This window comes from Paenibacillus tabacirhizosphaerae (assembly GCF_040812395.1).
Lineage (GTDB): Bacteria > Bacillota > Bacilli > Paenibacillales > NBRC-103111 > Paenibacillus_E.
Map to the genome: position 1 here is coordinate 406,139 of NZ_JBFNXH010000004.1, position 57,671 is coordinate 463,809.

At 44.3% G+C, this 57,671-nt stretch carries 57 protein-coding genes, 1 tRNA gene and 1 pseudogene (1 of these 59 cut by a window edge); 14 read left to right on the forward strand and 45 right to left on the reverse strand.

Annotation, left to right across the window (positions count from 1 at the left end; translation table 11 throughout):
* The 4 genes and pseudogenes from ABRS97_RS10395 to ABRS97_RS10410 form a co-directional block, all read right to left on the reverse strand.
* Nucleotides 1-1,482, reverse strand: a pseudogene (locus ABRS97_RS10395) (hypothetical protein); the annotation flags it as partial.
* Nucleotides 1,483-1,715: 233 nt separating this feature from the next.
* Nucleotides 1,716-2,195 (reverse strand): 23S rRNA (pseudouridine(1915)-N(3))-methyltransferase RlmH, encoded by a 480-nt coding sequence (gene rlmH, locus ABRS97_RS10400; protein ID WP_367813512.1) that lies wholly within the window; start codon nucleotides 2,193-2,195, stop codon nucleotides 1,716-1,718.
* A gap of 178 nt (nucleotides 2,196-2,373) precedes the next feature.
* Complete coding sequence (locus tag ABRS97_RS10405; RefSeq protein WP_367813514.1) at nucleotides 2,374-2,541, reverse strand: CxxH/CxxC protein; 168 nt, start codon at nucleotides 2,539-2,541, stop codon at nucleotides 2,374-2,376.
* 36 nt (nucleotides 2,542-2,577) lie between these two features.
* Complete coding sequence (locus ABRS97_RS10410) at nucleotides 2,578-3,798, reverse strand: S1C family serine protease (RefSeq protein ID WP_367813515.1); 1,221 nt, start codon at nucleotides 3,796-3,798, stop codon at nucleotides 2,578-2,580.
* A gap of 204 nt (nucleotides 3,799-4,002) precedes the next feature.
* Between ABRS97_RS10410 and ABRS97_RS10415 the strand changes: the two genes are divergently transcribed.
* A complete protein-coding gene (locus ABRS97_RS10415) occupies nucleotides 4,003-4,212 on the forward strand; it encodes a hypothetical protein (protein ID WP_367813517.1) in 210 nt (69 codons plus the stop codon).
* Here ABRS97_RS10415 and ABRS97_RS10420 read toward each other — a convergent pair.
* The 6 genes from ABRS97_RS10420 to ABRS97_RS10445 all read right to left on the reverse strand — a co-directional run bounded on the left by ABRS97_RS10420 (nucleotide 4,181) and on the right by ABRS97_RS10445 (nucleotide 11,399).
* A complete protein-coding gene (locus ABRS97_RS10420) occupies nucleotides 4,181-4,981 on the reverse strand; it encodes an MBL fold metallo-hydrolase (RefSeq protein WP_367813519.1) in 801 nt (266 codons plus the stop codon). The genes ABRS97_RS10415 and ABRS97_RS10420 overlap by 32 nt on opposite strands.
* 55 nt (nucleotides 4,982-5,036) lie before the next feature.
* Nucleotides 5,037-5,867, reverse strand: coding sequence for a two-component system regulatory protein YycI (gene yycI, locus ABRS97_RS10425; RefSeq protein WP_367813521.1), 831 nt, complete (start codon nucleotides 5,865-5,867; stop codon nucleotides 5,037-5,039).
* Nucleotides 5,868-5,900: 33 nt separating this feature from the next.
* Nucleotides 5,901-7,190, reverse strand: a complete 1,290-nt coding sequence (locus ABRS97_RS10430; protein WP_367813523.1) for a YycH family regulatory protein — start codon at nucleotides 7,188-7,190, stop codon at nucleotides 5,901-5,903.
* Nucleotides 7,187-9,016 (reverse strand): cell wall metabolism sensor histidine kinase WalK, encoded by a 1,830-nt coding sequence (gene walK, locus ABRS97_RS10435; RefSeq protein WP_367813525.1) that lies wholly within the window; start codon nucleotides 9,014-9,016, stop codon nucleotides 7,187-7,189. The genes ABRS97_RS10430 and walK overlap by 4 nt, the downstream gene beginning before the upstream one ends.
* 2 nt (nucleotides 9,017-9,018) lie before the next feature.
* Complete coding sequence (gene yycF / locus ABRS97_RS10440) at nucleotides 9,019-9,738, reverse strand: response regulator YycF (RefSeq protein WP_367813527.1); 720 nt, start codon at nucleotides 9,736-9,738, stop codon at nucleotides 9,019-9,021.
* 125 nt (nucleotides 9,739-9,863) lie between these two features.
* On the reverse strand, nucleotides 9,864-11,399 hold the full coding sequence (locus tag ABRS97_RS10445; protein ID WP_367813529.1) for a peptidoglycan DD-metalloendopeptidase family protein: 1,536 nt from the start codon (nucleotides 11,397-11,399) through the stop codon (nucleotides 9,864-9,866).
* A gap of 334 nt (nucleotides 11,400-11,733) precedes the next feature.
* Between ABRS97_RS10445 and ABRS97_RS10450 the strand changes: the two genes are divergently transcribed.
* Nucleotides 11,734-11,997 carry a hypothetical protein gene (locus ABRS97_RS10450; RefSeq protein ID WP_367813530.1) on the forward strand — a complete coding sequence of 88 codons (264 nt, stop codon included), beginning with the start codon at nucleotides 11,734-11,736 and terminating at the stop codon, nucleotides 11,995-11,997.
* 25 nt (nucleotides 11,998-12,022) lie between these two features.
* On the opposite strand, the gene ABRS97_RS10455 is transcribed toward ABRS97_RS10450, so the two are convergent.
* From ABRS97_RS10455 to ABRS97_RS10525, 15 genes are all read right to left on the reverse strand, one after another.
* On the reverse strand, nucleotides 12,023-12,709 hold the full coding sequence (locus ABRS97_RS10455; RefSeq protein WP_367813531.1) for a hypothetical protein: 687 nt from the start codon (nucleotides 12,707-12,709) through the stop codon (nucleotides 12,023-12,025).
* A 127-nt stretch (nucleotides 12,710-12,836) separates the two neighbouring features.
* On the reverse strand, nucleotides 12,837-14,123 hold the full coding sequence (locus tag ABRS97_RS10460; protein WP_367813533.1) for an adenylosuccinate synthase: 1,287 nt from the start codon (nucleotides 14,121-14,123) through the stop codon (nucleotides 12,837-12,839).
* 465 nt (nucleotides 14,124-14,588) lie between these two features.
* Nucleotides 14,589-15,953, reverse strand: a complete 1,365-nt coding sequence (gene dnaB / locus ABRS97_RS10465; protein WP_367813535.1) for a replicative DNA helicase — start codon at nucleotides 15,951-15,953, stop codon at nucleotides 14,589-14,591.
* 55 nt (nucleotides 15,954-16,008) lie between these two features.
* A complete protein-coding gene (rplI, locus tag ABRS97_RS10470) occupies nucleotides 16,009-16,455 on the reverse strand; it encodes a 50S ribosomal protein L9 (RefSeq protein ID WP_367813537.1) in 447 nt (148 codons plus the stop codon).
* Nucleotides 16,452-18,413 carry a DHH family phosphoesterase gene (locus tag ABRS97_RS10475; RefSeq protein WP_367813539.1) on the reverse strand — a complete coding sequence of 654 codons (1,962 nt, stop codon included), beginning with the start codon at nucleotides 18,411-18,413 and terminating at the stop codon, nucleotides 16,452-16,454. Before ABRS97_RS10475 ends, rplI begins: the two co-directional genes overlap by 4 nt.
* An 18-nt stretch (nucleotides 18,414-18,431) precedes the next feature.
* Nucleotides 18,432-19,346: a DUF2232 domain-containing protein gene (locus ABRS97_RS10480; RefSeq protein ID WP_367813541.1), complete on the reverse strand. Its 915-nt coding sequence runs from the start codon at nucleotides 19,344-19,346 to the stop codon at nucleotides 18,432-18,434.
* 6 nt (nucleotides 19,347-19,352) lie between these two features.
* Nucleotides 19,353-19,664 (reverse strand): MazG-like family protein, encoded by a 312-nt coding sequence (locus ABRS97_RS10485; protein ID WP_367813542.1) that lies wholly within the window; start codon nucleotides 19,662-19,664, stop codon nucleotides 19,353-19,355.
* A 953-nt stretch (nucleotides 19,665-20,617) separates the two neighbouring features.
* Nucleotides 20,618-21,313 carry a response regulator gene (locus tag ABRS97_RS10490; protein ID WP_367813543.1) on the reverse strand — a complete coding sequence of 232 codons (696 nt, stop codon included), beginning with the start codon at nucleotides 21,311-21,313 and terminating at the stop codon, nucleotides 20,618-20,620.
* Nucleotides 21,279-22,841: an ATP-binding protein gene (locus ABRS97_RS10495; RefSeq protein WP_367813545.1), complete on the reverse strand. Its 1,563-nt coding sequence runs from the start codon at nucleotides 22,839-22,841 to the stop codon at nucleotides 21,279-21,281. The genes ABRS97_RS10490 and ABRS97_RS10495 overlap by 35 nt, the downstream gene beginning before the upstream one ends.
* A 4-nt stretch (nucleotides 22,842-22,845) precedes the next feature.
* Complete coding sequence (locus ABRS97_RS10500; protein WP_367813547.1) at nucleotides 22,846-25,146, reverse strand: histidine kinase; 2,301 nt, start codon at nucleotides 25,144-25,146, stop codon at nucleotides 22,846-22,848.
* 73 nt (nucleotides 25,147-25,219) lie between these two features.
* A complete protein-coding gene (gene kdpC, locus ABRS97_RS10505) occupies nucleotides 25,220-25,783 on the reverse strand; it encodes a potassium-transporting ATPase subunit KdpC (RefSeq protein ID WP_367813549.1) in 564 nt (187 codons plus the stop codon).
* 22 nt (nucleotides 25,784-25,805) lie between these two features.
* Nucleotides 25,806-27,848: a potassium-transporting ATPase subunit KdpB gene (gene kdpB / locus ABRS97_RS10510; protein WP_367813551.1), complete on the reverse strand. Its 2,043-nt coding sequence runs from the start codon at nucleotides 27,846-27,848 to the stop codon at nucleotides 25,806-25,808.
* A 31-nt stretch (nucleotides 27,849-27,879) separates the two neighbouring features.
* Nucleotides 27,880-29,550, reverse strand: coding sequence for a potassium-transporting ATPase subunit KdpA (gene kdpA, locus ABRS97_RS10515; protein ID WP_367813643.1), 1,671 nt, complete (start codon nucleotides 29,548-29,550; stop codon nucleotides 27,880-27,882).
* 47 nt (nucleotides 29,551-29,597) lie between these two features.
* Nucleotides 29,598-29,675, reverse strand: a complete 78-nt coding sequence (locus ABRS97_RS10520; protein ID WP_082562338.1) for a potassium-transporting ATPase subunit F — start codon at nucleotides 29,673-29,675, stop codon at nucleotides 29,598-29,600.
* A 167-nt stretch (nucleotides 29,676-29,842) separates the two neighbouring features.
* A complete protein-coding gene (locus tag ABRS97_RS10525; RefSeq protein ID WP_367813552.1) occupies nucleotides 29,843-30,247 on the reverse strand; it encodes a hypothetical protein in 405 nt (134 codons plus the stop codon).
* Nucleotides 30,248-30,582: 335 nt separating this feature from the next.
* Between ABRS97_RS10525 and corA the strand changes: the two genes are divergently transcribed.
* Nucleotides 30,583-31,533 carry a magnesium/cobalt transporter CorA gene (gene corA, locus ABRS97_RS10530; RefSeq protein WP_367813554.1) on the forward strand — a complete coding sequence of 317 codons (951 nt, stop codon included), beginning with the start codon at nucleotides 30,583-30,585 and terminating at the stop codon, nucleotides 31,531-31,533.
* Nucleotides 31,534-31,644: 111 nt separating this feature from the next.
* Here the strand turns inward: corA and rpsR are convergent, their stop codons facing one another.
* Genes rpsR through rpsF form a run of 3 tightly spaced genes read right to left on the reverse strand, consistent with a single transcriptional unit; the run spans nucleotide 31,645 to nucleotide 32,763 of the window.
* Nucleotides 31,645-31,932, reverse strand: coding sequence for a 30S ribosomal protein S18 (gene rpsR, locus ABRS97_RS10535; RefSeq protein ID WP_367813555.1), 288 nt, complete (start codon nucleotides 31,930-31,932; stop codon nucleotides 31,645-31,647).
* A 23-nt stretch (nucleotides 31,933-31,955) separates the two neighbouring features.
* Nucleotides 31,956-32,441, reverse strand: coding sequence for a single-stranded DNA-binding protein (gene ssb, locus ABRS97_RS10540; RefSeq protein WP_367813557.1), 486 nt, complete (start codon nucleotides 32,439-32,441; stop codon nucleotides 31,956-31,958).
* A 34-nt stretch (nucleotides 32,442-32,475) separates the two neighbouring features.
* Nucleotides 32,476-32,763 carry a 30S ribosomal protein S6 gene (gene rpsF / locus ABRS97_RS10545; RefSeq protein ID WP_367813559.1) on the reverse strand — a complete coding sequence of 96 codons (288 nt, stop codon included), beginning with the start codon at nucleotides 32,761-32,763 and terminating at the stop codon, nucleotides 32,476-32,478.
* Between the two features lie 240 nt (nucleotides 32,764-33,003).
* On the opposite strand from rpsF, the gene ABRS97_RS10550 reads away from it, so the two are divergent.
* Nucleotides 33,004-33,192, forward strand: a complete 189-nt coding sequence (locus ABRS97_RS10550) for a YjzC family protein (protein ID WP_367813560.1) — start codon at nucleotides 33,004-33,006, stop codon at nucleotides 33,190-33,192.
* A gap of 24 nt (nucleotides 33,193-33,216) precedes the next feature.
* The gene (locus ABRS97_RS10555; protein WP_367813562.1) at nucleotides 33,217-33,489 is read left to right on the forward strand and encodes a hypothetical protein; all 273 of its coding nucleotides are present in this window, start codon (nucleotides 33,217-33,219) and stop codon (nucleotides 33,487-33,489) included.
* A gap of 71 nt (nucleotides 33,490-33,560) precedes the next feature.
* Here the strand turns inward: ABRS97_RS10555 and ABRS97_RS10560 are convergent, their stop codons facing one another.
* The 5 genes from ABRS97_RS10560 to ABRS97_RS10580 all read right to left on the reverse strand — a co-directional run bounded on the left by ABRS97_RS10560 (nucleotide 33,561) and on the right by ABRS97_RS10580 (nucleotide 35,693).
* Entirely contained in the window at nucleotides 33,561-34,001 is a 441-nt protein-coding gene (locus ABRS97_RS10560; RefSeq protein WP_367813563.1) for a hypothetical protein, read from the reverse strand.
* 189 nt (nucleotides 34,002-34,190) lie between these two features.
* A tRNA-Ser gene (locus ABRS97_RS10565) sits at nucleotides 34,191-34,278 on the reverse strand.
* Between the two features lie 67 nt (nucleotides 34,279-34,345).
* Nucleotides 34,346-34,561: a DUF951 domain-containing protein gene (locus tag ABRS97_RS10570; RefSeq protein WP_367813564.1), complete on the reverse strand. Its 216-nt coding sequence runs from the start codon at nucleotides 34,559-34,561 to the stop codon at nucleotides 34,346-34,348.
* A 1-nt stretch (nucleotide 34,562) separates the two neighbouring features.
* Nucleotides 34,563-35,438 (reverse strand): mechanosensitive ion channel family protein, encoded by an 876-nt coding sequence (locus tag ABRS97_RS10575; RefSeq protein ID WP_367813566.1) that lies wholly within the window; start codon nucleotides 35,436-35,438, stop codon nucleotides 34,563-34,565.
* A gap of 18 nt (nucleotides 35,439-35,456) precedes the next feature.
* Entirely contained in the window at nucleotides 35,457-35,693 is a 237-nt protein-coding gene (locus ABRS97_RS10580; RefSeq protein WP_367813567.1) for a putative Se/S carrier protein, read from the reverse strand.
* A 204-nt stretch (nucleotides 35,694-35,897) separates the two neighbouring features.
* On the opposite strand from ABRS97_RS10580, the gene yyaC reads away from it, so the two are divergent.
* The gene (yyaC, locus tag ABRS97_RS10585; protein WP_367813645.1) at nucleotides 35,898-36,524 is read left to right on the forward strand and encodes a spore protease YyaC; all 627 of its coding nucleotides are present in this window, start codon (nucleotides 35,898-35,900) and stop codon (nucleotides 36,522-36,524) included.
* On the opposite strand, the gene ABRS97_RS10590 is transcribed toward yyaC, so the two are convergent.
* From ABRS97_RS10590 to rpmH, 12 genes are all read right to left on the reverse strand, one after another.
* The gene (locus tag ABRS97_RS10590; protein ID WP_367813568.1) at nucleotides 36,496-36,990 is read right to left on the reverse strand and encodes a DUF4446 family protein; all 495 of its coding nucleotides are present in this window, start codon (nucleotides 36,988-36,990) and stop codon (nucleotides 36,496-36,498) included. The two genes, yyaC and ABRS97_RS10590, sit on opposite strands and share 29 nt — an antisense overlap.
* Nucleotides 36,991-37,008: 18 nt before the next feature.
* Nucleotides 37,009-38,166 carry an aminotransferase class V-fold PLP-dependent enzyme gene (locus ABRS97_RS10595; protein WP_367813569.1) on the reverse strand — a complete coding sequence of 386 codons (1,158 nt, stop codon included), beginning with the start codon at nucleotides 38,164-38,166 and terminating at the stop codon, nucleotides 37,009-37,011.
* Nucleotides 38,167-38,247: 81 nt separating this feature from the next.
* A complete protein-coding gene (locus ABRS97_RS10600) occupies nucleotides 38,248-39,108 on the reverse strand; it encodes a ParB/RepB/Spo0J family partition protein (protein ID WP_367813647.1) in 861 nt (286 codons plus the stop codon).
* An 8-nt stretch (nucleotides 39,109-39,116) separates the two neighbouring features.
* Entirely contained in the window at nucleotides 39,117-39,875 is a 759-nt protein-coding gene (locus ABRS97_RS10605; RefSeq protein ID WP_367813570.1) for a ParA family protein, read from the reverse strand.
* A gap of 170 nt (nucleotides 39,876-40,045) precedes the next feature.
* A complete protein-coding gene (gene noc / locus ABRS97_RS10610; protein WP_367813572.1) occupies nucleotides 40,046-40,864 on the reverse strand; it encodes a nucleoid occlusion protein in 819 nt (272 codons plus the stop codon).
* A gap of 174 nt (nucleotides 40,865-41,038) precedes the next feature.
* Nucleotides 41,039-41,767: a 16S rRNA (guanine(527)-N(7))-methyltransferase RsmG gene (gene rsmG / locus ABRS97_RS10615; RefSeq protein WP_367813574.1), complete on the reverse strand. Its 729-nt coding sequence runs from the start codon at nucleotides 41,765-41,767 to the stop codon at nucleotides 41,039-41,041.
* Nucleotides 41,768-41,776: 9 nt separating this feature from the next.
* Nucleotides 41,777-43,666, reverse strand: a complete 1,890-nt coding sequence (gene mnmG / locus ABRS97_RS10620; protein ID WP_367813575.1) for a tRNA uridine-5-carboxymethylaminomethyl(34) synthesis enzyme MnmG — start codon at nucleotides 43,664-43,666, stop codon at nucleotides 41,777-41,779.
* Between the two features lie 49 nt (nucleotides 43,667-43,715).
* Nucleotides 43,716-45,092 (reverse strand): tRNA uridine-5-carboxymethylaminomethyl(34) synthesis GTPase MnmE, encoded by a 1,377-nt coding sequence (mnmE, locus tag ABRS97_RS10625; RefSeq protein WP_367813576.1) that lies wholly within the window; start codon nucleotides 45,090-45,092, stop codon nucleotides 43,716-43,718.
* Nucleotides 45,093-45,225: 133 nt separating this feature from the next.
* Nucleotides 45,226-45,843 carry an RNA-binding cell elongation regulator Jag/EloR gene (gene jag / locus ABRS97_RS10630; RefSeq protein WP_367813578.1) on the reverse strand — a complete coding sequence of 206 codons (618 nt, stop codon included), beginning with the start codon at nucleotides 45,841-45,843 and terminating at the stop codon, nucleotides 45,226-45,228.
* Nucleotides 45,840-46,595 carry a membrane protein insertase YidC gene (gene yidC / locus ABRS97_RS10635; protein WP_367813580.1) on the reverse strand — a complete coding sequence of 252 codons (756 nt, stop codon included), beginning with the start codon at nucleotides 46,593-46,595 and terminating at the stop codon, nucleotides 45,840-45,842. Before yidC ends, jag begins: the two co-directional genes overlap by 4 nt.
* 84 nt (nucleotides 46,596-46,679) lie before the next feature.
* Nucleotides 46,680-47,078, reverse strand: coding sequence for a ribonuclease P protein component (gene rnpA, locus ABRS97_RS10640; RefSeq protein WP_367813582.1), 399 nt, complete (start codon nucleotides 47,076-47,078; stop codon nucleotides 46,680-46,682).
* A gap of 133 nt (nucleotides 47,079-47,211) precedes the next feature.
* Complete coding sequence (gene rpmH / locus ABRS97_RS10645) at nucleotides 47,212-47,346, reverse strand: 50S ribosomal protein L34 (protein ID WP_163947939.1); 135 nt, start codon at nucleotides 47,344-47,346, stop codon at nucleotides 47,212-47,214.
* A gap of 506 nt (nucleotides 47,347-47,852) precedes the next feature.
* On the opposite strand from rpmH, the gene dnaA reads away from it, so the two are divergent.
* From dnaA to ABRS97_RS10685, 8 genes are all read left to right on the forward strand, one after another.
* Nucleotides 47,853-49,217 carry a chromosomal replication initiator protein DnaA gene (gene dnaA, locus ABRS97_RS10650; protein ID WP_367813584.1) on the forward strand — a complete coding sequence of 455 codons (1,365 nt, stop codon included), beginning with the start codon at nucleotides 47,853-47,855 and terminating at the stop codon, nucleotides 49,215-49,217.
* Between the two features lie 180 nt (nucleotides 49,218-49,397).
* Nucleotides 49,398-50,540 carry a DNA polymerase III subunit beta gene (dnaN, locus tag ABRS97_RS10655; protein ID WP_367813586.1) on the forward strand — a complete coding sequence of 381 codons (1,143 nt, stop codon included), beginning with the start codon at nucleotides 49,398-49,400 and terminating at the stop codon, nucleotides 50,538-50,540.
* A 46-nt stretch (nucleotides 50,541-50,586) separates the two neighbouring features.
* Nucleotides 50,587-50,802, forward strand: coding sequence for a S4 domain-containing protein YaaA (gene yaaA / locus ABRS97_RS10660; RefSeq protein WP_367813588.1), 216 nt, complete (start codon nucleotides 50,587-50,589; stop codon nucleotides 50,800-50,802).
* 28 nt (nucleotides 50,803-50,830) lie between these two features.
* The gene (recF, locus tag ABRS97_RS10665) at nucleotides 50,831-51,949 is read left to right on the forward strand and encodes a DNA replication/repair protein RecF (RefSeq protein WP_367813590.1); all 1,119 of its coding nucleotides are present in this window, start codon (nucleotides 50,831-50,833) and stop codon (nucleotides 51,947-51,949) included.
* A gap of 5 nt (nucleotides 51,950-51,954) precedes the next feature.
* Complete coding sequence (gene remB, locus ABRS97_RS10670; protein ID WP_367813592.1) at nucleotides 51,955-52,203, forward strand: extracellular matrix regulator RemB; 249 nt, start codon at nucleotides 51,955-51,957, stop codon at nucleotides 52,201-52,203.
* Between the two features lie 45 nt (nucleotides 52,204-52,248).
* Nucleotides 52,249-54,165, forward strand: a complete 1,917-nt coding sequence (gene gyrB / locus ABRS97_RS10675) for a DNA topoisomerase (ATP-hydrolyzing) subunit B (protein WP_367813594.1) — start codon at nucleotides 52,249-52,251, stop codon at nucleotides 54,163-54,165.
* A 46-nt stretch (nucleotides 54,166-54,211) separates the two neighbouring features.
* Complete coding sequence (gyrA, locus tag ABRS97_RS10680) at nucleotides 54,212-56,692, forward strand: DNA gyrase subunit A (RefSeq protein ID WP_367813596.1); 2,481 nt, start codon at nucleotides 54,212-54,214, stop codon at nucleotides 56,690-56,692.
* Nucleotides 56,693-56,776: 84 nt separating this feature from the next.
* A protein-coding gene (locus tag ABRS97_RS10685) for an HD-GYP domain-containing protein (RefSeq protein WP_367813598.1) crosses the window boundary here: on the forward strand, nucleotides 56,777-57,671 show its 5' portion. It continues 173 nt past the right edge of the window; only the first 895 of its 1,068 coding nucleotides appear in the window; its start codon is at nucleotides 56,777-56,779; its stop codon lies beyond the right edge, outside the window.

Here is a 57,671-nt window from a genome sequence, read left to right on the forward strand (position 1 = left end):
ATCTTCTCCGGAACCTTCTACAGAGACACCGGGTCCCACTGTATCTTCTCCAGAACCTTCTACAGAGACACTGGGTCCCACTGTATCTTCTCCGGAACCTTCTACAGAGACACTGGGTCCCACTGTATCTTCTCCGGAACCTTCTACAGAGACACTGGGTCCCACTGTATCTTCTCCGGAACCTTCTACAGAGACACTGGGTCCCACTGTATCTTCTCCGGAACCTTCTACAGAGACACTGGGTCCCACTGTATCTTCTCCGGAACCTTCTACAGAGACACCGGGTCCAACTGTATCTTCTCCGGAACCTTCTACAGAGACACCGGGTCCCACTGTATCTTCTCCAGAACCTTCTACAGAGACACTGGGTCCCACTGTATCTTCTCCGGAACCTTCTACAGAGACACTGGGTCCCACTGTATCTTCTCCGGAACCTTCTACAGAGACACCGGGTCCAACTGTATCTTCTCCGGAACCTTCTACAGAGACACCGGGTCCCACTGTATCTTCTCCGGAACCTTCTACAGAGGCACCGGGTCCAACTGTATCTTCTCCGCCTATGCTGTTTTCGATTGTACCTGATTCCTCTTCTAGTTTACCACTGTTATCTATTTGAGGCACTTTACAAATTTCTATAATTTCAGCATTAAAAACATTCTCCATTTTCGTACGAGTATCAATTTCATCCTTTGTACCATTTTTCAGGTAGACACGACTAATTATTATTTTCAATGCTTCTTTAAACTTCTCCATAGGTAGATCAGTTATAACATCATGGTCTTCAGTAAAATCAATCTTTAACACACTTTTCGCTTTCCTGGAAAAAGGTAGAAACCTATCTAATTTTGTGGTTTCTAATTTATATATAGCTAGCATTTGTTTCTCATCTTCACTCCAATCAATTTCATTCCTTACGAATTCGAGAAAAGAAAAAAACCTAATGCCATTTTTAATGGTACTCGGAGTTTCATCAAGTATTTTAGCCATGTCACTAATAGTCTCACCCTTTTTGAATCTACTAACAAATCTTTTAATAAAAGCTATTGTAGACCATTTTTTTACACTTTTATCCCCTGAGTGCCTCATTGTAATAAAAGCTTCAGCAGAATTTCGGTCTGGGGCTAATACTACCGGAAGATTTTTTAAATAATTTTTCATCTCTAAATCAATTAGAAGTATTTTACCGAGATTTTTATTGGAAAGTAACGAAGGCTCTAGTAGTAATTTACATGCAGAGATTCTTCTGTTACCCTCCAAAACGACATACCTTCCGTTTTCAATAGTTAAAACTGGCTTCTCAGCTAAGGGTAAACCCCTATTAGATTTAATTTGCTTAGCTAGTTCTATTGCATTTTCTTCATTTGCTAAGAAATTCAAAAGATTTTCCTGTGTAGGTGACTGTATAAACACCCTGGGGTTGTCGTAGTCTAGTAAAACCTCTGCAACATTTACCGTAATTTCCTTCCAGTCCGAGTAGGCCATGAGAACCCTCCTTACTTATTCTAGTAACATAATTATAGTTCAAATATAGCTCATAACAAATAATAATTAGTATATTTGTCTCATACTGGATAATTGCTGCTCTCTGTTTTATACTACCACTCAGTCCCTCAAACAGGAATATTTGTTGCACAAAAGTTTTAATTAGAGATAGGTGATCTTATTCTCTTTTATCCCACCCTAATTTCAACATCATTCACCAAAAACCGTTGCCGTTACTTATGATACGGTTCCCCCCGATTTATCCGCATCGCGCGATAAATCTGCTCCACCAGCACCAGCCGCATCAGCTGGTGCGGCAGCGTCATGCGGCCAAAAGACAGCCGCATATCCGCCCGGCGCAGCAGCTCGCTCGACAGTCCGAGCGAGCCGCCGATAATGAAGGCCACCTGGCTTCGCCCGTAGGTGGCCAGCTTATCGAGCGAGCTCGCCAGCTGCTCGCTCGTCCACATCTCGCCGTCGATGGCCAGCGCCACGACGTACACATCCGGGCGCAGCGCCGCCAACAACCGCGCGCCCTCACGATCACGCACCTGCTGCTCCTCAGCAGAGCTCATATTCTCCGGTGCCTTCTCGTCAGGCACCTCAATCATCTGCACCTTGGCATAAGGCCCAAGGCGCTTCACGTACTCCGCGATCCCGTCCACAAGATAGCGTTCTTTCAATTTCCCCACGGTAAGTATCTGTATATGCACAACCGATCCCCTTTTCTACAAAGCATTTGCCCTCAAATTCCCTTGAATTCCTTCGCCTTCTCTTTATTTCCCTTGATTTCCCTTAATTTTTTTCAATATTCCTTAATGTTTCTCGATCTCACTTCATATTTTCCGCTCTTCCCCAAGCAATAACAAAAAAAAGAGGCCTCAGCCTCCCTCAAACAACTAGAAATCGCGCCGACTCCTGACAATGCTCGCACCGCGTTGGCGGCTCCCAATTAGCGAAATGGGTCTTCTGTAAATCCACAATGTCCGGAGCCTCTTCATATTCATCAACGAATTCATCGATCGCGATTTCCACATGATCTTTACAAACTACATGCATGCAAATACCTCTCTCATCCGCGTTGTTTCCCACTCTTTATTTATCGCTCGCTTCCGCAAGTGTAACGGATACACTCATTTTTTTACCGCCGCGGTAGTAGGTTACGTTCACTTTATCCCCGATCCGCTTCTCGTTGTATAAATATTTGCGGAGTCCGATGGTGCTCTCAATCTTGCGGTCATCCAGCTGCACAATCACGTCCTGTGCCTTGAGGCCAGCATCTTTGGCAGGACCGGATACATCGAAGACGATAACTCCAGTTTTCACATCTGCAGGGAGCTTTAATACATCCGTTCCGCTAAAAGCTTGCAGTTCTTGCGTCGATACCCCAATCAGCGGCCGTTTCACTTTATGATCAGTGATCAAACTATCAAGAATCGGTTTCACGCTACTAATCGGAATGGCAAAACCGAGCCCTTCCACACCCGTGTCTGCGATCTTCATGGAGTTAATGCCGATGACTTTACCTTCAATATTAACTAGAGGCCCTCCACTGTTGCCCTGGTTGATGGCAGCGTCGGTTTGAATAACGTCCATTTCCCAGTCGTAATCGCCGCCTTCGCGAGTAAGCGATACCGGAATCGTACGCTTGGGCGAAGAAATAATTCCCTGCGTCACCGTCGGCGAGAACCCGAGCCCTAACGGATTGCCCACGGCAATCGCCGTCTCACCGGCACGCAGCTGCTCGGAATCGCCGAATTCTGCGATGACCTTCACATCTTTTCCATCCGCTTCAAGAACAGCCAAATCGGTAATCCGATCACGCCCGACCAATGATGCTTTCCTATGTTCACCTTGGAAATTGACAATTTCAAACTGTGTGCCGCTCTCCACAACATGACTGTTCGTGACAATCCGAACCTTGTCGCCATTGCGCCCGAAGATGACGCCAGATCCGATGCCAATACCGGTATCCTGACCGCTCTTCTCATCTTTCTTCATGGAGATAACGCTGACGACAGCGGGCTTGATTTTCTCCGTTGCGGTTATAACTGTATCACTGTTCATCGGATGCGCTTCCGCTTTCGTTGAAGCAGGCACGGCCAACGCTCTTTCAGCAGAATCACTTTTACTGAACCCGCCAACCAGCCATACGAACAAAAGCATCAACAGCGCACCGCCGAATCCAGCGATAAGTGCTACGTTTCGTCTACGATCGGCAAAGCTTCCAAACGGGATCGATCCTTTAGGACGCCAAAGACGCTGCTTTTCCCTTGACCTTTTGGTCGAATAGAAATCATCATCAAACAAACTCATACCGGATCCCCCCTCGCTGACGAGGACTGATGACGATAAAGTAGATGACATTACTCCATCAACAGCCCTGACGTGCACCATTCTTTTTTCCAAAAAAGGAATGTTTCGTTCCGTTCTTGCCTACAATAATAGTAAACCAAATCTCTTGCCGAAATACTAGAGTAAATACAAACTTTAAACAAAGAACCCAAAGGAGAATGTACAATGAACCGTATCCATTCCCATTTCGATGAAATCAATATGATCGGCAAGCTCGCTGACCTCAAGGAGAGCCACTATCACCAATCTCTCGTTCTCTCATCTCTCATTCAAGTATTAATTGATAAAGGCATCATTTCCGCGCAAGAGCTCCAACAGAAATCCAAAGAATTGGACGCGGCGCTTACTCCGAATGGAGCACATCCCATTTCGTAGGCCGATCAAAATACGTATCCATCAGCCGCAGCTGTTTCGCCTCAGGGGCACGCTCTTGTACTATGTTATTCACAGTCAGCCTGGCCAAATCCATTAAATTATGATCACGGCTGAGATGCGCCATATAGACGGACTTCGTCTTGCTGGTTAACACATCACAGAGCGCTTCCCCTGCGGCTTCGTTAGATAAATGCCCCTTGTCCCCGAGGATACGGCGCTTAATGCTCCATGGATAATGTCCCATGCGCAGCATTTCCACATCGTGGTTCGTCTCCAGCACCATGGCGTCGGAATCGATAATTTTCTCTTTCACTTTGGAACTCATGTAACCAAGGTCAGTAACCACACTCAATTTCTGCTCACCATCATAAAAGCAGTACCCCACCGGCTCCGCCGCATCATGGGAGATCCCGAACGATTCCACCTTCAACGTGCCGAAATCCTCGGCAGATCCAGTCTCCATGACGCGTTTATTGCCTTCCGCAATCTCGCCGATTTGACGGTCCAACTCTTCCCACGTCTTCTCATTGGCATAGATCGGCAGATTGTGCTTGCGTGCCAATGCTCCCAGCCCTTTAATGTGATCCGAGTGCTCGTGCGTAACCAGAATCGCGTCGATACTACTGGCAGCAACTTCGCGTTCTTTCATCAACTGCTCCATTTTCTTCGCGCTGAAACCTACATCCACAAGCAGCTTCACTTCTCCGTTATCGATCACCGTTGCATTGCCCGTCGAGCCGCTCGACAGCACCGTAAATCTTAATCCCATACCTCTTACTCCTCTATATCATGCCTTGTTTGTCGGTCACTGTTTATTCGTCCGTCTATTTCTGATCACTATCTTTATTCGCCTTGTCTTTATCTCCGCTCTCTGCCTTCTTCCCATCCGATTCCTCCACGGTAAACGGCATAAGCTCAGATCCTTTCTGCGGCGGCTCCACAGCACCGTTAAAAGCCTGTAAATAATAAATGTCGCCATTATCAATCGTCACCCGCCAGTGCGGAAACATCGGCTGTGTGGGAGAATTATAGCGCTGACCGTGATACCCTAGACGTACTTCCGTAATGATGGAACCCTCATTCAAATAATTTTCCACCAAGCTGCGAACAGCCAACTGCGCGGGAATAAGCTTTTGCTCCGTCTGTTCTACTCCTGATTCTACTTCAACGTACGTTTGTCGGTAACTGGTAATTTCTCCGTTTTGTTCTTTCAACTCTACATTCACATCAAATAAAGGAAGCTTGCTATAAAGCTGGTTAAACAAGAATACGCCATTTTTACTCGTGACCGAATCGAATTGATACAAGTCGAAATGCGGGATTTCCGAACGCGCCTGCACCTCTTTGCTAGCCGCTTTCCCCAATATATTGGCCATGCTCATGGGCGTTTTCAGCGACTTCCTATCTCCCGGCTTGAAGCTCTCATCGAACCTGACGGTAATAACCTTCATTTTGGGAAGGTCGGTCGGCAAATCATCGGTTAACCGGATATTTTTGCTGCGCAGCACGCGATTCAGCTCTTCCACTGTACCTGACGAATCGGCAGCGATTTCCGTTTGATTGGAACGATTGGTGGACCACAGCTGGAAACCGAGAATTATATTCAGCAACAAAAAAGATACAATCAAAATCGTTTTAGCCCGGCCCCAGTTCATGGCTTCACCTGCCTTCGCCTCAATGAGTCAATCTTATTCCATAAAATCATACGTACCGTCCCGCAGCTCAAGCGCCCACGTCGGTACGAGCACCACCGTCTTATCCGATATTAGTGGCCGATACGCAGGAAAGATGGAAAGAATGCTCGTCCGTCGCTGATAATACTGCAGCCTTTCTTCAAGCGCATCTCCGGAAATCAACTCCGCATCCCGGCGTTGTCCTGTCTTCAGGTCCGGTATCACCATCGACCGCTCGAAGCCCGTTACGATTCCCTTCTGAACCTGCAGCTTCAATGAGCCAAACCCCTCCAACTGGTTTGCAATAATGGGAAAGGACTCATAATACTGGCGGAACGTAAACGTATGGTTGTCGTAGGGCTGCTTCTGCGGTGTTCGAGCCACCACATATTTCCCATCCCAACCGATATGCTGGTTGATAAACTTGATGCCCGCTTGCACATCTTGTCGTACATCGCTCTTACTTTCAACCGGAGCCACCGGATCGGAATACGTCACCCACCGCTGGTCGCGATTGATTTGGAATCCGCGTTTACTGTCTGTATAAATTTCAGAGCCGTCCCGTTCTTTCAAGTTGCGCGTAATCCCCGGATCAACAAACAGGCTTTGCTTCAACTGATCCGCTGTCAGCTGACTGTAGTTAAACGTGTAACTAGACACGCGAATCGGTTTCACAGGCAAATAATAATCCCCGTTATTCATCGTTTTGTACAAGTTCGTCAGGTCGCCGTAAGCAGCGAAATTCTCTACGTCTTTACTCGTAAAATCGGCCCGAACCACTTCATACCCAATACTCGGGGAGTCTGTAAAAAAGAACGCCCGCACATCTTCGTTATTTCCTTTGCTAAAAATCCAAATCCGTGTAATTTTATCGTTATCTACAGGGATTTCCCCTTCGATACGAAGCGTTTGCTGTAGAATGCTGAAGGGGACACCTTCATGAAACCGGATTTCCACGCCTTGTTCTTTCGTACGAACATCTTCCCAATTCACATTCGCCAAGTACATCGTTGTTTTACGAAATCCATCGAAACTCCGTTGTTTAATATTGTCCAGCAGCCGCGTGTAATAATAATTGCTTGGATACAACACTGAATGCTGCTGATTACCCAAATGCACAATAATTTGATCCGGGAACAGCATATCCTGCAGTTCCGACTGCTTGCCCAGCGTTTCCGTTTGCACATAATTGCTCTGCTGTATCGGCTCAATTTGAGGTGGATTGTAGGAAGCCAGCAAGAAGCTCTGATACAAGCTAAACCCAATTAAGACAACGAGAATGATTGATTTCAAGCTTTCTATCATGCCTCATCATCCTCCCCTTGACCCATCGGCAGCGTGAAAATAACCCGAGTTCCTTGCCCAAACTCCGAATCCAGCGCGATCGTTCCGCCATGCGCTTTCACTATTTCCCGGGCAATAGAAAGGCCCAATCCGGTCCCGCCCATATTTCTCGAACGTGCTTTATCTACCCGATAAAACCGGTCAAAAATGCGGGATAAGTCCTTCTTCGGAATCCCGATCCCGTTATCCTGAACCGTAATCTCCAACATGTCCTTGTCAATTTTCCTCGCACTAAGGTGAATCGCACCCTCATCGCCCGTGTATTTGATCGCATTTGACACCAAATTATCGAGTACTTGGTCGATTTTGTCGCGATCCAGCAGCAAGCTGGCCACACCTGGCTCCACATGAATGTGGATGCGGATTTTCCGCTGACGCAACTGGAAAGAAAAGCGGTCAGCGACTTCCTCCAGCATTTCGCTGACGCGCGTCGACGACTTGCTCATCATAGATTGCTTCGAATCGAGCCGCGATAGATGCAGCAGATCCGTAACCAAACGGATCATCCGCTCAGTCTCGCTGCGCGTAACGCTGATGAACCTCGATGCAAGCTGCGGCTCTTCGATCGCGCCGTCATCCAGCGCCTCCAGATAGCTCTTGATCGTCGTTAGCGGGGTGCGCAACTCGTGCGACACATTCGCCACAAACTCGCGTCTCGCCTGTTCCAGCTTCTCCTGCTCCGTGACATCCTGCAGCACCGCAATAATCCCCGTCTGTCCTTCGCCCCGCCTGTGAATCGACGTGAAGGTGATTCGAACCGATAGTTGCTCCTCCTCATCAGGAAGCTCAATATCAAGCAGCGTCGTGTTGACTTGCCCTTCAATAAATTGGCGGATTGTATCCATTGGGATGCCTAGCACCTCGGATATTTCCCGCCCCAGCGTAACCTCTTCCTCCGTTTGCAGGATTTGCTTCGCCCTTCGGTTCAAGACAATGACTTGCCCTCTGTCATCTGTGGCGATAACACCGTCATTCATATTCGTCAGGATCGATGCGAGCTTCTCCTTCTCCTCTTCATTCAGCGAGAGCGCTTCCTTCAACCGGTTCATCATGAAATTAAACGTATGCCCGAGCTGTCCGATTTCATCCGTGCCCTGCACACGCACCTGCTGGTCGAAATTCCCTTCCGCCACGGCCGTCGCCTGCCGCGTAATCTCTTTAATCGGGTTGGTAATCGTACTCGACAAGATAACGCCAAGAATTGCCGTCAAACCAAGTGCAATCAGCGTTCCAGAGATCAAAATGCGATTAATAGTAGCGATCGTTTTATATACATCTTCCATCGAAGCGATAATATAGACAGCACCCAAGACACGGACGCCACTCCCGACAGGCTTCGCAATGACAACCTTCCGGTAACCGTCCTCATCCGTAAAAATCCGCTGATTATCCTTAATCCCCTGCAGTGCCCTTATCACCTCAGGCTGCGTGTTCCTTTGCTTCAAAGAGCTTGGCACTGAGGAGCTGATCACATTCCCGTTCACATCGATAATCTGTATTTCCGCATTATTAATTGAAAATAAATTACTGACGAATTCATTCAAATCGGAATATGATTTCTTGCCTTCCGTACTTTTGCTATCCTGATCGCCGGTTAAATAGGAACCTACGAAGCCGGCAAGCAGCGTCACCTGACTATTGCGCGAAGCCAGGAAATCGTTCTTAAAATACGTTTCGACCGTCTTATAAAAATAAACGCCTATCAGCTGCATCGCTATCAGAATCAGCAGAACGTAAATAATGATCAGCTTCGATTGGATGGATTGAAAGAAGCGGATGCCTTTCATGCTTAGAAGCCACCGGCTTTCGGGCTCTTCATCATATATCCAAGACCTCGTCGGGTCATAATGTACTCCGGACGGCTCGGGTCCGTCTCCAGCTTCTCGCGCAGGCGCCTTATTGTTACATCTACTGTACGTACATCACCGAAATATTCAAAGCCCCATACCGCCTGCAGCAGGTGCTCACGCGTCATCACTTTGCCTGAGTTTTTGGCCAGGTATTGAATCAGCTCAAATTCCCGGTGCGTCAAATCAAGCGGAGTCCCGTCTTTATAGACCAAGTACATATCGTTGTCGATAAAAAGCCCATGAATCCGCATCCCATTCCGGGGGGCGTCCGAATCCGTCGGAGCCGTCAGCGCTTTCGTCTGTCTGCGCAGGTGCGCCTTCACTCTGGCCAGCAGCTCTCTTGTGCCAAAAGGCTTGGTCACATAGTCGTCGGCACCCATTTCCAGTCCAAGCACTTTATCCAGTTCTGTATCTTTGGCCGTCAGCATAATGATAGGAGTATTCAGCTTCGATCGAACCTCTCGACAGACATCCATCCCATCCTTCACGGGTAGCATGAGATCGAGCAAAATTAGATCAGGCAGCTCCGAAAATGCCAGCTCAACGGCGCTCCCGCCATCATAAGCGCATATAACTTGATAGCCCTCTTTTTCTAAATTAAATTTCAAAATATCTGCAATCGGTTGTTCGTCATCCACCACGAGTATTTTGCCAAACAAACCTACCACCGCCTACGTCAGAAAGTCATCCATCATCTTACATACTTCTGTCTATTTTACCATAACTTCACGCAAAAAGAGACAAGGTCCCCGTGATGTCCGGTTGCCCTCGCCTCTTGATTTAACTACCGATTCAAATATTTTAAAGGATTTTGGAGTTCTCCGCTTTTGTGCACTTCGAAATGCAAATGCACGCCAGTCGAATCGCCCGTACTTCCCATAATGCCGATCTTATCGCCCTTCTCCACGATCGTGCCTTCGGAGGTGGTAATCTTGCTCATGTGCCCGTATAAAGTCTCATAACCGTTCAAATGATTAATAATAACATAATTGCCGTAATCTGATTTATAACCGGTTTCGATGACTTTGCCGTTGTCAGCTGCCATAATGCTCTTATTGCCAGTAATATCGATGCCTTTGTGCAGCTTGCCCCAACGGACGCCGAATGTACTTGAAATACTTGGCGAAACGACCGGCCATGCGAACTTGCCTGTACCCTCGCCTTTAATCACCTTCGTGCCTTTTTTTACTTTGGCGGTGACTGGCTGATCGATGATATCCTCATCAATGAGTCTCTCATCGGTCATTAAGCCGTTGACCTTCGTTACTTGAATTGTCACCTTTTTCATCCCGTTCTTGCCCGGGGATATCGGTTGAACAACACCAACACGCATCGAATCATCTTTGACATATTCGGTATCATATTGAATCTCCTGATTCTGGACAACCCGTGCCGTCGTTTTCACAGACAGCGTCGGCTGTAGAACCGTAACATCCAACTGATTGCCGATCTTCAGTTTATCATCTTGCAGACCTGGATTCTTATCATAAATAAATTGTTTGGAAATGCCCAGCTTTTTGGCGATGCAGGAGACACAATCCCCTTCGACAACCGTATATTTGGCTGGTTGTACATCACCGGTTTGCAGCTTTTTGACGACGTCGTCAGGATTCGCTAAATCCTTCGGATCAACAGGAACTTCGACCTTATCTACTTGCTGAACAAATTCTACTTTGTCGAGTTCAGATGGCGCTGTTGAAATATCTACGCCGACACTCGCCGAAAGCGCAGATACCTTAGCGGATTCCTTGGCTTTGGGTGCGAATGGTGCCTGCACCTGTTCAAGAATGCGTTCTGCTGTTTGTTCATCCTTCACAATCGCAATCACTTTGCCATCTACTTTCAACTCAACGCCAGTTGGCTGAGGCACTAAAAGCGCATCTAAAGAAGCAATGACCGAAGCGTCATTCACTTTTACATTGTAAGCCCTTTCAGCCCTGTAGGTAACACCATTTGTTTCAAGAACTACGTGTACGTCCGGAAAATTTTGCTGCACTTCATGCGGTCTATTTTGCTTATAATCATCGATAATCTTGCTGTCGCTAATAATACCGATTTCTTGTTCGTTCAACATAACATGGTATACATTAACCATGCCCGCTTCTACATATTGATGTCCTGCGAAAGTGATTGCCCCTGTCAGCGCAATTGCGCCTACGCCTAGAACGAGAGGCCATTTATGTCGTTTCATTACCGTCAGCGTCGTCGTTGTTCCTGCTTGCTGCTGCTTGTCTGATTCATTTCCGGTCAAGCTTTCTCGCTTAGCCTTGAATCTCTCGATGAGATCCATGACAAAGCGCATACCCCTGAAACCTGTCATGATCTTCTCCCTTTGAACGGTTTTGCATCCACAGATACATAAATAAACCTTGATTAGACATAATAACCATAGAACTATGTCTTCCTTTTGTTAAATTTACCACACTTTCTTTGCCTATTTCAACATTATCTCGGATAGGCTGTGATAGATTCGTATCAATCACCAAAAGACGACGCCGAAAATCCGGTTTTTTGTAGAGAAATCCTACACTTTGACCTAATCGGTAAAAACCGTGGCGAAATCTAATGCTAGCGACATATGCCTGAGAGCGACATGTACAATTAAACGCCTACGATGTCGATTTCAAACGAATGACTAGAAGGAGGACTTTCCAATGGAAAAAAGTCTAACGGCTACCTTTCATAACGTGGACAACCTGGAGCAAGCGGCCGAACAGCTCAAACGTCAAGGCGTGCTGGATATTAAATTTAACAATATAGGTCCGTTAGTCGTTGATTATCAGTCTGATTCGCTTCTTCAGAGTCTGGGAGATCCATACACGGCCACATCCTATTCCCTAGAAGTTTGCGTCCAAAAGTCGCGATACCGCGAAGCCGAGGATACCATTACGAAATTCGGCGGACAGCTCCAGTCTTAATTTGACTAGGCACTGCTAGTATTTGCTAGTATTTTTTAATAATCTCCATAAGCTGGTTGTACTCTTGTTCGTTCAAATATTTTTTGAGCGTTTGATCGACCTCCTTTAGCTCACTCGCCGTGATGCCATCCTCAAATAAAACGGATAAGTGCTGGACCTCGCTTTGCGGAAGCTTCGATACGACAAGTGAGAACATCTTCATCTTGTCATCGCTGGATAGTGCCTCTTTCCTCTTGGCGAAGTCCTCAGTAGAGAGAACGAGGTCTTTTTTCTGAACGTCTGTCTCCGCACGGGCTCGCCCCATCACAGCAACCGAGTCATCCTTGGCATCGGCATTAGCGCCTGCTTTGGCATCTGAATCCGCAGCATCTGTACTAGGAGGGTTACCCCTTTGCGGATCTGCTGGGCTCATCTTGTTCCCATTCGGACTTGCACTAGGACTAACCGCTGGCTGATCTGCTGGGCTCGATATCTGGTTTTGTGCGGTTGCCGCTTGTTTGCCCCCGTCTCTTGGCTTAACTATATTCAGCTCTTCCGCCAATCTTGCCGCAAATTCGGTAAATTGAACCTTATTACCCATAGCAGGGATGTGAAATTGTCGAAAAATATCCTCAACATACATGTTCACTACATACCATGTCGTAAATACGGATATCGATGTAATAAGGACGGTTCCGATCACAATTTTGCTTAACCATTGCATCAGTTTCATTGCTTGCATCACTCCTGGCGCATAATCAACTGCCTCCTTCCCAGTATTGACGAATTCATGTCCATTAAATCCCTTTACAAAAAAAGAAATCCTCTAAGCTGACAACCAGCCTAGAGGATTATTGGTATTAAGAGTAGATAGGGCGAACCAGATTCGTTTGCTCACGGTTACGGCCTACGGAGAAGATGGCAATCGGAATGCCTGTCAATTGGGACACACGCTCAACGTAATGTCTTGCATTTTCCGGCAGATCGCTCAGAGAGCGTGCTTCTGACACATCTTCGGTCCAACCTGGAAGCTCTTCATAAACGGCCTCGCACTCCGAGATTGCCTTCAAGCTTGCTGGGTAGTGGTGAATTAATTCGCCGCGATACATGTAGCCTGTGCAAATTTTCACTGTCTCAAGTCCTGTCAAAACGTCAATAGAGTTCAGGGACAAGCCAGTGATGCCGCTCACGCGTCTTGCGTGGCGTACTACTACACTGTCGAACCAACCTACACGGCGTGGACGGCCTGTAACCGTTCCGTATTCGAAGCCTTTTTCACGAATCCATGCGCCGATTTCATTGTCCAGCTCGGTAGGGAACGGGCCATCGCCAACACGAGTTGTGTAGGCTTTTGCCACACCGATAATGTTATGAATCTTCGTTGGGCCTACACCGGAACCGATACATACGCCACCAGCTGTCGGATTCGAAGAAGTTACATACGGATAGGTACCTTGGTCGATGTCCAGCATAACGCCTTGAGCGCCCTCGAACAGCACTCTGCGGCCTTCATCGATATATTCGTTCAGAACGACTGACGTATCGGTTACATAAGGGCGCAGCACCTCTGCATATGCGAGGTATTCCTTCAAAATCGGCTCTACATCTAAGCCTGTCGAACCGTACACTTGCTCGATCAGCACATTTTTCTCCGCTACGATACGTCTAAGCTTGATTTCGAATTCCTCAGCGTCCATAAGATCCGCAATCCGAATGCCGTTACGAGCGGCTTTGTCCATATAACAAGGTCCAATCCCTTTGCGGGTCGTACCAATTTTACTATCGCCTTTGCGATCTTCCTCAAGACCATCGAGCACCAAATGATACGGCATAATCACATGCGCGCGATCACTGATATTCAGGTTCGTTGTCGTAAAGCCATTATCATGAATGTATTTAATTTCTTCAATAAGTGCAGCTGGATTAATGACCATGCCATTCCCAATTACACACGCTTTATCTTTGTAAAAAATACCGGAAGGAATCATGGTTAGCTTATACTTCTTACCGCTAATAATAATCGTATGGCCTGCATTGTTACCACCTTGGTAACGAGCAACCACCTCAGCGGACTCAGCCAAGAAATCCGTGATCTTCCCTTTTCCTTCATCTCCCCATTGCGTACCGACAACAACAACCGTTGACATGTGCACTAACCTCCGTACGGTGACGAATCACCCATAATGAGCCGTTATGGCTTTTGTGCCACAAAGGAAAGTTGGACTTCATTAAAGCACTAAAGCGTCAAGTCCGCGCTACTTTCCCTTTGGCGATGCAACTACCTCTTAACACGCAGGCCATCAAGCTGTGAAGACCCGATTAGAGGGCTTACTCACCGCAAAGGAACACGTAAGCTCACATAAACCCGCTGACCTCAGCGTCCTTAAGTTAACTTACCTCTCGGCATGAAAAACGACCTTTACTCGAGGCTGCCTACTGTCTTGGAGCCTTTCGTTCAAGGTTTTTTTCACCGTCTTTAGTGTAGCAGTCCCCCTAAGCAAAGTCAATAAATAACGAACAATTATACAAGTGCCCGTATAATCGTTCGGAAATTGAACATAATAATAGGTTAAGCTGCGATTACCTGCTCTGAAATGAAAAAATGACAGCCGTCAGTATTGCCCGGCTGCCACTTCTTGATGGCTTCGATCCATATTTACGAATTTGTTGAATTGCTTCAAGAATGCTAGCTCTACTGTTCCTACCGGACCGTTACGCTGTTTAGCGATAATGATCTCGATGATGTTTTTCTTCTCGGATTCTTTATCATAGTAATCGTCACGGTAGAGGAACGCTACGATGTCGGCATCTTGCTCAATCGAACCGGATTCCCGAAGGTCAGACATCATCGGACGTTTATCTTGACGCTGCTCTACGCCCCGGCTAAGCTGCGAGAGCGCAATCACCGGCACATTCAGCTCACGGGCAATCTGCTTCAGCGTACGGGAGATCTCAGAGACCTCCTGTTGGCGGTTGTCGCCTTTACCGCGGCCGGCAATCAGCTGCAGGTAATCGATGAGGATCATGCCGAGCCCCTTCTCCTGCTGCAAGCGGCGGCACTTCGCGCGGATATCGGCGACGGTAATCGATGGTGAATCATCGATGTAGATGTTCGCTTCCGACAGTGCGCCGATGGCCATCGTCAACTTCTCCCAATCGTCGCCTTCGAGGAAACCCGTCCGCATCCGATTCGCATCGACATTAGCTTCGGCGCAAATCATACGCTGAACGAGCTGCGCCGCGCCCATCTCGAGCGAGAAGATCGCGACGGTTTCCTTGGCACGCACGCCCACATTTTGCGCCACATTCAGCGCGAAGGCGGTTTTACCGACTGACGGCCGCGCGGCCAGGATGACAAGGTCCGATCGCTGGAAGCCGGACGTCATCTTGTCGAGGTCCACGAAGCCCGAAGGGATTCCTGTGGAGCCTCCCTTATGCGAGTAGAGATGTTCGACTTTCTCGAACACCTCCATGAGCACGTCGCGAATGGCGACGAAGCCGCTCGAGCTGCGGCGCTGCGAAATCTCGAGAATTCGCGCTTCCGCTTCACTGAGCATGCCGCCCACGTCGTCTGCATTGGCATAGCCGTTGGAGACGATTTCCGTTGCTGCGCGAATGAGACGGCGCAGCATGGACTTCTCCTCGACAATCGCCGCGTAGTAGTCCACGTTGGCCGCCGTCGGAACGGCATTAGCGAGTTGAGAAAGATACGTCACACCGCCGATCTCCTCAAGCTGCTGCTTGTCTTGAAGACGCGCTGTCAGCGTAATCAGGTCGACGGGCTCCTGCTCTTCGGCAAGCTCGACGATCGCTTCGAAGATACGCTGATGCGTACCTCGGTAGAAATCGTCGCTCGTTACCCGCTCCATGGCGGTAATTAACGCTTCGCCTTGAAGCAAAATAGCGCCGAGCACGGCCTGCTCGGCTTCTATATTTTGTGGGGGGACACGATCCATAAACATATTATCTCCGCTCATGACTTCGCACCCGCCTCTCTTGTTAGTTAATGTCGTTTAAAAAGCTAACTTTACCTTACTTCTCTTCGATGACTTGCACGCTCAAAGTAGCTGTAACTTCGCTATGCAGCTTCACAGGGACCTTCGTGACGCCAAGCGTACGAATCGGATCTTCCAGCACGATTTTACGCTTATCGATCACGATTTTCTGTTTTTCCAACACTTCTGCAATTTGCTTGCTCGTAATCGCTCCGAATAGACGTCCGCCTTCGCCGGCTTTTGCCTTAATCGTTACGGTCATTTCGCCAAGCTTCTCTCCTAATGCCTGAGCATCAGCCTTCTCTTGATCCTTGCGGCGTTGTTCCGCTTTCTTCTGATTGTCCAGCACTTTCACTGTACCTTGTGTTGCTGGCGAAGCAAGTCCTTGAGCAAATAGGAAATTATTTGCATAGCCCTCGGATACTTCTTTCACTTCACCTTTTTTACCTTGGCCCTTAACGTCCTTCAATAATATGACTTTCATTCGAAAAGTCCCTCCTCTTCCTGCATTTCATTAAGTATTTGCTTCAATCGTCTCGTTGCTTCCTCTAAGGTGCCTTCCATCTGAGTGGCCGCATTGGTTAGATGCCCGCCTCCGCCCAAGCGCTCCATGACAAGCTGAACGTTCATTTGCCCCAGCGACCTGGCGCTAATCCCAATGAGGCCATCCACACGTTCGCTAATTACAAAGGAGGCCATAATATTCGTCATATTCAACAATGTATCAGCAACTTGCGCAATCATCAACTGAGAATATTTGCGATTCGGCTCAGCTACTGCCAATGCCACATGTTCAAAGATCGTTTCCGTATGCTTGATAATTTCCGCTTTTTCGATATAAGAATCGAGGTCTTCTTTTAACAAACGCTGTATCAGGCTGGAATCCGCTCCATTTCGGCGTAAATAGGAGGCTGCTTCGAATGTTCTTGCACCTGTCCGTAGACTAAAGCTCTTCGTGTCGACGACAATTCCTGCGAGCAGCACGGTCGCCTCGAGAACTTCCATTGTCAGCTTCTCATTAATATATTGCAGCAGCTCGGTCACCAGCTCGCACGTTGATGACGCATAGGGCTCCATATACACAAGCGTTGCATCGTGGATGAACTCCTCGCTTCGGCGATGATGATCGACGACAACGACTCTGTGAGTCTGCTGCAAGAGCTTAGGCTCCGCAACCATCGAGGCTTTATGCGTATCTACAACAACCGCTAATGTGCGCTGCGTCATGATTTGCATGGCTTGCTCCGGTGTAATGAACCAGCGATATAAACGCTCGTCGGTTTCTATCGTTTCCATGAGCTTCTGAATAGAAGGATTCACACCTTCGAGCACGATGTAGCCGTCCTTGCCTACAACTTGGACAGCCTTCAGCACACCGATCGCCGCGCCAACCGAATCCATATCCGGAAAACGGTGCCCCATGACGACTACCTTATCGCTTTCCTTCATTAAATCACGCAATGCATGAGAAATGACCCTAGCCCTAACACGCGTTCGTTTCTCTACCGCATTCGTTCGTCCGCCGTAGAAAGAAAGGCGCTGTCCCACTTTAACTGTAACCTGATCACCGCCGCGGCCAAGTGACATATCCAGCCCCATCTGTGCCATCTGACCAAGCTCCATTAATTGCTCCGAGCCTGATGCGATGCCGATACTAAGCGTCATGGGAAGCTTGTTCTCGATCGTCAAATCGCGCACTTCATCCAGAATTTCGAATCGCGTCTGCTCCAATTCGCGAAGACCGCGCTGATCCATCAGGATCAGAAAGCGATCCGATGACGTCCGGCGGAGATAAAGCTGGTGCTTTTGCGCCCATTCAGTAATCTCGCCTGTCACCTTCGCAAGCATAATGCTCCGAGTTTGGTCATCCATCCCTTGTGTCGCTTCGTCCAAATTGTCCAGCATCACAATGCCGATTGCCGTCTTCTCGTCCTCGTATTTCTTCGCAAGATTCGCCTGCTCCGTAATTTCACGGAAATAAAGCAGCCGTTCTTCCGAGCGCACCCACACCTGATAAATTAACTTGCCAATGGTGATTTCGAGCTTCTCGGTCTTCTCTTTCTTGCTCTTTAAATCAGGAAAATGCTCATAAATCGACTCTCCGATGACAGATTCCTGATCCAACATTTTGGCCACGAACGGGTTGTGCCACTCAATTCGTTTCTCTTCATTATATAAAATAATTCCGATCGGAAGTCCGCTCATCACTTCATTGCCCGCTTTTTTCACCCGATGCGTGATCGTTCCTACATAGGCATTCAACTCTCTGCGAAAAGCTGTCTCTGCTTGCAGTGTGAAATAAGCCAGAACGCCGCAAATGACTAATGACGTCAAACCTAGCCACCACTGATAAGCAAAAATAATCGCGGTCAATACGATGAGCAGGACGAAAAGCCAAACGATGTGAAGGCCATGCCACCGCTTTAAAAGGAACTTCGGCATTCGTACTAGCTCCTAATCCTATAAATTTTTCTTAAACCGATCTCGGATTGGAAACGCAACATCAAATACCCCTAATAAGCTGTATACAAACAAGAATGGAGGCATGAAGCAAACTAACAGGATCGCAATAAACGGCAGGATCGGTTTCCACTTGTTCGCGTGAGCAATGAAAAATAGAAAACACACTGCCTGGATAGCAAAAGCAAGCGCTAATAGCGGAAGTAGATTCATAAGTAAAGTAGCAATCATCGACGTCGACTTCGGATCAATGAATAGATCCATCACGAAAGCAATTAAGTAAATCCATACAAACGATTTCGGCAGCATGCGCTCTCGCATCGGACGAAGCCCCGGTATGCCTTCACCTGTCTTGTTCAGAAGCCAACGGCTGATGCCATGGGAGACAAAGGCATAGAACAACGCGAAGAAGATCAGATACAGGGGAATGACCTGCACCATCAGGTTCACATACCAGTCCTGATCTTTAGGGAGCAAGTCTCTTAATGCCGGAGGCATATTCGTTACGTATTCGTTCATAAACTGTTTGAACTTGGCAATCGGGTCAAACCCAAGCGTATAAACAATCAAAAGGCTTATTAGCGATTCAGCCAATACCGTCACTGTGCCTGCTGTAAGCACCGTGCGCGCAGCTGCTTTACGTTTATATAAATTTCCCATTACCAATACAGGCGGTAAGAAAAATAACGACACCGATAGGAGGAACATCCCATGAAATCCGGTAAGCAGATACACAACCAGCAAGCTTGCTACATAATAGATGGCAAAACGTTTCGTACTTGATTTCACATATAACATAAGCACTGGAATCATTAAAAAACTAACCGTAAAAATAACGAAAGGAGTCATTAAAGATAGCAGCAACACGATGGTTACTACACTCCATAAGATACCTTGCCAACTTCGATTCCCCAACCGGGATCACCTCTTACGTAAATGTTCTTCCAAAGATGAGATGTCGCCATACCAATCTTCGAGCTGATGGCCGCTTTCGCGGTGCTTCTTCATTTTCTCCACGATGGCCTCATCCAAACTCCGATACGAGATCCCCAGCCTTCTGCCTAATATGTACCCGCAGGAGATCAAGCTAGCCAACCCGTCCACAATCTTGATGTGGCTGCCCTCCCATATCCCTTTGAGCAGGTGTGCAACGTGGTCTACGACTTCGGTTTTGAGCCATTCAATGACTTTGGCCCGCCTCGCTAGGTCTACGTCTTTTTCCCTATTCGGCAACTGTCATCTCCCCTAACCAATAAAGGCTATACATTCAATTATAACACAAAAGCAGATAAGAAAAGAAAACCCTCTTCAGCTCCGGTTAATCTCAAATCACTTGAGTCGCTGTGTTACATTTTGGATTCCGGATTCAACTCAATTACTTTGTCATGTTATATGACATTACCAATTTAAGTAGGTTATTAAATAAATCATAAAAACATAATTTATGACAGTTAATATATCATAAATATTTTGTAAATAGCGATTATTTAGATTTTGTTAGAATTTCTAACACGTATATTTTCTCTCTAAATTCAACTAATTTTAGTCGTTTATTTTTAACAACGAATAGCAGCTGAAGCTTTTCACACTCAGATCATGCTGAAAATAAATGAAAAAACACTTGCTCTCCGAGAAATATTGCACACTCGTTAAATGTCAAAATAACCTTATATTCTAGGTTATTTAATTGAATTGACCGCAGTAAGGAGCATTTCACTTTACTTAGCTCGATTGAATACATAGAGGGCAACTGTTGCACTCAAAGATTGAATAGTTTGGAAATATCACTGGCACATGTGATCCATTTAGATTCGAATTAAGGATATTTTCACAATACCTTATCAACCCTATTCTTACAAAAACACCCATTAGCCTGCGAATTCTATGTTATTTTATTGAACATTTTGTGTTATTAATTTTAACATTACGATTTTTGCGAAAATGCTGTTTTTTGAGTAAATAGGGTAGAATTGAGGGTGAAAAAGAGGGAGAAACAAATAAAAAGCCAATAAACAGAGGTGATTTAATAAATCGGCACATGCCATTCATACAATCCGCTGGAAAAACGCGTAGTTTAATTCCCGTTCATACTTAGTCATGATATGCTATAGCGACTGAAAAAGCCCTGAGACTAGATCCTCTCAAGGCTTTTCAAGAAACACCATTATTTTCCTTTCGATCACCGCTCACTCCTGCCAAGCGAATCGATATCCAATCCCCGGCTCCGTTTGAATATATCTTGGACTTGTCGGGTCGACCTCAATCTTTTTCCTCAAGTGACCGACATACACTCTCAGATACTGACTATCCGATTCATATTGTTGACCGCCCCAGACTTGCTTAAGCAATTGACGATGTGTCATGACACGCCCTGCATTTAGCGCCAGCACCTTCAACAAATCATATTCCGTCGGAGTGAGTTTCAGTTTCTCGTGATTAAGTTCTACACTGCGTTGGGATAAATCAATGACTAGATTACCTAGTTTCAACACAGGTTCATCCTGCGTTTTGGCGATATGGCGCAAAGCAACACGCATCCGGGCCATGAATTCGCCCATACCAAACGGTTTCGTCACATAATCATCCGCACCGCGGTCTAACGCAGTAATCTTATCTTGTTCCTGATCTTGAGCAGTCAGAATAATGATTGGAACTTGAGACCATTCACGAATCTGCTGAAGTACCTCCATCCCCGTCATATCAGGCAATCCTAAGTCTAATACGGTAAGATCTGGCCGAACCATGGTAGCCTGGAGCAAGCCTTCTTGTCCCGTGGCGGCTTCAGCCACTTCAAAGCCATGCGCCTGTAAGGTAACTCGCAATAATTTACGTATTTGTGGTTCGTCATCAATAAGTAAAATTTTCGCCCCTGAAGTTGTCATGCCCTTCCCCTTCTCTCTCAGCGAGTAGTAGCGGTAAGTCTATGTGAATGGCAGTTCCGCGACTTCCGTTAATCGTCGCCGTAATTTGCCCGCCATGTGCTTCCACAATGCTTTTGCAAATAGCAAGCCCGAGTCCCGTTCCAGGGATATGTTTGGTTAAATGTCCTCTATAAAACTTTTCGAATATCCGCTCCAGATCGCGAGGAGAAATCCCTATCCCCTCATCCATAATGGATAATTTAAGCATCGCACCATGCTGTGCCGCTTCGATCCCAATTTCGCTGCCTTCAGGCGAATACTTGATGGCATTGCTGATCACATTGATCAAAACTTGCTCAATAAGAACTTCATCCAGAGGGATAGAAGGAAGATCCGAGGCCAGTCGAATGCTTACCTTTCTTTGCTCTAAAGAATCCTTCATCTGCGCAAGAGCAACGCCCACAATATCCTCTATATCACACCACTGCTTATTTAACCGCAGCATGCCGCTTTCAATACGCACCATGCCCAGTAAGTTGCCTACCAGCCTATTCATCCGCTTGGATCCCTCACGAATCGTAAGCAGCAGCTCTCGCCGGTCATCAGGACTAAAGATGGCTTCACTTTCTAATAATCCGGTTACTGAGCCTATGATCGTTGCTAACGGCGTTCTCAATTCATGGGAAAGGGAATCCAGCAACGCAGTTCGCAGTTTTTCCGATTCGGCAGTCAGCTGCGCCACTTTCGCATCATTGGCAAGTTTCACGCGAGATATCGCAACGGCTACTAGGTCCGAGAGCGCTTCGACGATCCGAATAAGCTCAGACATATCCGACATGGCTCTATCCCCAACACATACAGCTAATACACCGTGAACTTGGTGATCCGTTTCCAAGGGGACGTGAAGATCCGATGACTCCCGCAAAGATTGTGTCCCTCGGCCTGCTCGCTTGTTATTTTTGTATACCCAATCAGCGATGGGCAAGTGGGATTCATCCTTCGCCCAGTCTACTCCATCTTTTGAGTAGGCTTCTACATGCTGTTCCCCCATTGGGTTTGGCATAATAATAGCCACTTTCGCGTTAAGCGTATCAGATACATGCTGCACAATCTGATTCAGCAAAATGTCCAAATCCGAAATCGCCGTAATTTTCCGGCTGAGCTCATACAGAGCGGCCGTATTTGCTTCTCTTTTCTGCGCTTGATGAAATTGGTTCCGCAGCTTCGAAGCCAAGCTTGCTGTAAGAGCCGCGACGGATAAAAATACAAGAAATGAAATCAAATAACGTAAATCTGCGACTGTAAGACTAAAAACAGGAGGCACAAATAAGAAATCAAACGATAACACCCCAATCGTCGCAGCAAAAAAGGAGGTGCCTTTCCCCCATCGAACAGCACTAAAAAGAACAGGGAATAGATAGAGAAGAGCAATATTCACTAAGCCCAAATAGAGGGCAAAAACTTTTAAAACTAAGGTCACAGCAGCAATACATAGAGCTGTAATAACGTATGATTTCCAGTTTACCAACCCGTTTGTTTTATTTATCATGTGATCATTTTACCTTATTTCCCGATGTTTGCCACGTATCATAATCAGAGATAATCAGTACATCCATTTGATTGGCGAGCGGTAACAGTTTCTTGACCAAAGGGTCTTTCCACACGATGATTTGAGTGGCTCCCGCCCTGCTTGCTTGAGAAGCAAATACCACTGGTATTTGTTTGCGGCTCTCCACCTCTTCATAGGAAAACTCACCCCCCAACCTAACGGTCAGCTTCTCTAGAGCCTCTAGGCTTTTTTCCCAGTCATCCGTATTTCCCATCGCAATGAATCTTACGTGCCAAACAGCTTTCAATCGATGCGCGATCCGAAAGCCCCGACGGATTAGACGATCGGCTTGTAAGATTTCCGTGACACATACGTAAATAACTTCTTTTCTTCGCCATGGACCACGAAGAGAGTTTTTGCGCTCCATAGATTCCAAGCGTTCATCGACATCATCAGCAATCTCGCGCAGCGCTAGCTCCCGTAAGGCGATTAGATTCCCCGTTTTAAAGAAATTATTCAAAGCTTGATCTACTTTTACCATCGCATAAATCTTACCTTCCCTCATACGAAGCTGTAAGGCCCCAGGAGCAACATCGATTAATTGCACTTCATCGGCTGTACGAAGAATACTGTCTGGAACGGTTTCCCGAACCCGAATGCCTGTAATATGTTCTACTGCATCATTTAAGCTTTCCAAGTGTTGAACATTAACCGTTGCGATAACCGATATACCCGCTTCCAAAATGTCCAGCACATCTTCATACCGTTTTTTATGCTTACTGCCAGGAACATTCGAATGCGCTAACTCATCAACCAATATCACTTCAGGACGCTCACGGATGATGACTTCTGTATCCATTTCTTCAAACCTTACACCTTGATACTGAATCTCGGTCCGCCGTATGATCTCAAGTTCACCAATCTGCTCAATTGTCTCTTTTCTCCCATGGGTTTCGAGTAAGCCAATCTTCACATCGATACCCTTCTTAAGCAGATCATTGCCTTCCCGCAGCATCGTGTACGTTTTGCCTACGCCAGGGGCTGCTCCGATGTAGACTTTAAAACGGCCGCGTTTGATTTTTTCGATTTTGGCTTGGACTTCCTGATTGCTCAGGCGTTTATATTTGTAGGGCTCTTTCGACGAATGCATATGGGCAGGGAGAATACGTTCGCCCTCCTGAGAAGCACGATCTGCCACCAAGAACACATCGATATTTTTCACTCTTCTTAGCAAGCCATTAATAACAGAGCCTTGTAAAAAGGTCTGCCATTGGGTTTGTCTCGAATGACCCATTACAATACGTGTTACTTTATGATCGATCGCATAGTTAACTAATGCCTGAGGGATACAGCGGCGGTTTCGAAGAGGCAGCTCTTCAAATTTGCCGCCGACTTTTTCGACAAGCTTCATGATGGATCTACGAAAAGTCGCTGCTTCTTTCGTAATTGTTTTATTGAATTTACGAAGTGTTACCACATGCAGATCGCCATTCAATCGCTTTGCGATCTGTTGTCCTCTGCGTACATAAATGGAACCATTCCAATGGTACTGGGTTGCTACTAGAATTCGCTCTGTCGCCCCGGATGGACCCAGAACGCCCATTTGTTCGCGATGTGCTTCCAAAGAATCATTGACGTCTTCCGCAACAAGACGAAGGGCCAGTTCTCTCAACACACCTAAATTGCCTCGCTTGAATAAGGCTGAATCTTTATTTCCCTTTAAGTGACCTTCTTCCAATCGATTTAGTATCGTTTCCGGCGTCACATCAATTAATCTAACCTCATCTGCCAGTTCTAACGTATCGGAAGGAACGCAGTAGCCCGCTTCAATACCTGTTAGTTTATAAGCAACCTTCATCGCCTCTTCCAGTTCATACACATTCACCGTGGTAATGACACTAATGTCGTGTGAGAGTAGAAACTTGATGTCATCCAACCTTGTTGGGAAGCGAGCAGCCGAACGATTCATATGGGCTAGCCCGTCTACAAGGACAACCTCCGGGTTTCTTTCGAGCAAAGCATCCAAATTAAGATCCTTCTGCTCGATTCCCTCTTTGATCCAATGAATGCTCGGCACTCTTTCCAAATCCCCCAATTGTTCCACGGTCTCCGGCCTCTTGAGCGTCGATACGGCGCAAATGACCACATCAATCCCTTGCTGCTTGAGATTATGCCCTTCCCGAAGCATATGATAGGTTTTACCTGAGCCGCTGACTGCACCGATATAAATTTTCAAGCTGCCGCGATGCAGTTTGGAAATCGACGACAGGATCTCTTCAGGGGTTTTCCTTTTGAAATCATCCAAATGGCATCATTCTCCTAATCGCTAAAATGACGCAGCAACCACTCCCCATATAGAGAGTGGTTGCCTGCTTACCTTACAATTTCACTTGCTTGAGCAGTTCCATATTTAATTGGATCACATTGACCCTGGGCTCACCGAAAACTCCGAGTTGGCGCGTTTTTGTAAGTTGGTCAATGAGAGCATTGAGATTTTTCTCGGAGATCCCTGTTTCTTTGCTGATTCTCGGCACTTGGGCCTTAGCCCCTTCCGGAGACAAGTCTGGATCAAATCCGGATCCGGAGACAGTGACTAGATCGGCCGGAATTTCCGTTAGATCAGGATTTTCTTTCTTCAAGATATCAATTTTCTCAGCCATTGCCGCAGCATAATCGCTTGAGGCCACCGCTGTATTGGAGCCCGATGATGCAGTAGGATCATACTTGGCAGCAGATGCTCTTGGATGGAACAACTTCGGCGACTCAAAGCCTTGGGCAAGCAATTCCGATCCGAGTAACACGCCACCCGATTCAATGAGACTTCCGTTTGCTTGTTTAGGGAACAAAACTTGAGCAACACCTGTCGTTGCAAGTGGATAGATAAGCCCACAGACGATCATGAACAATAAGGACACACGAATGGCTATAAAAACCGATTTCATAACGCTATCTCCTCGCTTTTCTTTATACGATGTTTAAACCATGAAGCACCATATCAATGACTTTAATTCCGATGAATGGCACAACCACACCGCCGATCCCATATAGCAGCACATTGCGTGACAACAATTTATCAGCCGACATCGCTCGGTACTTCACACCCTTCATTGCAATTGGAATCAGCAGGGGTATAATGATAGCATTGAAAATAAGCGCTGATAAAATGGCCGATTCTGGCGAGGCCAGATTCATAATATTCAAAGCTTGCAGCTGTGGCATGGCTAGAATAAACATCGCAGGAATGATCGCGAAGTATTTGGCAATGTCGTTAGCAATGGAAAACGTCGTTAAAGCTCCGCGGGTGATCAACAGTTGTTTACCAATGGAGATCACAGAAAGCAGCTTGGTCGGATCGGAATCAAGATCGATCATATTCGCAGCCTCTTTGGCAGCCATCGTTCCTGAATTCATCGCTAGTCCGACATCAGCCTGTGCAAGCGCAGGAGCGTCATTCGTTCCATCGCCAGTCATGGCTACGAGTTTACCTTCTTGCTGTTCTTTCTTAATCGCAGCAATTTTATCTTCCGGCTTCGCCTCAGCAATAAATTCGTCTACACCGGCCTCGAGAGCAATCGTCGCAGCTGTCAGTGGATTATCCCCTGTACACATCACTGTTTTGATTCCCATTGCACGCAGCTCGGCAAATCGTTCCTTGAGTCCCGGCTTAACCGTATCCTTGAGGTAAATAACGCCATAAATCCGCTCGCCCACCGCTACAGCCAGCGGAGTGCCTCCGGCTTTTGCGATTCGGTTCGTTATCGTTTCTAAATCATTCGGTATTTTGCCGCCTTCTGCAGCTACAAATTTTTTGATCGCATCAACCGCACCTTTACGTACTTGTGTGCCATCTACTAGATTAAGTCCGGACATACGCGTTTCAGCAGAGAACTCAACCACCTCTGCTCCTTCATATGCTCCTGCCTGCCAAGACTCGCCAAGTTTATTCGCAAGCTCCACAATCGAGCGTCCTTCTGGTGTTTCATCTTTCACAGACGCTTGTAGGGCTGCAAAAGTAATGTCTGTAGCAGGCACCCCATTCACGGGCACAAATTCTGAAGCCATGCGATTCCCGAAGGTAATCGTCCCCGTTTTATCCAGAATCATCGTATCGATATCGCCGGCCGCCTCAACCGCCTTCCCTGACATCGCAAGCACGTTAAACTGGGTTACACGGTCCATACCAGCAATACCGATAGCTGACAAGAGACCGCCGATTGTCGTCGGAATCAGACAGACCAGCAGTGCAATCAATGTGGAAATCTCCAATTTCACGTCCAAATACTGCGCCATAGGAACCATGGTCACAATGACGATTAAAAAGATCAATGTCAATACAGCAAGCAGCGTTGTTAAAGCAATTTCGTTCGGCGTTTTTTGCCGTTTGGCACCTTCTACGAGCGCAATCATTCGATCTAGGAACGATTCGCCGGGATCCGTCGTCACTTTGACAACGATATAGTCAGAAGCTACCCGCGTACCGCCTGTAACCGATGAGAAGTCGCCCCCTGCTTCCTTAATAACCGGAGCGGATTCACCTGTAATGGCTGATTCATCAATGGAAGCTAACCCTTCGATGATTTCGCCGTCGGAAGGGATGATCTCTCCGATTTCAATACGAACCACATCTCCCTTACGGAGAGAAGTCGAAGATATTTCCTTATACGAACCATCCTTTTGAACCAAGCGAGCTTTCGTATCGGATTTCGTTTTACGCAGCGAATCTGCTTGTGCCTTACCTCTCCCTTCCGCCAAAGCTTCAGCGAAGTTAGCGAAAAGCAAGGTAAAGAGCAGGATCAAGAACACAGCGATGTTGAAGCCCCGCCCGGCTTCCGTTGAGCCAAATAGATCTGGTGCAATTGAAAGTAGGAGCGTAATGGCCGTACCTACCTCAACCACAAACATAACCGGGTTCTTCATCATCACCCAGGGATTTAATTTTTTGAACGAATCAACGATAGCTTGATTCATAATTTCCTTTGTCATTGTTTTTTTACGTTCCACAGCCATGTAAACCCTCCCTCTCTGTTATGTTTATCCTTTAACGCGCAGCCAAATGTTCAGCAATCGGCCCCAATGCCAGCGCCGGGAAGAACGTTAGAGCACCGACAACTAGAATAATCATGATCAAAATCCCCATAAATAAAGGTGTATTCGTGCGAAGTGTGCCTGTCGTTACAGGAACAACCCGCTTCATAGCAAGAGAACCGGCAATGGCCAGCATCGCAATAATTGAAATGTAACGCCCAACCAGCATGACCAACCCAATAGCCAAGTTGTAAAAGTTCGTATTGGCGCTCAAGCCACCAAAGGCAGAACCGTTATTCGCTGCACCCGATGTGAATGCATACAGCACTTCCGAAAGACCATGAAGGCCTTGATTGGAAATAGAAGCGATAGATTCAGGGCGTATAAGCGCCCAAGCTGTCGGTGCCAAAATGATGAGCGGATGAATCAGAATCGCGATGGCCGCCAACTTTATCTCTTTTCCTTCAATCTTTTTACCTAAAAACTCGGGCGTACGACCAACCATAAGTCCACAAATGAACACAGATAAAATCAGGTAAAGCAAGCCGTTTAGCAAGCCGACTCCTTTGCCCCCGAACACATTGTTCAGCATCATTTCTGCAAAGGGGACGATACTCCCAAGCGGTGTAAGTGATTCATGCATATTGTTTACACTGCCTGTTGTTGCAGCTGTGGTTACTGCTGTAAATAAGGCTGATTCGGACGGTCCGAATCGAACCTCTTTACCCTCCATGTTACTCTGTACGCCTAAAGCATCTACCGCAGGCACACCTTTATACTCCGCATAGAACACTGTAGTGACCATAACCAAGAAGATAATGCCCATCGCAGCAAAGATTGTCCAACCTTGCTTCTTATTCTTGATCATCAAGCCGAATGCGTAAACCAATGATGTCGGCAGCAGCATCATACAAATAATGTGGATTAAGTTGGTCACTGGCGTCGGATTTTCAAATGGATGCGCAGCGTTCGTACCAAACCATCCACCGCCGTTAGTTCCGATATGCTTAATGGATTCCAGTGAAGCAACCAAGCCACGGGTAATGGTTTGTTGAGCGCCTTCAAATGTTGTAGCTTGTACGGCTCCAAGCAATGTTTGCGGAACACCTTGAAAAACTAAGACTAAAGCAACAATGAAGCTAAGCGGTAGAAATACGCGTGTAATCGCCCTGGTCAAATCCACGTAAAAGTTTCCGAGATTATCTTGACGGCCAACTAGACCGCGTGTGAATGCGACGGCGATAGCGAATCCGGTTGCCGCCGATGTAAACATCGGGAACGTAATGGCTATCATCTGCGAAAGATACGACAACGTATTTTCACCGCTGTACGCTTGCCAGTTCGTATTGGTCATAAAAGAAACAGCCGTATTAAATGCTAAAGCCGGAGGCATATTACCGATATCATCCGGATTAAGCGGCAGAAATTTTTGAAGTCGAAATACTGCATAAATCAGAAGCAACATCACAAAATTGACTAACAATACAGAGCCTACATACTTCTTCCAACCCATCGCTTCATCTTCTCGAACACCCATGATGCGATAGGTTACCCGCTCAAAAGGAGCAAAAACACGATCAAGGCCACTCTTTTCATTCCCAAATACTTTCACCAAGTAACTTCCTACAGGCTTCACCAAAAGCATGATAAGACCCAGTGTGATGACTACCTGTAACACTCCCATACCCATAGTAGGCTCTCCTCCTGCTTACATAAGCTCATATTCTACAATTAAAATTTCTCCGGCTTCACTAAAACAAAACCGAGATATACCATGATGGCAAATGCAATTAGTCCAATAACAATCATATGATTGCCTCCTACGCGTTTTTTCCAAAACCCTCATTGAAAGCATGAACTTACGCTTTTTCACAATATTTAGAAAATCCCCAAAACCCTAGAAATGTTATTATGATTAATAAAACTATCGTTACATCGTTGTACATATCACACCTCCTTCAGAATTCAGACAGAATCTATGATTTTAGGGATGATAGCAGAAACTTGACATCACCATTTTTAGAATAAATGACATAGTCCGCACCAAGCCCTTTGTAGATCAATCTTGGATTTACGCTTTGGGTAATGACATAAATCGGTCTGGAAGTCCAACCACGGCATATTTGGATATAGCGACAGCATAACGGCAAGCTCTCCTCGAATAGAATGACGTTTCCGATTGGGTAGTTGGGAATGACGGGCGACCCCGATTCCGCTGTATCCACTTGAATGATTTGTTTAACTCCCTGCTTTTCTAGCTTGAGTCGGTCCATCTTATTGTTGGTTAAAGCAATAAAAGGTGGACCAACCAACTTTACTTGCTTCATAAAGTCCTCGCCTGCCTTGGTCGGCGCAGCTATCAGCAAAAAATCGCTATACATAACGATCACCCCCCTTTCCTGAACCATTGTAACGCCGGGCTGTATAAAAAGGGTGTAAAGAATCTATAGCTTTCGTATAAAAAAAACGTAAAAATGATCTCCATACACCAAGTAGGCCAATCCGAATTAAATGAAAAGAGCACCTCCGTCTGCTCGTATCACAAGTGGACGGAGGTGCTCTTTTATTTGACATATAGCCGCGAATTATCCGGTTCATCTAGTTGACAAATGTACAAAGTACAGGAGAACTGTTTCATTCTTCTATATTTTAAAATATGATAAAATTAAAAAAGATAGATAATCCATCAGATAATTTAAGGAGTCCGATCTTAATAATGATTCGTTCATTAGCAATTACGTACGATTTAGAAGTAATAAAAGATATTCCAATCACTCAGCTTTCGGACTCCAACATTAAATGGTATTGGGTTGATTTTAACCAACCGAGTGAAGAGGAATCCAAACTTTTGGAAGAACATTTTAACTTTCATCCACTTGCTATTGAAGATTGCTTTCATTTACTGCAGCGACCTAAATTAGATCACTATGAAAATGCACATTTTTTCGTTATGCATGCCATAAATCAAAAAACGCTTGCTGCTGAAGAAGTGGACTTATTTTTAGGGAAAAACTTTGTCGTAACCTTTCATTTAAATCATTCGAGGGAGATTGAGGATGCTTGGTGCAGAATAATCGAGCAGAAAAAGGGCGTTGATAAAGGCCACTTGTATGCTTCCTATGTGGTTATGGACAAGTTAGTAGATCAATATTTCCCCAGTGTCTATCAAATCGAAGATCAATTGAACGAAATCGAAAATAACGTTGATTCGAAGTCCACCCAAGCACTAATGGAAGACATTTTTGAAATTCGCTCAAAGCTATTAAAATTGCGAAGAACCATTGTGCCGATGAGAGATCTTCTTTATCGGACCCTTAATTCTGAACGAATCGAGGGTATAAATGAGCTTTTACACTATTATACAGACGTCTATGACCATCTATTAAAGCTCTCTGAAATGATTGATTCTAACAGAGACATGACGGCTGATTTGAGGGATAGTTACATCTCCCTGAATTCCAACAGAATGAATACCATCATGAAAACATTAACTGTTATTACGACCATCTTCATGCCCTTGACATTCATTGCTGGAATATATGGAATGAATTTCGATAACATGCCAGAATTGAAATGGCAATGGGGATACTTTGTAACGTTAGCTGCCATGTTTGGAATTGGGTTTGGAATGTTTATGTGGTTTAGAAAAAAAGGATGGTTTAAATAAGTCGCTACCGCGGCGGATTTTTTGCAAGAACTAGCTCCATAAACTGCTCCGTATATTTCAAATTAAACAAAACAAAAAAACAGCCGGTTTCCCGACTGTTCTTGTGAAAGCTTATTCCGTTGTGTAAGGCAGCAACGCGATTGTACGGGAGCGTTTGATCGCAATCGTCAAAGCACGTTGGTACTTAGCGGAAGTACCAGTTACACGTCTAGGAAGAATCTTCCCGCGCTCGCTGATAAACTTTTTAAGCGTTTCGATATCTTTATAGTCAATGTGTTTGATTTTGTTTACAGTGAAGTAACAAACCTTACGACGTTTGCCTTTACCGCCTTTACCACGAGGAGCAAATTTGCGATCGCCGCGATCATCACCATTGTTATCTCTTTTTTGGAAAGCCATTGTGTCTCTCAGTCCTTTCTACTTTAGAATGGCAAGTCATCATCTGAAATGTCGATCGGTTTTCCGTCATCAATGAAAGGATCCTGCTGCTCGCGCGATCCACCGCTTCGGTTGCCTCCGCCACCGCCGCCGTAGCTAGCGTTTGCGTTAGATGACCCTGCACCTTCTTCACGATTACCGGCACTGTTACTCGATTCTAGGAAACGTACATTATCAGCAACAATTTCGGTCACATAAACTTTCTTGCCCTCATTGTTGTCGTAATTGCGCACCTGAATGCGGCCTTCCACTGCTGTTAAACGACCTTTACGCAAATAATTCGCGCACGTCTCGGCAAGCTGCCTCCACGTTACGATATTGATAAAGTCGGCCTCACGCTCTCTCGACTGAGAATTCGTGAAAGGACGGTCTACAGCAAGTGTAAATTGGGTTACAGCAACCCCGGCTGGCGTATATCGAAGCTCTGGATCTCTGGTCAACCTGCCGATAAGAATGACACGGTTCAACATGGTAAATCCCTCCTGACGAAAATACTGGCATGCATTACGCTACGTCTTTAACGATTAAGTGACGAATAACTTCGTCCGAAATCTTCATTACGCGATCAAGTTCAGCTACAACAGCAGGTTCTGCGTTGAAGTGTACCAGCACATAGTGCCCGTCACGGAACTTATTGATCTCATACGCAAGACGGCGTTTACCCATCAGGTCATGCTTGGAGATTTCTCCCCCACCGTTCGTGATGATAGCTTGGAACTTTTCTACCGTAGATTGAACAACTTCTTGCTCAACATCTGTACGAATGATGTACATCAATTCATATTTGCGCATGTATTTCACCTCCTTTTGGTCTAAGCGGCTCCTAATCAAGCTAATAAAAGCTTCAGGAGCAAGGAGCGAGGATTCTTATTCAAAACTCGCACCTAAATACTATAGCAAATTCGTTAACAGATTACAAGCTCCTGTCGCAAACGATGATATAGGATGAAGCTGGCAACTTGAGAAGTACATGTATCCTCTCGGCATGGGTACTCTAGATATGAGTGATATTGATAAAGTGAGGTGATCACAGTGGGCGAATGGACACATTTCAATGCCGGCGATCATGTGCCAAATGACGGGGAGTATATCGAGGTTGGCGAAAATGCGTTTCACATGGGCATTACAAACCCCAAAATCGTTACCTTGAAAAGAGGTGACGTATTCCCGGAAACGAGTAACCATAATCGCAAGTGGCATCACAAAAGATTAAAGCAGTAATCTAAGGTTCAAGGAGACTGCGCCATGCAAACAACTACCTTTACTTGGCTGTTTACCTTTATAGGTGCGGCCTTGTGCGTTATTCATTACATGTTCCATGATCACGATGCTATATACATGATCTTTTATGCCCTAAGTGTACCTGCATGGTTCGCCTCCGTCTTTACCAACATCTACGAGGTATCCATGGTTAAAATGTTTGTTATTTATGCGCTCACTATAGCGACCTGGGCATTGGTCGGATATGCCATCGACCGTTTTTCTGTAAACTCTCGAAATCGAAGTAAATACGAATAATTATTTTACCCCGAAGCCTTTAAAAGGAAAACGCCACGCCCTGCCGGAACTTGCAGAGCGTGACGTTGTTTTCATTTCTGGTAGACATTTTTCTCGGATATTTTTCCATCTGAGAAATATACTACGGCCAAATAATAACCAGGTTGATTAGATATCGCGAATTCATAGGACTTCTTCCCGTTTTCTTCTTTCACCAATTTACCTTTCGAGCCTGTCAATTTTACAAGATCGTCATAGGTGCTGCTCATACTGATCTGATCCACTTGTTCTTTCGTTATACCCGGCGGCGGCGTATTATTAGTCGGAGTATTCGTTGCACCCGGGCTCGGAGCGGTCGTTGCTGCGCCCCCACCACCTGTTGTCCCGCTAGTCCCCGCTGTTGCCGTTGGAGCGCCTGGAGAGGGCTGTACGGTCACTGTTGGACTTGGACTTGTTGTAGTTGTTCCTTCTTTCTTAGAACAGCCTGTGGCAGCTATAGAAAGCGCCAAAGCCATCAATAACCAGATCTTCATAGTCTCTTACCTCCTTCTGTTTATTCTCTACGCTCACTTTTTCGATTTGCCAAAGCAAGCTCTTACTTCTGAGGATTATTTTGCTTCCAGCTCATTTCTTTTATCCGCTTGATTGGAGCTGTTTTCCAAAAATAAAAAGCCCCCTACGATTCAACGTAGAAGGCTCTTGTTCGTTTTTTATGTACGGTACGGAAAGAGTGGGATTCGAACCCACGCACGCCTCGCGACGCCTAGCTGATTTCGAGTCAGCCCCCTTGGGCCTCTTGGGTACCTTTCCACAAAAGTGAGAACAGGACTTATTGTATCAAAAAAGTCAGGCTCTCGCAAGTATTTTCTCTTAGATCTCAGGAAGATTGTTCTTCGATGCCGGCATTGGATCGAAGCACCTTTTTAAGCTTGCTTTCGAACTTCGTTCTCGGCACCAGAACGCTATGTTTACAGCCTACGCATTTAATGCGAATATCCATCCCCATTCGGATGATTTCCATTTCATTCGTCCCACACGGATGGGGCTTTTTCATTTGCACGATATCTCCAAGCTGGTATTGCTTCTTTTCCATCTTAGTCCGCCACCGCCTTCTCCGACTTCACGAATGTAACCACTTTCGGATACGGAATCTCAATGCCATTCGCATCCAACTGTTTTTTTATCTGAGCATTCATCAGTCTGGCCACTTCACCATGTGTATTCGGCTTGCACTCGGCAATTACCCGTATCTTTAGTTCAGAATTACCGATCATCTGTATACCGAGAACCTCTGGCTCTTTGACGATATGTTCTGTTTGCTCATGTACTTGCTTCACAGTTTCTTTCAACACAGCTATGGCTCGATCAATATCCGATTCATAAGAAATAGCTATATCTATAACAGCTAATGAATTATAGGTTGAGAAATTCGTCACTTGCTTTATATTTCCGTTTGGAATAATATGCACTTCGCCTGTCCAGCTTTTAATTCGCGTGACCCTGATTCCGATTTCCTCCACTGTACCTTTGAATTGATCAATTTGAATGACATCCCCCACCCCAAACTGATCCTCAAATATAATGAAAAAACCTGTAATCACATCTTTCACTAAACTTTGCGCACCAAAACCAATTGCTAGTCCTAAGACACCAGCTCCAGCTAACAACGGTCCCAGATTAACCCCGATTTGACTAAGAATTAACATGATGCAAATGAAATTGATCGAATACGAAATTAAATTATGTACAAGCTTACCAATCGTATTGGTTCTTCTGGCATCGAATTTTAATGGCGATTTTTCTCTTGCCGCAACCATATGTGTAACCATTTTATCGGCAACTTTGATGCATAGCCTCGCTGCAAAATAAATAATTACAATTTTAACAACAATCCAGAATACCGTAGCAATCATTTCCGGCTTACTAAAATGTTCCTTAATCCATTGTACAACTTCTGTTGCATAGGCCATTGTGCGACCCTCCTAGCTTCACTCCATGGTAACATATTTCTCATCTCTTTTAAAATAGATGCCTCTTATCTCCACCTTTTCTGAGTGGATAATATCTTGCACTTGTGATAGATTGTCTCCCGGAAATTCAATAGAAAGTGCACAGCCCGCTGTAATTTCCTTCGGTGTTGGTCTTATATCGATTTCAATATCCGCATACTCCAGCAGCATTTCAGCGCGCAACGCCTGTTGGGTAGAGTCGAAAGCAAGCAGCATAATTGTAGGATCCAGGGAAAATCCTCCTCTCACAACGTATAAATCTGCCTATCTCTCCATATACTAGTGATAACCCCTATCGCAGTCAATTAGATTGAAAAAACTGCTCATCGAGGTGAATGTATCGCCATAAGTCAGGAGCTTCTTCTCAAGAAATCTTAACTTTCTTATGGTTAAAATTAAAGCAGCACTTGGAGGGATATGATGAAATTCCAGTTTGGTTTCGACTCGTCCAAAGATCAAAGTCTAGAGCCACTCAAAATCCAGCACACCGACACCGAAACGCCCGCCCTTCTCTCGAAGCATTTACATACGGTTTTTAGCAAACTACCTTCCTATCAACCTATCGTCATCATTTGCGTTGGGACAGACCGATCTACCGGTGACTCTCTCGGCCCTTTGGTAGGCTCTCATTTAAATAAAGCAAACTTAAGGCAGCTGCATCTTTTCGGAACTTTGGATGAGCCCGTCCATGCTATGAACTTAGCTGAAACCGTCGAACGCATCCACGCACAGTTTCAGAATCCATTCATCGTAGCCATCGACGCTTGCTTAGGTCAAGTCTCCAGTGTTGGTTGCATTCAAGTTGCTGATGGTCCTCTAAAGCCAGGGGCAGGCGTTAACAAAGAACTTCCTCCCGTCGGCAACATACATGTAACGGGTATCGTAAATGTCGGTGGTTTTATGGAATACTTCGTATTGCAAAACACTCGCCTCAGCTTAGTCATGAATATGGCCAACGTTATCGGAGATGCCCTCCAATCAGCACTGCGCAAGGCTCAACCATATTCGCCTGCCGCTTCTACTGCTGCTGTTTTGAAGTTTGATTAATAGCTTCTTTTTCTTCAGGACTTAATGTGTATGTCGACTGTGCTTTTTGAACCGGTTTGGCATAGATATAGGTTTGTTCTCTGCTATGAATGCCTGTCATGATGACCCCATCTTGATGCTCGTCAAGGATAGCAATGGTAAAGCTCATATCGCTTCCGCCTTCTGCGAATGCGTTATAGCGATGAATACCGACTTTAGACTTCATTCTCGACATCGTTTCACGCATAGCTTGAACCTTGGCTGAAGTCACTGCTGACTCGGCTTTTTGTTCATTTAACGCATGCTGTATGTCACTAATCAATTGTTCGATATTCTCAGCCTGCGATCCGTTCATCATTTTCAAATATTGTTTCCTTAGAGAAGATAACTTACTCCAAAGAACAATAATCAACACGAATGAAATCACAATAAGCGCTAGGCACGCTAGTACAATTACTCCGCTATCCAAGCCAAATATATCCCCCATGACTATCCCTCTTTCTAATTATGCGTACTGCGCACTTATTTCTTTAACAGCTTCAATGAGAGCTTTGATTTCATCATCTTTTGTAAAATAACCTATACTAGTTCGCACCGCACCAGTTTCAAGAGTTCCGGCTGCCTCATGCGCAAGAGGCGTGCAATGATATCCCGCACGAACTGCAATTTGGAAAGATTGATCTAAAATGAAAGCAACTTCTGAAGAATCGGCTCGATCTATATTGAAGGATACGATTCCAGTTCTATTTTGCCCAAGAGAAGGCCCCAGTACCGTGACTCCTTCTATTTCCATTAGCCCTTCCATTAAAACTTGGGTTTGACGCCATTCTTTTTCATGTATTTTCTCTACGGTTTCCGAAAGCACAAACTTCACGCCTTCATTTAAACCAGCAATCCCCACCGTATTTTGCGTCCCTGCTTCATAACGATCAGGTCTCACTGTAGGTTGTTGGACAGCCTCTGACTGACTTCCGGTCCCTCCATGGAGCAACGGATCCAAATCAAGATCAGGGTGGATATATAATCCCCCCGTCCCCTGAGGCCCCAGAAGCCCCTTGTGCCCCGGAAAGGCAAGCATATCGATATTCATAGCTTCAACATGTATAGGCAGTACACCAGCGCTTTGAGCCGCATCTACAAGCAGCTTAACACCTCTCCGTCGGCATATCTCCCCAATCTCTGCTATTGGCATAATAGTGCCCAGCAGATTCGAACTATGATTTACCACGAGAAGTGTGGTATTGTTCTGGAATGCATGTTCCAAGTCAGTAAGTTCCATTTTGCCCTGAGCATCATGCCTTATATATGTAAGTTCTACATTAGCTGTCGCCTTTAAATATTCAAGGGGTCTTCTCACCGAATTATGCTCAATGTTCGTGCAAATCACATGATCGCCTTCACGTACAAATCCCTTGATCGCTTGATTTAACGCATGGGTCGTATTCAATGCAAATGAAATATCATTTGGATTTTTAATATGAAATAATCTGGCAAGATTCTTTCTTGTTTCGAACAGTATCCTGCTTGCCTGAACAGCCATTTGATGACTGCCTCTACCTGGGTTCGCCGCATATTGCTGCATGCATATCATCATCGCTTCCATAACTGCAGGTGGTTTTGGCCAAGAGGATGCTGCTTGATCAAAATATAAAATATCTTTCATTTTCTCCCTCACCTCATAAATATAGCATACCTTAGTTTTAGCTTTCTTTTCGAAAGTAAACCATCGGTATGCTATCTAATTTTAAGAGATTTTCCCTTGAAGAAGCTCTAACAGACGGTTTAGGTCATCCTTGGAATAATATAAAAGTTCAATTTTCCCTTTGTCCTGCTGATGTTTGATCTTTACCGTCGTCCGATATAGATCCCGAAGCTGATCCTCTGCCTGATGTATGTAGGGGTCTCTATTTTTTTCTTTTTGTTTGCCTTTTTCTTTTTCTTGCCCTGGCAGTTCCTCAAGCCTTTTCACAGCTTCTTCAAGTTCTCGTACACTCCACTGTTTACTTATTGTACTTTCTGCAAGCTCTTTCTTCAATTTATCATCTTTCACGCCTACAATTGCTCTTGCATGACCCATCGATAATGTTCCACGTGAAACATATTGTTTGATTGATTCAGGTAATTGCAACAAGCGCAAGAAATTTGCAATATGTGATCTGCTCTTTCCGACCTTTGCAGACAGTTCTTCTTGTGTCAATGAAAACTGATCAATAATTGCTTGATAGGCTACCGCAATTTCTAATGCGTTAAGATCCTCACGCTGAACATTCTCGATTAGAGCAATTTCCATAACCTGCTGATCCGAGAAATTACGTTCAACCGCAGGAATTGTCGCCAAACCACTTAGTTGGGATGCACGATATCTGCGTTCCCCTGCGATAATTTCAAACCCTTTAAGAACTTTACGAACGATAATCGGCTGAATAACGCCATGTTCTTTAATTGATTCTGAAAGTTCTTTGATGCTATCTTCATTAAAATGCTTTCTCGGTTGATACGGATTTGCTCTTAATTGAGAGAGCGGAATTTGAATGACCTTATCAGATTCATCAATATGTAATGAAGTAATAAGTGCATCTAAGCCTTTACCCAAACCTTTTCCCATGCTTTTTGTCATATTGAGATCACTTCCTTCGCGAGCTCCAAATACACTTCAGCCCCCTTCGATCTTGGGTCATAAGTAATAATCGATTGCCCATGACTCGGCGCCTCACTCAAACGAACATTACGCGGAATAATCGTTTGATAGACTTTCGTCTGGAAATATTTCTTAACTTCCTCAATAACTTGAATACCGAGGTTCGTTCTAGCATCAAACATGGTAAGTAAGACGCCTTCAATTTGAAGTCCTGTATTGAGATGCTTTTGAACTAGTCGTACTGTGTTAAGTAGTTGACTAAGCCCTTCAAGCGCATAATATTCACATTGAATTGGAATAATGACGGAATCAGCAGCTGTTAAAGAATTAATCGTAAGAATACCGAGAGATGGTGGGCAATCAATAAGAATGTAATCATACATATGCTTTACTAATTGCAATGATTTTTTTAATCTAACTTCCCTTGATATCGTTGGAACAAGCTCAATTTCAGCACCAGCAAGCTGTATCGTCGCTGGAATGATCTTAAGATTCTCAACATTCGTATCTACCGTAGCATCCTTAGGATGAACATCATTAATAAGAACGTCATAAATGCAATTTGTGACATCTGCTTTATTTACACCAATACCGCTCGTCGTATTCCCTTGCGGATCAATGTCTACTAACAGCACCCTCTTCCCCAAAGAGGCTAAAGATGCTCCCAGGTTTACAGAAGTCGTCGTCTTACCGACGCCACCCTTCTGATTCGTTATTGCAATAATTTTAGACAAAACCTGTTCACCTCAATCACTTATGTTCACGATGTCAAGAAAATAAAGAATACTACTATTTTACCATATCTTTAAACGAGATACCTTATCAATATTTACTAGAGTAAGGAAAGATATCGTGACAACAAAAAAAACGGCTTGCGCCGTTTAAGGTAGCAATACATCCACTATTATCTTTTAGGAATTTTAATGATAATTTCGTAATGATCTTCATGATCTTGCTCAGATGTATTAATATTTAGGCCTGAACTTGTAACCATCTCAACGGATTGTCGAATTGTATTTAAAGCTAAACGCACATCTTTTGTGAAAGAAACTCGCTTTGATTTCCTTATTTTCGCAGCTTCTTTAAGGAAATTGATTCTCGCTTCAGTTTGCTTCACGTTTAGTTCTTTGGAGATGATATCCTCTAGCACCTTAACTTGAAGCTCTTCCAGATCAAGCGATAATAGAGCTCTTGCATGGCGCTCAGTAATTTTGCGTTCCATAAGAGCAAGTTTAACAGGTTCACTTAAATGTAATAGTCTGATCTTGTTTGCAATTGTGGATTGACTCTTGCCTAGACGTTGCGCAAGACTCTCCTGCGTAAGATCATGCATTTCAATAAGTTGCTGATAGGCCGCTGCTTCTTCTATAGCCGTCAGCCCTTCTCTCTGTAAATTCTCAATAAGCGCAATGGATGCCGCCTGAGAATCATTGAAATCCCGTACAATAGCAGGAATCGTATCAAGTCCAAGTTTTTTTACAGCACGAAGTCTACGCTCCCCAGCAATTAATTCGAAGGTATTATTTTTAACCCTAACAACAATTGGTTGAATGACACCATGTGTTTTTATCGTTTGACAAAGTTCGTCGATACGATCATCATCGAAAAGTGTTCTCGGTTGATATGGGCTTGGTAAAATGTTATTTACCGGAATATTCTTTACTTCGTCAGTCGCTGTAGAACGATCAGTTAGACCGAATAGCTTTGAGATTTGCTCTTTCATAGGAAACCTTACCACCAACTCTTCCCGTAGTTTAACTACCAATACGTACTTAGAAGCCATACTGGCAAAGGATGACGAGAATTCTCTTACTATAAATAATTCTCCATAAAAGATAAAGTTCCTGCTCTAAAGATATGAACGTTTAACAAATAAAATGTTTCACGTGGAACAAACTTATAACTTTACCAAAGGACTTTTCAAAGGTAATCCTGCTTTTCTGGGGTACTTAGCCGGTGTGATTGCAACTTTATCGATTTCAACAAAATGACGAACAGATTCCTCAACAGGAAGTTTCATCCGATTAACTTGTCGCAACTTCCCTTTTAGTTCAGACAAACTATATGAAGCCTCAGTTAGCTCCTCGTCAATTTCCGAACCTTTCATCGCAATAAAAGTACCGCCTTTTTTAGCAAAAGGCAGACAAAACTCATTCAGCACGCTAAGACGCGCAACAGCGCGAGCTGTTACTAAATCAAAGCGATCTCGGTAAGCAGGCATTCTAGAAATATCCTCTGCCCTTCCATGCACACATTCCGTGTCATTCAATCCTAGTAAACCAACTAATTCTCTCAAAAAAAGAATTCGCTTATTCAAAGAATCAACAATAGTAATCTTAATGTGCGGGAAAACGATTTTCAAAGGAATACTCGGGAATCCAGCGCCAGAACCAATATCGGCAAGTGAATTAACTTGATCCATTGAATAAAAAAAAGAAAGAGAGAGAGAATCATAGAAATGCTTCATATAGACTTGCTCTCTCTCCGTTATAGCTGTCAAATTCATTTTCTCATTCCACTCTACTAGTGTCTTGTAGTAAAGTTCAAACTGCTGTAACTGTTCCGCGGAAAGTGAAATGTCATGTTCTAGAAGTTGATCTATAAAATGTTGTTGAATAGCATCCATATGATTTTATTACCCTCTTGCCGCAGTAACGCGGTTGTAATGTTCCAAATATACGAGGAGAATCGAAATATCTGCAGGTGTAACTCCAGAAATTCGTGAAGCTTGCCCAATAGAAATAGGACGGATCTTAGCTAACTTTTGCTTCGCTTCAGTAGCAATACCATGAACATCACTATATTCAATGTCATCAGGGATCTTTTTCTTCTCCATTTTACGAAGACGTTCTACTTGTGTATTCTGTTTTTCTATATAACCCGCATATTTAACCTGGATTTCCACTTGCTCTTTCATTTCATCAGAAAGCTCCAAAGGAGATGGGGTCATTTGCTCAATATGACGATATTCAATTTCAGGTCTACGAAGCAGCGAAAGTGCATCGACGGAATTGTTCAACTGTACACTTTCCAAACTAGCTAACAACTCCTGTACCTGTGATTCAGGTCTAACCTTCGCTGTTTTTAAACGTTCAATTTCTTGCTCGACCAAACTCTTTTTGAACAAGAAAGCTTCATAACGTTCATTTGAAATTAAACCAATATCATGTCCGATTGGTGTTAAACGAAGATCAGCATTGTCATGACGCAGTAATAGGCGATACTCTGCCCGTGAAGTTAGAAGACGGTATGGTTCATTTGTCCCCTTCGTAACGAGATCATCAATTAAAACGCCAATATATCCTTCGGAACGATCTAGAATTACCGCTTCTTTATCCTGCACTTTGCGAGCAGCGTTAATTCCAGCCATAACCCCCTGCCCTGCTGCTTCTTCATAGCCTGAAGTACCGTTAATTTGTCCAGCTGTAAATAAACCACTAACTAACTTAGTCTCCAATGAGGGCTTGAGTTGTGTAGGAACGACAGCATCGTATTCGATGGCGTAACCAGTGCGCATCATCTCAACTTTCTCTAATCCAGGTATTGAGCGGAGAATGCCAAGTTGCACATCTTCAGGCATACTTGTAGAAAGTCCTTGGACATAATACTCAGACGTATTACGACCTTCTGGTTCTAAGAAAATTTGATGCTTCGGTTTATCGCTAAAACGAACAATTTTATCTTCAATAGAAGGGCAATATCTTGGACCCGTTCCTTCAATCGCTCCAGAAAACATTGGAGCCCGGTGAAGATTAGCGTTAATAATGTCGTGTGTCTCTTCCGACGTATAGGTCAACCAGCAAGGCAATTGATTAGGAATACCTTCTTTTGTTTCATAAGAAAAAAACTTAGGTACATCATCACCCGGTTGAATTTGTGTTTTTTCAAAATCAATCGTGTCTTTATGCACACGCGGCGGCGTTCCCGTTTTAAATCTTACCAAATCGAACCCAAGCTTACGCAGAGACTCCGATAATTTCACAGAAGGTTGTTGATTGTTAGGTCCACTCTCATACATCAGCTCGCCCATAATCACTTTTCCTCTTAAATAAGTCCCCGTTGTCAAAACAATCGCTTTCGCATAGTACGTTGCACCGGTTTTCGTAATTATCCCTTTACAAACACCATCTTCAACGATTAACTCCTCAGCCATACCTTGACGTAACGTCAAGTTTTCAGTTGCTTCAATCGTTTCTTTCATCTTGTGCTGATAAAGAAATTTATCCGCTTGCGCACGAAGTGCGTGCACAGCAGGTCCCTTACCTGTATTCAACATTCTCATCTGAATATAAGTTTTATCAATGTTGCGCCCCATTTCACCGCCAAGCGCATCAATTTCCCGAACAACATGCCCCTTTGCAGGACCACCAATAGATGGATTGCATGGCATGAAAGCGACCATGTCTAAATTGATCGTTAATAACAGTGTTTGACAGCCCATACGAGCAGATGCCAACGCCGCTTCACAACCGGCATGTCCTGCGCCGATCACGATAACTTCATAATCTCCTGCATGATATCCCATTCGAATCGTTCCTCCCTCTTTTATGAAAACTCATTATGAAAACAAGCCTTCACTTGCCTAAACAAAATTGAGTAAAAATCTGATCAATCAACGACTCCCCAACCGAGTCACCTATAATTTCTCCAAGCTGCTCCCAAGCAGCGCGAATATCAATCTGTATCATATCAATGGGTACATACTGCTCATTCGCATCCAAAGCGTCTTCCAGAGATCGCTTGGCTTGTTTCAACAAAGATATATGACGGACATTACTAACATAAGTCAAATCATTTGCTTCTAGTTTACCCTCGAAAAACATAGCCGCAATCGCCTTTTCTAAATGATCAATGCCTTTATTTTCGATCAGCGATAATTCTACAATCCGTTCAGGAGAAAAATACCGATGCACCTGTTCAATATCAAGGTTTCGACTCAAGTCCATTTTATTCAATATAACAATTGTCTGGCGATCAGCAAGCTGTTCCATAAGATTAAGTTCATCAAGCAGCAGCTCTTCATTGCTGTTCAGCACTAACAAAATAAGATCAGCCTCAGCCAACGCAGTCTTCGATCTTTCTACACCAATTTGCTCAACAATATCCGTCGTTTCACGAATCCCCGCGGTATCTAACAGCTTGAGCGGAATACCGCCAACATTAACGAATTCCTCGATGACATCTCTTGTCGTTCCTGGAATATCTGTAACAATCGCACGATTTTCCTGCGCTAACTCGTTGAGCAGCGAAGACTTCCCTACATTGGGTTTCCCTACAATCGCGGTCTCAATGCCTTCCCGTAATATCTTCCCTTGCTGCGCTGTATGCAACAATCTGTTGATTTCATTCATAACAGCATCGCATTTCGTTCGGATGAAAGCATTTGTCATCTCTTCTACGTCGTGTTCCGGGTAATCAATATTCACTTCCACATGAGCCATTAGCTCGACTAATTGATGGCGAAGCAATTTGATCTCCTTCGACAAATTTCCTTCAACCTGTTTCAAAGCAACCTTAAAAGCCCGATCGGATTTCGCTCTAATCAAATCGATAACAGCTTCAGCCTGTGTCAAATCAATGCGACCATTAAGGAAGGCACGCTTCGTAAACTCCCCGGGTTCGGCAAGACGAATTCCTTGCTGCAGCAGCAAATCGAGCACTTTTTTGACAGATACAATGCCCCCATGACAGCTTACTTCCACGACATCCTCCATAGTGAAAGATCGAGGAGCCTTCATAACCGTAACGAGAACCTCTTCCAGCCTTTCGGAAGAAAGAGGTTCCACAATATAACCATAATGCACAGTGTGCGTTAGCGCATTAGATAATTTCGTCTTCGAGCGAAACACGCGTTCCACGAAAGGAACCGCATCCTCGCCACTCACACGAATAACCGATATCCCACCTTCTCCTAAAGGAGTCGAAATAGCGGCAATCGTATCGTTTAACATATCATTTACACCTCAAATGTACCTTATAGTGAGAAAACCTCTATCGCAGCCATTTTGTGACGAGGACCGCGTATAGAGGTGTTTTTTATAAAGAAAAAGCAATGACAAGAACCCAAGTCATTGCGGACTGACCTTATTTTAAAGCGATGACAACCCTACGGTTCGGTTCTTCGCCTTTACTGTAAGTTTTCACAACAGGATGCCCTTGCAGCTCAGCATGAATGATCTTACGTTCTTGCGAATTCATGGGCTCAAGAACAACTTCCTTCTTAGACTTGATGACGCGGCTTGCTAATCGGCTTGCCAGCTCCTCAAGCGTCTTTTTCCGACGTTCGCGGAAATTTTCCGCATCTAATATAATTCGAAAATGAGAATTCGAATACCGATTCGCAACTATATTCACCAAATATTGCAGTGCGTCTAATGTTTGTCCTCGTTTACCAATGAGGATCCCTAACTCCGAACCGCTCATATTCAAGATTGTGCCTTCACGATCTTTACGCTCATCAATGGTGATGGAAATTTGCATCGTCTTGAAAATATCTTGAAGGAAAAGTCGAGCTTCCTCAAGTGCATCCGGAATCAATTCAAGTTCGACCTTAGCTGGTCTCGAACCAATGAAACCGAACAGCCCTCTAGCAGGCTGCTCCAAGATTTGAATTTGTACCCGATCCTCGGATACATCCCACTGAGCGAGGCCTGATTTCACAGCTTCCTCAATGGTTTTTCCAGTCACCACGATTTTTTTCATTTAGACAGGCCACCCTTATTATTTTGAGATCCAGGAGAACCATAAATAAAGTATGACTGAACAATGGTGAAAATATTACCGTATATCCAATACAGCGGCAATGCAGCTGCGAAGTTCATTGACATTACAAAAATCATAACCGGGAAAATAAACAGCAAGCTCTTCATTTGCTGATTCATTTGAGAAGACATAAATTTCTGTTGAACAAACGTAGTCAAGGCAGCAATAATCGGCAAGATGTAGTAATGGTCAGGTTGACCAAGATTCATCCATAAGAACGTATGCTCACGAATATGATCATTACGCATAATCGCTTGATACAACGCAATCAGAATCGGCATTTGAACAATGATAGGGAAACATCCAGCAAGCGGGTTAACACCGTTTTGTTGGAACAACTTCATTGTCTCTTCCTGTTGCTTTTTCGCATCATCTTTATACTTTTCTTTCAACTTCTTCATTTCTGGCTGCAAATCCTGCATTCGCTTAGAACTTTTATACTGCTTCAGCGTCAGCGGTAAAATAATTAACCGAATGATAAGCGTTACGACCAGGATGGATAACCCATATTGACCCCATAGATGATCGGCGAACCAATCCAGCGTTTGAGAAAGCGGGTACACAAAATATTTAACAAAGAAATTTGCCGTAGCCGGATCAATCGGTGCTGTAGCGCTGGCGCCAGTACTACAACCAGAAAGCAAAAGAATCAGTGCAGAGACTGATGCAAGCAAATAGAGTCGACGAGTCAAAATGAGATCCTCCTAAATATCTTTTCCAACATAAACTATACCACAACTTCCCTCAGCAAGGAAATAACACATAAAAAACTTCCTTTAATCGCGTTCACCCTTTTTACCAGCGGGCTCATTTGACGCTTTTTTAATCGTCTCGTTTCTTTTATATAAAGAAGCTTTGCGAATGACATGAAAAATACTTTTCTCCATATCCGCATATTCCATGTCAGCAGCTGGCTTTCGCGCAATTAAAATATAATCGTAATGAGCAGTCATATGATCCTTCTTCAAACGTATAATTTCTTTAATCATACGGCGAAGGCGATTTCTAACTACAGCATTGCCAACCTTTTTACTGACTGAAATACCTAAACGGAAGTGTTCAAGCTTCGGCTGGGCTAAAAAGTACAGCACAAATTGATGATTCGCCATTGATTTTCCGTATCGATATACTTTATTGAAATCTTCCCTTTTGGCTAATCTATATGATTTTTCCACAAGTAAGTCCGCTCCAGACAGGTTACATCCAAGTGTAAGTATACTTCATTTCCATCTTAATAGTTTTGACAGAATATACAATAATAAACCGCATGCAGCAAGCACAAAAAAAAGCCCCTTTCGGAGCTTCTCTTTATGCGCTAAGAACTTTTCTTCCTTTAAGACGACGAGCGCTCAGCACTTTACGGCCGTTCTTCGTGCTCATTCTTTTACGGAAACCATGATTTTTCTTACGCTTTCTCGTATTAGGGTTAAACGTCGGACCCATCTATAGCACCTCCCTACCTGAGGATATCCATCCTACTAAATTTCTTTAACCATTAAAGCATTTTCGCGCCTGAAAGTCAACCTAGCCGAGTGTGCAGGGTGACTAATCATTTTTGGGAATAACTCCATGAAGAACAACATGTGCATAATTCCATCGATCGGAAAAGAGAACCTTGTCGAAAATTAACAAAATATCAACAATATCTTGTGGTGTGAATAAAACCTATGCACAAGTTATGGGAATTGTGGATAAAATCAAACATTCCGTTGATTAACAAGTGATCTTTTGATAAGATGGTAATGTTTCTGTTGTGGATATACCCCAACTATCCTCCGATTTATCAACAGCCTGTGGATAACATTGTGAACAATTTTCCCTCACAACGAATAAGTCAATTCGTCCAATTCTTAATAGTGTGGATAAAAACGACAAAAGCTGATCCTTTTAGACAAGCTTTTCTTTACTGGCCTTACGCCACATGTTTAATTTCAAAGGAGTGAATTACTGTGGAAGGCCATTCTTCTGACCTATGGCAGCAAGTCCTGACGATCATCCAAACAAAACTCAGTAAACCAAGCTTCGACACTTGGCTGAAATCAACTAAAGCGACGGTATTTAATGACTCTACGGTCGTTATTTGCGCACCCAATAATTTTGCCCGGGAATGGCTGGAAAGCCGATATACCAAGCTTATTGAGGGTACGATTTATGATTTTTCAGGCAAACACGTTAGTGTGAAATTTACAATTGAGACGGATGAACAGAAATCGCAGCAAACTGCTGTTGTTCCAGCGGTTATCCCTCCTAAGGGCCCGGCGATTGTCGCAGGCGAAGAGAATTTTACCAATATGATGAACGCCAGGTATACCTTCGATACGTTCGTAATCGGTTCCGGCAACCGTTTTGCTCACGCAGCATCGCTAGCTGTGGCGGAAGCACCGGCTAAAGCTTATAATCCCCTATTTCTCTACGGAGGAGTCGGATTAGGAAAAACCCATTTGATGCATGCCATCGGGCACTACGTACTTGAGCATAACCCCGAGGCGCGCGTTTTATATATTTCATCCGAAAAATTCACGAATGAGTTCATCAATGCGGTACGTGATAACCGCGGCGAAGGCTTTCGTAATAAATATAGAACGATTGATGTACTGCTTATTGACGATATCCAATTCCTCGCGGGCAAAGAAGGCACGCAGGAGGAATTTTTCCATACATTTAATGCGCTTCACGAAGAAGGTAAACAAATTATTATTTCAAGTGACCGTCCTCCAAAAGAGATCCCGACCCTTGAAGATCGCCTTCGCTCTAGATTTGAGTGGGGGTTAATTACAGATATCCAACCGCCTGATCTGGAAACACGCATTGCCATTTTGCGGAAAAAAGCAAAAGCTGAAAACCTTGAAATTCCGAATGAAGCGATGATATATATTGCGAATCAGATCGATACGAACATTCGTGAGCTTGAAGGCGCGCTAATCCGAGTGGTGGCCTATTCCTCACTCATCAATCAAGATATCAGTGTGCATCTAACTGCTGAAGCACTGAAAGATATTATTCCATCGAGCCGTCCAAGAGTAATTACGATTCAGGATATTCAACAGCGCGTAGGAGAATTCTATGGATTAAAGCTTGAGGATTTTAAAGCACGCAAGCGAACCAAAGCCGTAGCTTTCCCTAGACAAGTCGCCATGTATCTGGCACGTGAGCTAACAGACTTCTCGTTGCCGAAAATAGGGGAGAATTTTGGCGGTCGTGACCATACAACGGTCATTCATGCACATGAGAAAATATCTGAACTGCTAAAAGTCGATCAGGAGTTATATAAGGTCATTCATAATCTGACAGAGCGCATTAAGAACCCTTCTTGATAACTTCTCAATATCAATAAGCCTATGCACAATCTATTCACATGTGGATAGGCTTGATTTTTAAAGTGTTCATCCACATATCCACATATCCAGAGCCCCTACTGCTATTACTAATAAAAAATGTTATTATATAATGATTATGCATACGCACCCTTAAAAAAGAACCACAGGAGTGAAATCATGAAATTAACGATCCTTAAAGACCATTTGATCGAATCTATTGGTCACGTTTCCAAAGCTATATCAAGTCGTACAACGATACCTATTCTTACCGGAATCAAAATAGATGCAACATTAAGCGGTGTTACACTTACTGCGAGCGATACCGACATATCCATTCAAAGCTTTACCCCTTCGGAAAATGGCAACCTTAAAATTATTGATCTGACCCAAGCTGGCAGTGTCGTTCTTCCGGCTAAATTTTTCGTTGAAATTATTCGTAAACTGCCTTCGCAAAATATTGAAATTGAAGTCGCGCAACATTTTCAGACAACCATTCGTTCCGGATCTTCAGAAATTCAAATCATGGGTCTCGATCCTGATGAATATCCGCTGCTTCCTGAAATTGAAGAAAATAAAATGATTCGCATTCCAAGCGACCTTTTGAAAACAATGATTAAACAAACGTCATATGCCGTATCCACGAATGAATCGACACCTATTCTAACTGGCGTTCTCTGGAACATTTCTGGAGACAAGCTAAAATTTATTGCCTGCGACCGTCATCGGTTGGCCAGCAGAGAAGTAACCATAGACAACGAAGCAGCTCATAATCTTCAAAATATCGTTATTTCCGGTAGAACGCTTAATGAATTAAGTAAAATATTGCCAGATCAAAATTCCCTTATAGATATCGTTATTTCGGATAATCAAGTTTTATTCAAGATTCATTCCATTCTTTTTTATTCACGCATACTTGATGGTACCTATCCGGATACATCGAAACTTATCCCGCAGTCCTATCAGACTGAAATGGTCGTTCCAACAAAAGAGCTTGCTGAAGCGATCGATCGAGCCTACCTGCTCTCTAGAGAAGATAAAACAAACATTGTCAAAATGATCATGCGTGAAGATCAAACGATCGAAATTTCCTCTAGCTCCTCTGAGCTTGGCAAAGTGACGGAGCAAATTGATTTGCAGCGTATTACAGGTGAGTTGCTAAGAATTTCATTCAACTCTAAATATATGCTTGATGCACTGAAAGTACTTGATTCAGAGTTCATTCACATCGGATTTACAGGTGCTATGCAACCGATCATTATGAAACCTGAGGATTCGACGAATATCCTTCAGTTAATTTTGCCGTACCGCACGACGAACTAATGCTTACGAAGCAAGTTTTCTAAAGAAAACTTTAAGGAGCCAGAACATGAAACAAATAGCCATTAGCACCGAATATATTACACTTGGGCAATTTCTGAAGTTAGCGGACTGTATATCCACAGGTGGACAAGCTAAGTTTTTTGTACAAGAAGAGAAAATCGAAGTGAACGGGCAAGCTGAAAACCGCAGAGGACGGAAACTGTTACCGCGTGATGTGGTAAGTGTTGAGGGTTTCGGACAATTTGAAGTGATAAGCTCCTGACAGGATCAAACACCCAGGAGGATAGGCCATGTTTTTAACAAAGCTAGCGCTAAGTCACTACCGGAATTATGATCAAATTGAGCTGACAACAAACAGTATGGTCAATATATTCGTCGGACCAAATGCACAAGGAAAGACGAATTTGTTGGAATCCATTTATGTACTGGCCATGACCAAGTCTCACCGCACGCATCAGGACAAAGAATTGATTGGCTGGAATGGCGAGCAGACACAGCTGCATGCAGAGCTCAATAAGCGATACGGGAACTGCAAATTGGATTTATCTATCTCGCCCAAAGGTAAAAAGGCTAAAATTAATGGCCTCGAACAAAAAAAATTAAGTAATTTTATTGGCGCCCTGAATGTGGTAATGTTTGCTCCCGAAGATCTCGAAATTGTGAAAGGGACGCCAGGCGTTCGAAGGCGATTCCTGGATATGGAGATTGGGCAAGTACAGCCTTCTTATCTCTATGACTTATCCCAATATCAGAAAATATTGGTGCAACGGAACAATTATTTAAAGCAAAACTTCCCTGGTAAGAGCTCTCCGGACGCTATGCTGGACATATGGAATGAACAATTAGCCCAGTATGGTGTTAAAATTATGAAAAAACGTCAAAACTTTATTAAGAAGCTGCAGCAGTGGGCGGAAACGATTCATAAGGGAATTACGAACGATACCGAAGACCTTCGAATTCGCTATTCTCCTTCTTTTGAAAACGGGCAGTTTGAAGATGAATCTGTTTTATTAGAACAATTTATGATAAAGTTAACACAGGTCAAGGATCAGGAATACCGAAGAGGCGTCACCCTTGTAGGCCCTCATCGCGACGATCTTCTTTTTTACATCAATGATAGAGAAGTGCAAACGTTTGGGTCTCAGGGACAGCAGAGGACGACGGCATTGTCGCTAAAGCTTGCGGAAATTGAATTGATCAACGAGGAAGTTGGCGAATATCCGCTCCTTCTGCTCGATGATGTGCTATCCGAATTGGATGAGTACAGACAGACGCAATTAATCCGCACGTTCCAGCAGAAAGTTCAGACATTCATCACAACAACAGGTCTAGAGAGTGTCCATTTGGACCAACTGGATCATGCTTCCGTGTTCCATGTTTTGAAAGGAAATGTAAGCGGCAGGAGCTGAAGAGTTTGTTTATTCATTTGGGTGGCGAAAAAATTATAAGAGCTTCCGAACTGATTGCTATATTCGACATCTCGGTCGAGAAGTCTTCCAAAATATCGAAACAGTTCATCCAGCAAGCTGCAAAGGATAAAAAAATAGAGCATATCGGTGAAGAAGAGTGCAAATCACTCGTTGTTACGCAAAATAAGGTGTATTATTCTCCGATTTCATCTTCGACCCTTAAAAAGAGGGCGCACCAATTGTTGACGAACTAAAGAACGAACCGTTTTTTGACTATAAAAAAGCAGGTGGAGATTAACATGTCTGTGAATCAAAATGCGTATGATGAAAATCAGATTCAGGTACTGGAAGGATTAGAGGCTGTACGTAAACGGCCGGGCATGTATATTGGTTCGACCAGCTCGCGTGGTCTTCATCATCTCGTATGGGAGGTTGTCGATAACAGTATCGACGAGGCATTGGCGGGATTTTGTACCAAAATCGATGTCATCGTTCACAAGGACAATTCGGTTACTGTCATCGATAACGGCCGTGGAATTCCTGTTGGTATGAATGCGAAGCTACAGCGTTCTACGCTTGAAGTCGTTCTTACGGTTCTTCACGCAGGGGGGAAATTCGGCGGTGATGAGTCAGGTTATAAAGTGTCAGGCGGTTTGCACGGGGTAGGTATCTCTGTTGTTAATGCTTTGTCTGAACTATTAACCGTTCAAGTTAAACGCGAAGGCAAAATCCATCAGCAGGAATATCGCCGCGGAGCGCCTCAATACGACATCAAAGTCGTTGGAGAAACTGAGGAAACAGGTACGAAAGTAACGTTTCATCCGGATCCGGAAATTTTCAAGGAAACGACGGAATATGATTATGATATTCTTCAGTCGCGGATTCGCGAACTCGCTTTCTTGAATAAAGGCATCGAGATCAATCTGATCGATGAGCGTACGGATACTGCAAATACGTTCATGTACGAAGGTGGAATCGTTTCCTTTGTCGAGTATTTGAACCGAAATCGCGAGGCTGTTAATCAAACCCCAATTTATGTCGAAGGCTCAAAAGATAATATTTCGATAGAGATCGCGATGCAATATAACGAGAGTTATACGGAGAACATATATTCGTTTGCGAACAACATTAATACACATGAAGGCGGAACGCATGAGTCCGGCTTTAAAAGCGCGTTAACCCGGATTTTGAATGATTATGCACGTAAAACAAGCTCGATCAAAGAGAGCGATTCCAATCTCTCAGGAGATGACGTTCGAGAAGGCTTAGCTGCGATCATATCCGTGAAAATACCGGAACCGCAATTCGAAGGACAGACGAAGACCAAGCTTGGAAACAGTGAGGTTCGTGGAATTGTAGAATCTTTGTTCGCCGAAAAACTTCAAGAGTTTCTGAATGAGAATCCGGCTATTGCAAAAAAAATTCTTGAAAAAGGTATTCAGGCAGCAAGAGCTAGAGAAGCTGCGCGTAAAGCTAGAGAGCTTACCCGTCGCAAAAGTGCTTTGGAAGTTAGTTCTTTACCGGGTAAATTGGCCGACTGTTCTTCTAAAGATGCTTCCATAAGCGAAATCTACATCGTAGAAGGTGACTCTGCGGGGGGATCCGCTAAGCAAGGACGCGACCGCCATTTCCAGGCTATCCTCCCACTACGCGGTAAAATTTTGAACGTAGAGAAGGCCAGGTTGGATCGCATTTTATCGAACACAGAGATTCGTGCGATGATTACTGCTTTCGGCACAGGCATTAGCGATGATTTTGAAATTACGAAAGCACGTTATCACAAAATCATTATTATGACCGACGCTGACGTCGATGGAGCGCATATTCGTACATTGCTGCTTACCTTCTTCTACAGATACATGAAGAAGTTGATAGAAGTTGGATATGTCTATATTGCACAACCGCCGCTCTACAAAATGGAAAGAAACAAAACCGTCCGCTATGCTTATAACGATAAGCAAAGAGATGCGATTATGCAGGAGTTTGGCGAGGGCAGTAAGGTGAACATTCAACGGTATAAAGGACTTGGAGAGATGGATCCCGGTCAATTATGGGAAACTACGATGGATCCGGATAGCCGCACGCTCTTACAAGTGACAATCGAAGATGCCATTGAGGCGGATACGATATTTGATACGTTGATGGGTGATAATGTGGAACCAAGAAGAGATTTCATTGAAGAACATGCAAAATACGTAGTAAATTTAGATATTTAACATTTTGAGCGTTGTATAACGATGTAAGCTTTCAGGAGGAACATTCATGAGCGAAGAATTACATTCGCAAGTCAAAGAAATTGACATTGGTACGGAAATGCGTACATCCTTTATGGATTATGCGATGAGTATCATCGTCAGTCGTGCACTGCCCGATGTAAGAGACGGCTTGAAGCCGGTTCATCGTCGTATCTTGTTTGCTATGTCCGAGCTGGGCATGACATCAGATAAGCCTCATAAAAAATCGGCGAGGATCGTAGGCGAAGTCATTGGCAAATACCATCCGCATGGAGATAGTGCTGTTTACGAAACCATGGTACGGATGGCGCAAGATTTCTCACTGCGTTACATGCTTGTCGATGGCCACGGTAACTTTGGATCCGTTGACGGTGATATGGCTGCAGCAATGCGTTATACCGAAGCAAGATTATCGAAGATCGCGATGGAACTGCTTCGTGATATTAACAAAGAGACGATCGATTATAAGCCAAACTATGATGGTGAAGAGAATGAGCCTGTTGTGCTCCCGTCTCGTTTCCCCAATTTGCTTGTTAACGGGAGCTCAGGAATTGCGGTTGGAATGGCTACTAATATTCCTCCTCATAACTTGAGTGAGGTTATTAACGGGATACAAATGCTTATCGATAACCCGAACGTAACGCCCATTGAGCTTATGCAAGCAATAAAAGGTCCCGATTTCCCGACAGCAGGATTTATTTTAGGGCGGGAAGGAATTAGACAGGCGTATACAACAGGTAAAGGCTCTGTTACGATGCGCGCAAGAACGGTAATTGAGGAAAATAATAATAAAGCTAGAATTATTGTTAATGAATTGCCGTATCAAGTGAATAAAGCTAGACTCATTGAGAAAATTGCTGAGCTTGTGCGAGAGAAGAAGATCGACGGTATTACGGATCTTCGTGATGAGTCAGATCGAAATGGTATGCGGATTGTCATCGAGCTTCGCCGTGACGTGAATCCGAACGTTGTTCTGAATAACCTATTTAAACATACATCCATGCAGTCCAACTTCGGGATAAATATGCTGGCACTAGTCAACGGTGAACCAAGAGTATTGAACTTGCGCGAGATGCTGCATTACTACCTGAAGCATCAGCAGGAAGTAATCCGCCGCAGAACCGAGTATGAATTACGCAAGGCCGAAGCACGAGCTCATATTTTGGAAGGTTTACGTATTGCCCTTGATCATCTGGATCAAGTGATTGCGTTGATCCGCTCTTCTCGAACAACAGATGAAGCGAGAGAAGGGCTCATGAGTACCTTCCAGCTCAGCAACGATCAAGCTCAAGCTATTCTCGATATGCGCTTGCAGCGTTTAACTGGCTTAGAGCGTGAGAAGATTGAGGCAGAGTATGCTGAGTTGATGAAGAAAATCGCCGAGTACAAAGCGATTTTGGCTGATGAGCAACTGATTCTCGCAATCATTAGTGAAGAATTAAAAGAAATCAAGGAAAAGTACGGAGACGAAAGACGTTCCGAAATCACTGTCGGTGAGGAAAGCATTGAAGACGAAGACCTCATTCCACGTGAAGACGTCGTTATCACGATTACGCATACAGGCTACATTAAGCGTTTGCCTGTATCCACCTACCGCAATCAAAAGCGCGGAGGGCGCGGGGTCGTTGGTATGGACACAAAAGATAACGACTTTGTCGAACATTTATTCGTAACTAATACGCATCATTTCCTTATGTTTTTTACTAACAAAGGGAAAGTGTACCGTTTGAAAGCTTACGAGATTCCAGATCTAAGCAGGACAGCTCGCGGAACTCCAATCATAAACTTGATTCAAATCGAGCAAGGCGAAACGATCAATGCCGTTATTCCGGTTGAAAGCTTCGAAACCGAACAGTTTCTCTTCTTCGCTACGAAGCAAGGGATTGTAAAGAAAACACCAATCGATGATTATTCCAATATTCGCAAGGGTGGCTTAATTGCCATCAATCTGCGTGAAGACGATGATTTGATTGGCGTTAAGCTGACAGACGGTAATCAGGGTATTATTATGGGAACCAAACTTGGTATGTCCATTCACTTCCCTGAGCAGGATGTCCGTTCTATGGGGAGATCAGCAACAGGTGTAAAGGGTATACACTTGGACGAAGAGGATTCTGTCATAGACATGGACGTTGTTCATGAGGATAACAGTGTTCTAATTGTTACTTCCAAAGGTTTCGGCAAGCGAACCCCTGTTTCGGAATACCGTATCCAAACTCGTGGCGGTAAAGGGATTAAAACGTTGAACGTCACAGATAAGAACGGTCCAATTGTCGGACTTAAGGTCGTACAGGATGATGAGGATCTGATGATCATTACAGCCTCAGGTACGGTTATTCGTACCAGTATGGACGGAATCTCTATGATGGGTCGAAATACACAAGGTGTGAGACTCATTAACATCAGAGAAGACGATGAAGTCGGGACGTTAGCTCGTGTTCAGAAGAGTGAAGAGCAAGATGAGAACGAGGAAGACGGCGATTGGGAAGAAACCGAAGGTACAGAGTGATGAAATGTTGGGATGGGGCTTACAAACCCATCCCTTTTACTTTACAATAAGAAGTATATGAAACAGTAAGGTGAGTGAATATTTGTGCCGACAGTAGCCGTTACTCAATTAAAGACTGGGGAAAGACTGGGCGACAACGTGTTAACGAAACTGGGCAACACCCTCTTTAATAAAGGGAAAGTAATTACTGAGAGAGAAATTGAGATTTTAAGAGCTTTTCTTATTCCATCGGTATTTATAGAATCTAAGACAGGCACTGAGCCTGAGGAATCAGTCGAGGAGACAAAAGCTGCGGAAAATGCGAAGCCTCATCCTTTCTACTCAGAATATCAGAACATGCTGAATCTGCTGAAACGTACCTTCCATCTTGCTAACGGAGGACATCCTCTTTCTATTCTGGATATACGAACCAGACTGGAAGCGCTCATTCAACATATCGATGCTTACAAAGTACTTACCTTTACACTTAAGAATCCGAATCTAAAAGAGTATATCTATCACAACAGCATTTTGGTTAGTTTAACTTCGTACTCTCTGGCTAGATGGCATGGCGTCCCGCAAAAAGATTTAATGCAGATCGCATTGGCCGGACTTTTACATGATATTGGTATGGCGAAGATTGATTACGCTATTCTTGAAAAGAATAAGCCTCTAACCTCCACGGAGATGGACGAAGTCAAACAGCATACATTGATAGGCTATAATATCCTGAAAAATATTACAGCTATCAATGAAGGTGTAAAACTCAGCGCGCTTCAGCATCATGAGCGTGAAGATGGTTCTGGATATCCTTTAAATGTAAAGGGAGATAAGATTCATCTGTATGCAAAAATAGTGGCGATAGCCGACATCTATCATGCGATGACCAATGACCGTTTCTATCGGACGGGAAAGTCTCCATATCTTGTATTGGAGCAGCTCTTCACAGAATCATTCGGCAAAGTGGATCCTACCCTTGTTCAAGTGTTTATTAACAAGT

Excerpts from the sequence above, each read along its gene's own strand:
- ABRS97_RS10405 (WP_367813514.1), bottom strand. The coding sequence starts at position 2,541 with ATGCATGTAGTTTGTAAAGATCATGTGGAAATCGCGATCGATGAATTC.
- ABRS97_RS10410 (WP_367813515.1), bottom strand. The coding sequence starts at position 3,798 with ATGAGTTTGTTTGATGATGATTTCTATTCGACCAAAAGGTCAAGGGAA.
- ABRS97_RS10415 (WP_367813517.1), top strand. The coding sequence starts at position 4,003 with ATGAACCGTATCCATTCCCATTTCGATGAAATCAATATGATCGGCAAG.
- ABRS97_RS10420 (WP_367813519.1), bottom strand. The coding sequence starts at position 4,981 with ATGGGATTAAGATTTACGGTGCTGTCGAGCGGCTCGACGGGCAATGCA.
- yycI (WP_367813521.1), bottom strand. The coding sequence starts at position 5,867 with ATGAACTGGGGCCGGGCTAAAACGATTTTGATTGTATCTTTTTTGTTG.
- ABRS97_RS10430 (WP_367813523.1), bottom strand. The coding sequence starts at position 7,190 with ATGATAGAAAGCTTGAAATCAATCATTCTCGTTGTCTTAATTGGGTTT.
- walK (WP_367813525.1), bottom strand. The coding sequence starts at position 9,016 with ATGAAAGGCATCCGCTTCTTTCAATCCATCCAATCGAAGCTGATCATT.
- ABRS97_RS10445 (WP_367813529.1), bottom strand. The coding sequence starts at position 11,399 with ATGACAGGTTTCAGGGGTATGCGCTTTGTCATGGATCTCATCGAGAGA.
- ABRS97_RS10450 (WP_367813530.1), top strand. The coding sequence starts at position 11,734 with ATGGAAAAAAGTCTAACGGCTACCTTTCATAACGTGGACAACCTGGAG.
- ABRS97_RS10455 (WP_367813531.1), bottom strand. The coding sequence starts at position 12,709 with ATGAAACTGATGCAATGGTTAAGCAAAATTGTGATCGGAACCGTCCTT.
- ABRS97_RS10460 (WP_367813533.1), bottom strand. The coding sequence starts at position 14,123 with ATGTCAACGGTTGTTGTTGTCGGTACGCAATGGGGAGATGAAGGAAAA.
- dnaB (WP_367813535.1), bottom strand. The coding sequence starts at position 15,953 with ATGAGCGGAGATAATATGTTTATGGATCGTGTCCCCCCACAAAATATA.
- rplI (WP_367813537.1), bottom strand. The coding sequence starts at position 16,455 with ATGAAAGTCATATTATTGAAGGACGTTAAGGGCCAAGGTAAAAAAGGT.
- ABRS97_RS10475 (WP_367813539.1), bottom strand. The coding sequence starts at position 18,413 with ATGCCGAAGTTCCTTTTAAAGCGGTGGCATGGCCTTCACATCGTTTGG.
- ABRS97_RS10490 (WP_367813543.1), bottom strand. The coding sequence starts at position 21,313 with ATGACAACTTCAGGGGCGAAAATTTTACTTATTGATGACGAACCACAA.
- ABRS97_RS10495 (WP_367813545.1), bottom strand. The coding sequence starts at position 22,841 with ATGATAAATAAAACAAACGGGTTGGTAAACTGGAAATCATACGTTATT.
- kdpC (WP_367813549.1), bottom strand. The coding sequence starts at position 25,783 with ATGAAATCGGTTTTTATAGCCATTCGTGTGTCCTTATTGTTCATGATC.
- kdpB (WP_367813551.1), bottom strand. The coding sequence starts at position 27,848 with ATGGCTGTGGAACGTAAAAAAACAATGACAAAGGAAATTATGAATCAA.
- kdpA (WP_367813643.1), bottom strand. The coding sequence starts at position 29,550 with ATGGGAGTGTTACAGGTAGTCATCACACTGGGTCTTATCATGCTTTTG.
- ABRS97_RS10520 (WP_082562338.1), bottom strand. The coding sequence starts at position 29,675 with ATGATTGTTATTGGACTAATTGCATTTGCCATCATGGTATATCTCGGT.
- ABRS97_RS10525 (WP_367813552.1), bottom strand. The coding sequence starts at position 30,247 with ATGTATAGCGATTTTTTGCTGATAGCTGCGCCGACCAAGGCAGGCGAG.
- corA (WP_367813554.1), top strand. The coding sequence starts at position 30,583 with ATGATTCGTTCATTAGCAATTACGTACGATTTAGAAGTAATAAAAGAT.
- rpsR (WP_367813555.1), bottom strand. The coding sequence starts at position 31,932 with ATGGCTTTCCAAAAAAGAGATAACAATGGTGATGATCGCGGCGATCGC.
- ssb (WP_367813557.1), bottom strand. The coding sequence starts at position 32,441 with ATGTTGAACCGTGTCATTCTTATCGGCAGGTTGACCAGAGATCCAGAG.
- rpsF (WP_367813559.1), bottom strand. The coding sequence starts at position 32,763 with ATGCGCAAATATGAATTGATGTACATCATTCGTACAGATGTTGAGCAA.
- ABRS97_RS10555 (WP_367813562.1), top strand. The coding sequence starts at position 33,217 with ATGCAAACAACTACCTTTACTTGGCTGTTTACCTTTATAGGTGCGGCC.
- ABRS97_RS10560 (WP_367813563.1), bottom strand. The coding sequence starts at position 34,001 with ATGAAGATCTGGTTATTGATGGCTTTGGCGCTTTCTATAGCTGCCACA.
- ABRS97_RS10570 (WP_367813564.1), bottom strand. The coding sequence starts at position 34,561 with ATGGAAAAGAAGCAATACCAGCTTGGAGATATCGTGCAAATGAAAAAG.
- ABRS97_RS10575 (WP_367813566.1), bottom strand. The coding sequence starts at position 35,438 with ATGGCCTATGCAACAGAAGTTGTACAATGGATTAAGGAACATTTTAGT.
- ABRS97_RS10580 (WP_367813567.1), bottom strand. The coding sequence starts at position 35,693 with ATGCTGCTTGCTTTCGACTCTACCCAACAGGCGTTGCGCGCTGAAATG.
- yyaC (WP_367813645.1), top strand. The coding sequence starts at position 35,898 with ATGAAATTCCAGTTTGGTTTCGACTCGTCCAAAGATCAAAGTCTAGAG.
- ABRS97_RS10590 (WP_367813568.1), bottom strand. The coding sequence starts at position 36,990 with ATGGGGGATATATTTGGCTTGGATAGCGGAGTAATTGTACTAGCGTGC.
- ABRS97_RS10595 (WP_367813569.1), bottom strand. The coding sequence starts at position 38,166 with ATGAAAGATATTTTATATTTTGATCAAGCAGCATCCTCTTGGCCAAAA.
- ABRS97_RS10600 (WP_367813647.1), bottom strand. The coding sequence starts at position 39,108 with ATGGGAAAAGGTTTGGGTAAAGGCTTAGATGCACTTATTACTTCATTA.
- noc (WP_367813572.1), bottom strand. The coding sequence starts at position 40,864 with ATGAAAGAGCAAATCTCAAAGCTATTCGGTCTAACTGATCGTTCTACA.
- rsmG (WP_367813574.1), bottom strand. The coding sequence starts at position 41,767 with ATGGATGCTATTCAACAACATTTTATAGATCAACTTCTAGAACATGAC.
- mnmG (WP_367813575.1), bottom strand. The coding sequence starts at position 43,666 with ATGGGATATCATGCAGGAGATTATGAAGTTATCGTGATCGGCGCAGGA.
- mnmE (WP_367813576.1), bottom strand. The coding sequence starts at position 45,092 with ATGTTAAACGATACGATTGCCGCTATTTCGACTCCTTTAGGAGAAGGT.
- jag (WP_367813578.1), bottom strand. The coding sequence starts at position 45,843 with ATGAAAAAAATCGTGGTGACTGGAAAAACCATTGAGGAAGCTGTGAAA.
- rpmH (WP_163947939.1), bottom strand. The coding sequence starts at position 47,346 with ATGGGTCCGACGTTTAACCCTAATACGAGAAAGCGTAAGAAAAATCAT.
- dnaN (WP_367813586.1), top strand. The coding sequence starts at position 49,398 with ATGAAATTAACGATCCTTAAAGACCATTTGATCGAATCTATTGGTCAC.
- yaaA (WP_367813588.1), top strand. The coding sequence starts at position 50,587 with ATGAAACAAATAGCCATTAGCACCGAATATATTACACTTGGGCAATTT.
- recF (WP_367813590.1), top strand. The coding sequence starts at position 50,831 with ATGTTTTTAACAAAGCTAGCGCTAAGTCACTACCGGAATTATGATCAA.
- gyrB (WP_367813594.1), top strand. The coding sequence starts at position 52,249 with ATGTCTGTGAATCAAAATGCGTATGATGAAAATCAGATTCAGGTACTG.
- gyrA (WP_367813596.1), top strand. The coding sequence starts at position 54,212 with ATGAGCGAAGAATTACATTCGCAAGTCAAAGAAATTGACATTGGTACG.